Source organism: Moorena sp. SIO4A5 (assembly GCF_010672005.1).
In the GTDB taxonomy this organism is placed as follows: domain Bacteria; phylum Cyanobacteriota; class Cyanobacteriia; order Cyanobacteriales; family Coleofasciculaceae; genus Moorena.
On the sequence record NZ_JAAHHZ010000029.1, the window covers coordinates 1 to 57,671 of the forward strand.

Annotated in this window: 55 protein-coding genes and 3 pseudogenes; 35 read left to right on the plus strand and 23 right to left on the minus strand. The window is 43.2% G+C overall.

What is annotated here, in order from left to right:
- The first annotated feature begins 339 nt into the window (after positions 1-339).
- The 13 genes and pseudogenes from F6K57_RS10715 to F6K57_RS10775 all read left to right on the plus strand — a co-directional run bounded on the left by F6K57_RS10715 (position 340) and on the right by F6K57_RS10775 (position 7,501).
- Positions 340-1,430: pseudogene (locus F6K57_RS10715) on the plus strand (ISKra4 family transposase).
- A gap of 79 nt (positions 1,431-1,509) precedes the next feature.
- Complete coding sequence (locus F6K57_RS10720) at positions 1,510-1,911, plus strand: transposase (RefSeq protein ID WP_293038794.1); 402 nt, start codon at positions 1,510-1,512, stop codon at positions 1,909-1,911.
- A 55-nt stretch (positions 1,912-1,966) separates the two neighbouring features.
- Positions 1,967-2,278: a transposase gene (locus tag F6K57_RS10725; RefSeq protein ID WP_293067321.1), complete on the plus strand. Its 312-nt coding sequence runs from the start codon at positions 1,967-1,969 to the stop codon at positions 2,276-2,278.
- Positions 2,279-2,566: 288 nt separating this feature from the next.
- Positions 2,567-2,863 carry a hypothetical protein gene (locus F6K57_RS10730; RefSeq protein WP_293067324.1) on the plus strand — a complete coding sequence of 99 codons (297 nt, stop codon included), beginning with the start codon at positions 2,567-2,569 and terminating at the stop codon, positions 2,861-2,863.
- A gap of 7 nt (positions 2,864-2,870) precedes the next feature.
- Positions 2,871-3,164, plus strand: coding sequence for a hypothetical protein (locus F6K57_RS10735; protein WP_293026617.1), 294 nt, complete (start codon positions 2,871-2,873; stop codon positions 3,162-3,164).
- Positions 3,165-3,373: 209 nt separating this feature from the next.
- Positions 3,374-3,565, plus strand: coding sequence for a transposase family protein (locus F6K57_RS10740; RefSeq protein ID WP_293026619.1), 192 nt, complete (start codon positions 3,374-3,376; stop codon positions 3,563-3,565).
- Between the two features lie 325 nt (positions 3,566-3,890).
- Entirely contained in the window at positions 3,891-4,709 is an 819-nt protein-coding gene (locus F6K57_RS10745) for a hypothetical protein (protein ID WP_293067327.1), read from the plus strand.
- A gap of 23 nt (positions 4,710-4,732) precedes the next feature.
- Positions 4,733-5,068 carry a hypothetical protein gene (locus F6K57_RS10750; protein ID WP_293067330.1) on the plus strand — a complete coding sequence of 112 codons (336 nt, stop codon included), beginning with the start codon at positions 4,733-4,735 and terminating at the stop codon, positions 5,066-5,068.
- An 83-nt stretch (positions 5,069-5,151) separates the two neighbouring features.
- Entirely contained in the window at positions 5,152-5,436 is a 285-nt protein-coding gene (locus F6K57_RS10755) for a transposase family protein (RefSeq protein WP_293067333.1), read from the plus strand.
- 215 nt (positions 5,437-5,651) lie between these two features.
- Positions 5,652-5,912, plus strand: a complete 261-nt coding sequence (locus F6K57_RS10760) for a hypothetical protein (RefSeq protein WP_293026609.1) — start codon at positions 5,652-5,654, stop codon at positions 5,910-5,912.
- 286 nt (positions 5,913-6,198) lie between these two features.
- Entirely contained in the window at positions 6,199-6,633 is a 435-nt protein-coding gene (locus F6K57_RS10765; protein ID WP_293041431.1) for a hypothetical protein, read from the plus strand.
- Between the two features lie 36 nt (positions 6,634-6,669).
- Positions 6,670-7,173 carry a GNAT family N-acetyltransferase gene (locus F6K57_RS10770; protein WP_293026600.1) on the plus strand — a complete coding sequence of 168 codons (504 nt, stop codon included), beginning with the start codon at positions 6,670-6,672 and terminating at the stop codon, positions 7,171-7,173.
- Between the two features lie 121 nt (positions 7,174-7,294).
- Positions 7,295-7,501 carry a glycogen debranching protein gene (locus tag F6K57_RS10775; RefSeq protein ID WP_070390789.1) on the plus strand — a complete coding sequence of 69 codons (207 nt, stop codon included), beginning with the start codon at positions 7,295-7,297 and terminating at the stop codon, positions 7,499-7,501.
- Positions 7,502-7,837: 336 nt separating this feature from the next.
- Here the strand turns inward: F6K57_RS10775 and F6K57_RS10780 are convergent, their stop codons facing one another.
- Together F6K57_RS10780 and ruvC are read right to left on the minus strand one after the other, a co-directional pair.
- Positions 7,838-8,902 carry a potassium channel protein gene (locus tag F6K57_RS10780; protein ID WP_293041434.1) on the minus strand — a complete coding sequence of 355 codons (1,065 nt, stop codon included), beginning with the start codon at positions 8,900-8,902 and terminating at the stop codon, positions 7,838-7,840.
- Between the two features lie 473 nt (positions 8,903-9,375).
- Positions 9,376-9,933, minus strand: a complete 558-nt coding sequence (gene ruvC / locus F6K57_RS10785) for a crossover junction endodeoxyribonuclease RuvC (RefSeq protein ID WP_293026596.1) — start codon at positions 9,931-9,933, stop codon at positions 9,376-9,378.
- Positions 9,934-10,629: 696 nt separating this feature from the next.
- Between ruvC and F6K57_RS10790 the strand changes: the two genes are divergently transcribed.
- Together F6K57_RS10790 and tsaE are read left to right on the plus strand one after the other, a co-directional pair.
- The gene (locus tag F6K57_RS10790; RefSeq protein ID WP_293067340.1) at positions 10,630-11,997 is read left to right on the plus strand and encodes a gluconeogenesis factor YvcK family protein; all 1,368 of its coding nucleotides are present in this window, start codon (positions 10,630-10,632) and stop codon (positions 11,995-11,997) included.
- A gap of 97 nt (positions 11,998-12,094) precedes the next feature.
- Complete coding sequence (gene tsaE / locus F6K57_RS10795; protein ID WP_293067342.1) at positions 12,095-12,589, plus strand: tRNA (adenosine(37)-N6)-threonylcarbamoyltransferase complex ATPase subunit type 1 TsaE; 495 nt, start codon at positions 12,095-12,097, stop codon at positions 12,587-12,589.
- A 109-nt stretch (positions 12,590-12,698) separates the two neighbouring features.
- On the opposite strand, the gene F6K57_RS10800 is transcribed toward tsaE, so the two are convergent.
- On the minus strand, positions 12,699-14,054 hold the full coding sequence (locus F6K57_RS10800; protein ID WP_293067345.1) for a dihydroorotase: 1,356 nt from the start codon (positions 14,052-14,054) through the stop codon (positions 12,699-12,701).
- 334 nt (positions 14,055-14,388) lie between these two features.
- Between F6K57_RS10800 and lepB the strand changes: the two genes are divergently transcribed.
- A complete protein-coding gene (gene lepB / locus F6K57_RS10805; protein WP_293067348.1) occupies positions 14,389-15,009 on the plus strand; it encodes a signal peptidase I in 621 nt (206 codons plus the stop codon).
- A 15-nt stretch (positions 15,010-15,024) separates the two neighbouring features.
- Here lepB and F6K57_RS10810 read toward each other — a convergent pair whose 3' ends face one another.
- The 3 genes from F6K57_RS10810 to F6K57_RS10820 all read right to left on the minus strand — a co-directional run bounded on the left by F6K57_RS10810 (position 15,025) and on the right by F6K57_RS10820 (position 18,232).
- Complete coding sequence (locus F6K57_RS10810; protein ID WP_293067351.1) at positions 15,025-16,320, minus strand: dihydroorotase; 1,296 nt, start codon at positions 16,318-16,320, stop codon at positions 15,025-15,027.
- Between the two features lie 322 nt (positions 16,321-16,642).
- Positions 16,643-17,086: a hypothetical protein gene (locus tag F6K57_RS10815; RefSeq protein WP_293067354.1), complete on the minus strand. Its 444-nt coding sequence runs from the start codon at positions 17,084-17,086 to the stop codon at positions 16,643-16,645.
- A 219-nt stretch (positions 17,087-17,305) separates the two neighbouring features.
- Positions 17,306-18,232: a DMT family transporter gene (locus tag F6K57_RS10820; protein ID WP_364302291.1), complete on the minus strand. Its 927-nt coding sequence runs from the start codon at positions 18,230-18,232 to the stop codon at positions 17,306-17,308.
- 130 nt (positions 18,233-18,362) lie between these two features.
- Here F6K57_RS10820 and F6K57_RS10825 point away from each other — a divergent pair, with 130 nt between their 5' ends.
- The gene (locus F6K57_RS10825) at positions 18,363-18,740 is read left to right on the plus strand and encodes a DUF1823 family protein (RefSeq protein WP_075895885.1); all 378 of its coding nucleotides are present in this window, start codon (positions 18,363-18,365) and stop codon (positions 18,738-18,740) included.
- Between the two features lie 14 nt (positions 18,741-18,754).
- A complete protein-coding gene (locus F6K57_RS10830) occupies positions 18,755-18,889 on the plus strand; it encodes a hypothetical protein (protein WP_293026577.1) in 135 nt (44 codons plus the stop codon).
- A gap of 24 nt (positions 18,890-18,913) precedes the next feature.
- Here the strand turns inward: F6K57_RS10830 and F6K57_RS10835 are convergent, their stop codons facing one another.
- From F6K57_RS10835 to F6K57_RS10885, 11 genes are all read right to left on the minus strand, one after another.
- A complete protein-coding gene (locus tag F6K57_RS10835) occupies positions 18,914-21,916 on the minus strand; it encodes a hypothetical protein (protein ID WP_293067361.1) in 3,003 nt (1,000 codons plus the stop codon).
- 447 nt (positions 21,917-22,363) lie between these two features.
- Positions 22,364-22,723 carry a hypothetical protein gene (locus tag F6K57_RS10840; RefSeq protein WP_293026573.1) on the minus strand — a complete coding sequence of 120 codons (360 nt, stop codon included), beginning with the start codon at positions 22,721-22,723 and terminating at the stop codon, positions 22,364-22,366.
- A 490-nt stretch (positions 22,724-23,213) separates the two neighbouring features.
- Positions 23,214-23,795: a Uma2 family endonuclease gene (locus F6K57_RS10845; RefSeq protein ID WP_293067364.1), complete on the minus strand. Its 582-nt coding sequence runs from the start codon at positions 23,793-23,795 to the stop codon at positions 23,214-23,216.
- 110 nt (positions 23,796-23,905) lie between these two features.
- A complete protein-coding gene (locus F6K57_RS10850) occupies positions 23,906-24,760 on the minus strand; it encodes a hypothetical protein (protein ID WP_293067367.1) in 855 nt (284 codons plus the stop codon).
- 258 nt (positions 24,761-25,018) lie between these two features.
- Positions 25,019-26,548, minus strand: a complete 1,530-nt coding sequence (locus F6K57_RS10855; RefSeq protein WP_293067369.1) for a hypothetical protein — start codon at positions 26,546-26,548, stop codon at positions 25,019-25,021.
- 75 nt (positions 26,549-26,623) lie between these two features.
- A complete protein-coding gene (locus tag F6K57_RS10860; protein ID WP_293067371.1) occupies positions 26,624-27,889 on the minus strand; it encodes a transposase in 1,266 nt (421 codons plus the stop codon).
- A 359-nt stretch (positions 27,890-28,248) separates the two neighbouring features.
- On the minus strand, positions 28,249-29,532 hold the full coding sequence (gene hisS, locus F6K57_RS10865) for a histidine--tRNA ligase (RefSeq protein WP_293067373.1): 1,284 nt from the start codon (positions 29,530-29,532) through the stop codon (positions 28,249-28,251).
- A 27-nt stretch (positions 29,533-29,559) separates the two neighbouring features.
- Positions 29,560-29,847 carry a hypothetical protein gene (locus tag F6K57_RS10870; protein WP_293018104.1) on the minus strand — a complete coding sequence of 96 codons (288 nt, stop codon included), beginning with the start codon at positions 29,845-29,847 and terminating at the stop codon, positions 29,560-29,562.
- Positions 29,848-30,146: 299 nt separating this feature from the next.
- Entirely contained in the window at positions 30,147-31,103 is a 957-nt protein-coding gene (locus F6K57_RS10875) for a hypothetical protein (RefSeq protein WP_293018103.1), read from the minus strand.
- Positions 31,104-31,377: 274 nt separating this feature from the next.
- A complete protein-coding gene (locus tag F6K57_RS10880; protein WP_293067376.1) occupies positions 31,378-32,154 on the minus strand; it encodes an RNA polymerase sigma factor SigF in 777 nt (258 codons plus the stop codon).
- 536 nt (positions 32,155-32,690) lie between these two features.
- Entirely contained in the window at positions 32,691-33,521 is an 831-nt protein-coding gene (locus F6K57_RS10885) for a photosystem II manganese-stabilizing polypeptide (protein ID WP_293018099.1), read from the minus strand.
- 185 nt (positions 33,522-33,706) lie between these two features.
- On the opposite strand from F6K57_RS10885, the gene F6K57_RS10890 reads away from it, so the two are divergent.
- The 3 genes from F6K57_RS10890 to rdgB all read left to right on the plus strand — a co-directional run bounded on the left by F6K57_RS10890 (position 33,707) and on the right by rdgB (position 37,196).
- Positions 33,707-34,123, plus strand: a complete 417-nt coding sequence (locus F6K57_RS10890) for a hypothetical protein (protein ID WP_229415155.1) — start codon at positions 33,707-33,709, stop codon at positions 34,121-34,123.
- A gap of 395 nt (positions 34,124-34,518) precedes the next feature.
- On the plus strand, positions 34,519-35,961 hold the full coding sequence (locus F6K57_RS10895; protein ID WP_293067381.1) for a phosphoglucomutase/phosphomannomutase family protein: 1,443 nt from the start codon (positions 34,519-34,521) through the stop codon (positions 35,959-35,961).
- 620 nt (positions 35,962-36,581) lie between these two features.
- The gene (rdgB, locus tag F6K57_RS10900; protein ID WP_293018097.1) at positions 36,582-37,196 is read left to right on the plus strand and encodes an RdgB/HAM1 family non-canonical purine NTP pyrophosphatase; all 615 of its coding nucleotides are present in this window, start codon (positions 36,582-36,584) and stop codon (positions 37,194-37,196) included.
- A gap of 102 nt (positions 37,197-37,298) precedes the next feature.
- On the opposite strand, the gene F6K57_RS10905 is transcribed toward rdgB, so the two are convergent.
- Positions 37,299-37,637, minus strand: a complete 339-nt coding sequence (locus F6K57_RS10905) for a P-II family nitrogen regulator (RefSeq protein WP_293018096.1) — start codon at positions 37,635-37,637, stop codon at positions 37,299-37,301.
- Between the two features lie 321 nt (positions 37,638-37,958).
- On the opposite strand from F6K57_RS10905, the gene F6K57_RS10910 reads away from it, so the two are divergent.
- Positions 37,959-41,291 carry a valine--tRNA ligase gene (locus F6K57_RS10910; RefSeq protein ID WP_293067386.1) on the plus strand — a complete coding sequence of 1,111 codons (3,333 nt, stop codon included), beginning with the start codon at positions 37,959-37,961 and terminating at the stop codon, positions 41,289-41,291.
- A 22-nt stretch (positions 41,292-41,313) separates the two neighbouring features.
- Positions 41,314-41,781: a hypothetical protein gene (locus F6K57_RS10915; protein WP_293038702.1), complete on the plus strand. Its 468-nt coding sequence runs from the start codon at positions 41,314-41,316 to the stop codon at positions 41,779-41,781.
- Here F6K57_RS10915 and F6K57_RS10920 read toward each other — a convergent pair.
- The gene (locus F6K57_RS10920) at positions 41,754-41,945 is read right to left on the minus strand and encodes a hypothetical protein (protein WP_293018090.1); all 192 of its coding nucleotides are present in this window, start codon (positions 41,943-41,945) and stop codon (positions 41,754-41,756) included. The two genes, F6K57_RS10915 and F6K57_RS10920, sit on opposite strands and share 28 nt — an antisense overlap.
- Before the next feature lie 367 nt (positions 41,946-42,312).
- Here F6K57_RS10920 and F6K57_RS10925 point away from each other — a divergent pair.
- Positions 42,313-43,717: pseudogene (locus F6K57_RS10925) on the plus strand (transposase).
- A gap of 40 nt (positions 43,718-43,757) precedes the next feature.
- Here the strand turns inward: F6K57_RS10925 and F6K57_RS10930 are convergent.
- The 4 genes from F6K57_RS10930 to F6K57_RS10945 form a co-directional block, all read right to left on the minus strand.
- On the minus strand, positions 43,758-44,426 hold the full coding sequence (locus tag F6K57_RS10930; RefSeq protein WP_293018089.1) for an HAS-barrel domain-containing protein: 669 nt from the start codon (positions 44,424-44,426) through the stop codon (positions 43,758-43,760).
- Between the two features lie 68 nt (positions 44,427-44,494).
- The gene (locus F6K57_RS10935; RefSeq protein WP_044493740.1) at positions 44,495-44,686 is read right to left on the minus strand and encodes an NAD(P)H dehydrogenase subunit NdhS; all 192 of its coding nucleotides are present in this window, start codon (positions 44,684-44,686) and stop codon (positions 44,495-44,497) included.
- An 82-nt stretch (positions 44,687-44,768) separates the two neighbouring features.
- Positions 44,769-46,046, minus strand: a complete 1,278-nt coding sequence (rodA, locus tag F6K57_RS10940) for a rod shape-determining protein RodA (protein ID WP_293067391.1) — start codon at positions 46,044-46,046, stop codon at positions 44,769-44,771.
- A gap of 204 nt (positions 46,047-46,250) precedes the next feature.
- Positions 46,251-47,315 (minus strand): Mrp/NBP35 family ATP-binding protein, encoded by a 1,065-nt coding sequence (locus tag F6K57_RS10945; RefSeq protein ID WP_075905658.1) that lies wholly within the window; start codon positions 47,313-47,315, stop codon positions 46,251-46,253.
- 921 nt (positions 47,316-48,236) lie between these two features.
- Between F6K57_RS10945 and F6K57_RS10950 the strand changes: the two genes are divergently transcribed.
- The 11 genes and pseudogenes from F6K57_RS10950 to F6K57_RS11000 all read left to right on the plus strand — a co-directional run bounded on the left by F6K57_RS10950 (position 48,237) and on the right by F6K57_RS11000 (position 57,277).
- Positions 48,237-48,926, plus strand: a complete 690-nt coding sequence (locus F6K57_RS10950; protein ID WP_293067394.1) for a class I SAM-dependent methyltransferase — start codon at positions 48,237-48,239, stop codon at positions 48,924-48,926.
- Between the two features lie 159 nt (positions 48,927-49,085).
- Positions 49,086-50,482, plus strand: a pseudogene (locus F6K57_RS10955) (transposase).
- Positions 50,483-50,597: 115 nt separating this feature from the next.
- Positions 50,598-50,882, plus strand: a complete 285-nt coding sequence (locus tag F6K57_RS10960; RefSeq protein ID WP_293018083.1) for a hypothetical protein — start codon at positions 50,598-50,600, stop codon at positions 50,880-50,882.
- A complete protein-coding gene (locus F6K57_RS10965; RefSeq protein ID WP_293067397.1) occupies positions 50,876-51,007 on the plus strand; it encodes a hypothetical protein in 132 nt (43 codons plus the stop codon). Before F6K57_RS10960 ends, F6K57_RS10965 begins: the two co-directional genes overlap by 7 nt.
- Before the next feature lie 79 nt (positions 51,008-51,086).
- Complete coding sequence (locus F6K57_RS10970) at positions 51,087-51,812, plus strand: class I SAM-dependent methyltransferase (RefSeq protein ID WP_293067400.1); 726 nt, start codon at positions 51,087-51,089, stop codon at positions 51,810-51,812.
- A gap of 140 nt (positions 51,813-51,952) precedes the next feature.
- On the plus strand, positions 51,953-52,858 hold the full coding sequence (locus tag F6K57_RS10975) for an NAD(P)-dependent oxidoreductase (protein WP_293018080.1): 906 nt from the start codon (positions 51,953-51,955) through the stop codon (positions 52,856-52,858).
- A 94-nt stretch (positions 52,859-52,952) separates the two neighbouring features.
- Positions 52,953-53,687, plus strand: a complete 735-nt coding sequence (locus tag F6K57_RS10980) for a sulfotransferase family protein (protein ID WP_293018079.1) — start codon at positions 52,953-52,955, stop codon at positions 53,685-53,687.
- A 70-nt stretch (positions 53,688-53,757) separates the two neighbouring features.
- On the plus strand, positions 53,758-54,096 hold the full coding sequence (locus F6K57_RS10985; protein WP_293038689.1) for a 2-oxoglutarate and iron-dependent oxygenase domain-containing protein: 339 nt from the start codon (positions 53,758-53,760) through the stop codon (positions 54,094-54,096).
- Positions 54,032-54,658 carry a 2OG-Fe(II) oxygenase family protein gene (locus F6K57_RS10990; RefSeq protein ID WP_293038686.1) on the plus strand — a complete coding sequence of 209 codons (627 nt, stop codon included), beginning with the start codon at positions 54,032-54,034 and terminating at the stop codon, positions 54,656-54,658. The genes F6K57_RS10985 and F6K57_RS10990 overlap by 65 nt, the downstream gene beginning before the upstream one ends.
- Positions 54,659-55,286: 628 nt before the next feature.
- Positions 55,287-57,056: a S8 family peptidase gene (locus F6K57_RS10995; protein WP_293067405.1), complete on the plus strand. Its 1,770-nt coding sequence runs from the start codon at positions 55,287-55,289 to the stop codon at positions 57,054-57,056.
- Positions 57,053-57,277 carry a hypothetical protein gene (locus F6K57_RS11000; RefSeq protein WP_293018073.1) on the plus strand — a complete coding sequence of 75 codons (225 nt, stop codon included), beginning with the start codon at positions 57,053-57,055 and terminating at the stop codon, positions 57,275-57,277. Before F6K57_RS10995 ends, F6K57_RS11000 begins: the two co-directional genes overlap by 4 nt.
- The last annotated feature ends 394 nt before the right edge of the window (positions 57,278-57,671 follow it).

The window sequence follows — 57,671 nt, forward strand, 5'->3', positions numbered from 1 at the left end:
AGAGTCGGTTTAAAACCAATCTTAAAAAAGGGATGGTCGAAAATAGGAGAAAGACCAATGGCGATTGTTCAACATCGTTATCAATGGTTGTATGTCTATGGATTTGTCCAACCTAAGACTGGAAAAACTTTATGGTATTTAATCCCCAGAGTCAATACAGAATGGTTAAACCTAGTCTCTAAAAAATTTGCTGAAGATGTGGGAGCATCCCATTTTGGAAAATACAAGAAGAGGGTGGGGTTTAATTTCGCGAGTATTGCTCGCGAAGTTAAACCCCATTGTAAGGCTCAACTACTTAGGCTGGTAGAATACAGAGGTAGATGTTCATACGCTTTGATTATGAAGAAAGCCGAACGGGAAGAACTAGAAGCTTGTTTAAAACGAGCCAGCGAGATCCTGTACAACAATACTGACACGGATAGCTTGGAAACCCTGGCAGATATTGAAATTGCAGTCAGGAAGCAAGTTTTAGAACACGTCAGTCCCAAAATTGCCTTTTTTTTATCACAAAAAAGACCAATACCCAACGAGGTAAAACCCGAACCATTAAAAGTTGTCTCGGAAAACTGAAGATTACGAAAAAACAAGCAGATGCTTTGGGAATATAACCATTAACGCGACATAGTCCTCTGTTGGAAAAATGCTGTCTTCTCTTGAGTGCCAATGAATCTTATCACAATGCAGAAACGGATTTATATCTCTTAACTGGACTCAAAGTTGGTCATTCCACTCAACATTGGCCTTTGGCCACGCTACGCGAACGAAAAGTTAACCAAATTGAGTTACCACCTCCTGATCTAAAACAAGGGTTATCCGAAGTAAGTGTTGATGGCGGAAAAATTCGCTTAAGGACGGAAGTTAAAGGAGAACCTAGTGTTTGGCAAGAATACAAAACAGCTCGCTTACAAGGGATTTATTACGGAGCCTTCTTTCAAGACAATCTATCTTTAACTGATTGGATAAACAGTCAAAACTTGACCGTACCCTTATACTGCTTGGGAGATGGACATGATGGCATCTGGAATATATTTGCTCTTATTGGTGAGCCTCAGCATCGAATTGAAATCCTGGACTGGTATCACTTAACCGAAAACATTCATAAAATAGAAACAAATAAATCAATCAAAGAACAGTTAGAGGCTTACCTGTGGAAAGGACAGGTGTCTGAGGCAATGAAGTTGCTTAAGTTGGCGAAGCCAGTGGGTGGAACTAACTTTATTGGCTATCTCAAAAAACACCGTAAAAGGTTAATCAATTATCACTCTTTCCAACGGGAGCAAATTTGTTCAATTGGAAGCGGAGCGGTGGAATCGGCTGTCAAACAAATCAGCCACCGAGTTAAATTAACCGGAGCCCAGTGGCGACCAGAGAATGTTGCTAATATCTTACAACTGCGTTGTGCCTATCTCAATGGTCAACTAGCTATTTAAGCCCTTAAAAATTCTCTCTTCCTTTGACTGTATTCGCGAGTTATAATCGCGAATAGATGTCCCATGGGGATTGAGAGTAATGGGTAGAAGAGTTTCAAGTCAGTCACAACAAGATAAACTACAGAGAATAACTCGTTTACAGACGGCGATTGCCAGCCTCGAAACCTACAAAAGTTTCTTCGAGGGTCAAGGGGAACTCGCTCCGGAAGATGCTTGGGTAGCACGTTATCAAGTCCGACAGCCCCAAAAAGCCTACTGGTACTATAAACTACAAGCTCCTTCACCCACTTTTCCCACCACAGGTGATACCCCCAAGCTAAGTAAATATAAGCATTTGGGGAAGGCTGGAAGTCAAGCCCATGTTGCTGGGGTGATGGCTGTAGCCAGAAGAACCATAGTTTCCGAATTACAAAAAAATATTGATTCTCTAAAAAATAGCTTACTAGATATTTCTTTCGACTCGGAGCAAGAAAATATCTAAGTTAGGTTATTATTCGCGAGCATAACTCGCGAATAAGTTTTTCCTTTTTTCCAAAATGGGATGCTCCCGAAGATGTGGGCATTTCTCCAAAAAAAAAGTGTTGTTAGTAGAAGATAATGCTGGATGGCATCGGAGTAAGAAGGTAAAAATTACTTCAGGAATTAAACTAGAGTTTTTGCCCCCATACTCTCCAGAATTACAACCAGCAGAAAGACTGTGTAAATTAGGGGATGAACCTTTAGTAAATAATTGTTTTGAGACGATTGATGAAATCGAAGAATTGTTAGTAAAACGTTGTCAGGTTTTGAGTGAGATGAAAGAAGAAATTATAAATTTAACTTTCTATCATTGGCTAGCTTCTATTTAAGCATTTTTTTAATGGGGTATGACAACCGGATTTAGTATAATGCCTCTATCTCCAACCCAGATGATTCTGGAGAGTCCAAAGCGATGACGGACGGGAGCATGTCACTTATGCAGCAACATTAGTACTAAATCTAGGGAATGGGGAATGGGGAATGGGGAATGGGGAATGGGGAATGGGGAATGGGCATTGGTGACAAGTTAAGCAAAAGAGCAATTTGTCAAGTACTTTCCAGAAATTGCTGTATCCTGTACTAGGTAAACTATTCAGTGCGATCGCTAACCCCAAACTGTGCGATCGCTAACCCCAAACTGTGCGATCGCTAACCCCAAACTGTGCGATCGCTTCGAGCACCAGCATATGCGGCTCGCGAACCGTAGACTAACTGAAGTATCGGTGGTTACAAAGGTAAAAAGAGAATGGCTCCCCCGCCAAAAAAGTATTAGAGACCACACCAGACCGCGAAACCAGCCCAATATAGATGAACATTGTCATAGCTCAACAACTAGAAGATTTAGTCAAACCTTGCGTGTACAATCAACTAGCCTACTACCGCTCATTAGACATGATTTGCAGGATATTGAGTAACCCATAGATGCTGGCAGTGGTATTGAGTTTACTGGGTCGGCAAGTACCATCAGTAACAGAGCTCAATCGAATGCTAGCAAGGGAAAACTTGCTGTGGGCGAAGGCAGTGAAAGTGTCTCAACAAGCCCTATCTCAAAGATTCTTAACCTTTCCAGCATCATTGTTTCAAAGAGTACTAAAAGACTTACTAGTTTTGTTAAACCAACGTTGGCAGCAAAGAAACAGAGAAAGTCCGGTAAGCGTTAAAAGAGCGAGAAAGTATTTTGAACGTTTGTGGATAGTAGACATTTCCATAATATAATCAAATTCCAAAAAATAGACTATAATAAGTAAATATTGTTCGATCCAAAAAAATAAATGGAAAAATATACTTGGAACTATATCCAGAAAAACCCTAAACAAACCAAAAGACTATTAGGTATTGATTATCAACAATTATAGCAATTAATTGAACTAGGTAAGCTTCTCAATAAAAGAAAGCAAGAAGAAATTGAGAAAACTAAAATTAGAATCAATCAAGCAGGAGGAGGAAATCATCCTAAACTATTAGAGTCAGAGCAAATCGTTTTAATGTTAATTTATTTAAGGTATCATTTGAGCTTTCAACTTTTAGGACTTATTTTTAAAATCAGTGAATCAACGGCTCATAATATTTTTACTTATTGGCAAAAAAATTGTGAAAACGACTTACCTACCAGTTGATTATCACAAGTAAAAAAGTTTCAAAAAGAATAAAAAATTATTGAACAATTAGATAATGATGAATTGATTTTAGACAGTACTGAGCAGTCTATTGAAAGACATTATGATTATCAATAGCAAAAAAAATATTATTCATAAAAGCAAAAAATACATACTTTTAAAAATCAATTTATTGTTTTACCAAAAGCTGATCGCGCTGATTGACTGACAAAAGTTAGGTTGAAAATGGCTCAAATACTTACCAGACTTGTAAGAGCAAGACTTGACTAAAGGGAGTGTTTCCCCGCATCCTCAGGACAGATACCACTCAAATCCTAGGAATGCGATGAAAAAAAACTCCCGACTCTACAATGCCTTGAAGACATGGATAAGTCAACCCTGTGAGTGGGCACACCTGAGCCACCTAACCACCTGTTTATGGATGGTGGCAGCCCTGATTCAGACAGGGGAAGTGAATTTGCCCCGATGGATTCCCTACATCCCGTGTCGTGGCCAATATGCTCAAAGCAAACAACGCCGAATGCACCGTTGGCTGCATAATGCCCGAATCAATGTCCATCGATGGTACAAACCTTTGATTAAAGCAGCCTTGGCGGATTGGAAAGATGGGTGTATTTACTTGAGTTTAGACACCTCGATGTTTTGGGATGAGTACTGTCTGGTTAGATTGGTAGTGGTGCATCGAGGACGAGCCTTACCAGTGAGCTGGCGAGTGATGAAGCATCAGAGTGCAACGGTAGCATTCAAAGATTATCGGGAGATGCTCCAACAATCGATACACCTTTTACCCAAAGAGGTTAAGGTGATCCTACTGGCAGATCGAGGGTTTGTCCACACCGATTTAATGAAAGCTTTGACCAATAAATGGGGTTGGCATTACCGGATTCGTCTGAAAAAGGACACTTGGATTTGGCGAGCAGGTAAAAGTTGGCATCAGCTCAAAGATTTCCATTTTAATCGGGGTGAGGTCTTGTGCTTTCACAATGTCAGAGTGCACAAGGAATATTGGTATGGTCCAGTTGATCTGATTTTTGGTTGCAACAATGTAAATGGTGATAATGGGCCATTGTTAGTGATGAAAATACCACCCTTCAAACCTTTGCCGAATATGGGTTTCGCTTTGATATTGAGGAAAACTTTTTAGATGACCAGTCCAATGGATGGAATGTGCAGAAGTCTCAAATTCGCTCAGTTCCAGCCTTATCTCGGTTGTGGTTCATTCTAGCTGTGGCTACGTTGTACGTCACGGCTCAAGGGGTTGAGGTGGTAGAGTCTGGTAAACGTCGATGGGTTGACACTCACTGGTTTCGAGGAAACAGCTATTTTCGGATTGGTTGGGAGTGGGTCAAATCATCTTTAGAGAATGGCTGGAAATTAATTCATCGGGTTTGTTTTTCCAGCAATCATGACCCTTATCCTGCGATGGCTTCGCGCAAACAACATCAGCAACGGCACTATCAACTAGAGTTTAAGGTACAAACGTACCAATATGCTGTTGAATAGTTTTGTCAGTCAACCAGGCTGATCGCGTAGCGTGGCCTACGGCCTTAGATCTTGTCGATGTAGTAATCGGAAAACCTGGCCCTATGAGTGATATTAAAATCTGTCGAAAAACTTTGAGTAAATTTAATGATCAACAAACTTTTAGTGGGGATAAAGCTTACATTGGAGAAACTCAAATCACAACTCCCTATAAAAAACCGAATAATGGAGAATTAACAGAGACTCAAAAATCCGAAAATAAAGCTTTATCATCTAATCGAATTTTTATTGAACATTTAATTAGAGTTTTAAAATTTTTTAAAATATCTCAAGAAAGATTTAGTTTGCGTAAAACTCGATATAAATCAGTTTTTTTAACTGCGGATTAGTGCGATTAAGAATTGGGTCGCTAATTTTAGAAGTAATAAAATCGGATGTTTAAGAGCAATTGATTGACGTTATCATGAGCCATATTTTTCCTATAAAATTAGATTTTGTGTCTTCAAACCATTATTAATTCGTTCTTAAAGCTAAATTTTAAATTAGGTCTTGACAAACTTGTTTTCCTTGCTGTGACTGGGTTATGGTTTTTTGGAGATGTCTAGTGGATGCTTCGACATTAGAGGCATTGTTTCGTAAGCTAAAAAGTTTAGAAACAGTACCTCTGGGTCAATTAGGAGGTAGAATCTGTACGGTGGTAGAAGAAACAGGCTTTCCAGTCGAAACCTGGTTTAAATCTAATCCTTACACCCATGAGAGTAACTTTGTGCCCAACTTGTTAGAATTGATCCCAGCCAAAACGCTACTCATCTTAGATAGAGGGTTTTGGAACTTTCGCTTTTTTGAGGAGTTGAATCTTGGGTAAATCTGACTTCATTACCAGGCTCAAAGGGAAAGGAAAATATAAATCTGTACGCACTTTGAGTCACTCTGGACAACATCATGACCAACTAATTAGGTTGGGAACAGGTTATCAAGGTAATCCAATTCTCAACTTACGTAAGTCGTGGTAAAACATGGTTCAACATGGTATCGCTACCTAACTTCTGTGATAGAGCCTGAAGTTTTACCTCCCTACCTCGTAGCTGATTTGTACGCTCGTCGCTGGCGAATTGAGGAGACTTTTATCACTCGAATAACGCTTATTGGGTTTGAGTTACTTGTGGACTGGTTCTGTCAATGGTATTCAATTACAATTGTGGGCTACTTGGTTATTTTATGTGGTCTTAATCGACCTATCCGATGAGGTAGCTAAGGCCTTTGGCCACGCTACGCGAACAGAATTATCAATACCAATGGAGTGTATTTCTGTAGAAATGGTTTTTCGCGGACTGTATCATTTTGGAGTTGCCTATCATCAAGGGAAAGCCACTGACCCAGTGGCCTATTTAACGGCTCTCGAGAACCAAGAAAAGGGGGTTGTCAAAGCCCCTCGTACCAGGAGAAAAAAACCTCCCCTTGATTTGTCTCCTTTCCCACACTCAGAGGGCTTGACAAATTGCTATGCCTGCTTAACTGTCACCAATGCCCATTACCCATTACCCATTACCCATTACCCATTACCAGAGAAGGGATATGATAAATAGTCAAATTGTCTTTTTTATTGTCCCTTTGCCAGCACTATGGGTAAGTTTACCTTAAGACCAGCCACAGAAGCTGATGTAGCGATTCTGTTTAATTTGATTAAGGCACTAGCAGAGTATGAGAAACTCTCCGAAGCTGTCACTGGCAATGCTGATGACCTGAAAGAACACCTGTTCGGCGCTAAACCCTATGTAGAGGCGATTATCGTTGAACAGGGTGGTCAAGGGGTGGGATTTGCACTGTTTTTCCACAACTATTCCACATTTCTAACTAAGCCGGGAATTTATCTAGAAGATTTATTTGTATTACCGGAATTTCGCCGCCAAGGTATCGGTAAAGCCATACTCAGTTACCTGGCTCAGCTAGCAGTGGAGCGTGGCTATGGGCGTTTAGAATGGAGTGTACTGGATTGGAATGAACCTGCGATGGCATTTTATGAACATATGGGAGCAGCAGTATTGCCAGACTGGAGAATTTGTCGAGTGACTGGGACGGCTCTCAATCAGCTAGCTGAGTATACTGATCCGGCTTCGACTGACTAATGTTGCTCAAATGCTATACTACGAGGTATATACAGCTGCGACCCTAAACATCTAGTTGCAGGTCAACGGCAAAAATGACATAGGGTAATTTACATATCGGTTTATATTAATAAAATCACTAATGACTATTTGGGTAAACGAGCAGATTGATCCATCGGGTCTTCTATACTCTTGTATTGCCACTTGCAACGAAGAGCAGGCGAGGGATTGCCACGAGTCGTTTCAGAATAACTTGACTGATCAGCAAAAAGCAGCGGGTTGGGTTGCCCGATTACGCACAGTTAAGTCTTGGGATGAAGTGCCGGTGAATACCTTGAAACTGAATTAGATCAAAACTGATATCATCCCCGGCAGCATCAATACTGTAAAGGATAGGGTAATTGGGTAAAAGGTAATTGGGTAAAAGGTAATTGGGTAAAAGGTAATTGGTAATTGTAATTACTCCCTGACCATACAATTACCCAAAAAAAACCAACGACAAAGAACACTACCGGGCACCACTAGACATGACATGATGTCTTGACAGTTAACCGTCAACCTACCCTAAATCGGACGCCAAAGGCGAACAACCTTCAACCTTCAACCTCCAACATTCAACATTAAACCTTCAACATTCAACCTTCAACCTTCAACAAAAAATCAACTGACCTTCTAAGCCCAAGATCTATTTTGGCTTGGGCAGTCGTAGCAAATTGGAACGGATTGGACCGAGAATCTGGTTTAGCTCACGCAATTGATCAGCTGTCCCCATACAAATCAGTAGGTCTCCTGGTATGAGTTTAGTGTCACCGTCTGGTCCAGCAATCAGACGACCGGAATCCCGGCGAATTGCTAAGACCATAGCACCAGTTTGCGATCGCAGTCGGGCTTCCCTGAGGGTTTTGCCCACGCAAGGACAGGTTTCGGGGTCTAGCAGAAACTCTTCCATATAAAAAGAGCTATCAGTTCCGGTTAGAATCCCATCCACAAAATCCATGACTTGGGGTCTAAGGGCTGCAGCTGCCAAGCGTCTACCACCAGTGATGTAGGGAGAAACTACAGCATCTGCACCAGCTCGCTGCAATTTTTGAACAGCTTCTTCAGAGCTAGCACGAGCGATGGCTCGAATTCGGGGATTGAGGGTTTTGGCAGACAAGATAATATAGAGATTTTCGGCATCTGAGGGCAGGGCAGCCACCAGACAAATTGCCCGTTCAATCCCCACATTTAGCAGAGTTTCATCCAAGGTGGCATCTCCGTGTACAGAAATACAACCCATATCCTGGACAGCTTGAACCTGTTCCAATCGGGAGTCAATTGTCACAAATGGGATTCCCTCAGCCTTAAATTCTACAGCAATCTGACGCCCAGTCCGTCCAAACCCACACAAAATGTAGTGTTTCGTCAAACTATCTAGCAAGCGCTTCTGTTGCCTCATGCGAATTCCATCTTGAAAGTAGCCTTGAATTAGGGCTTCTGTAAACCGGTTAACAATGTAACCGATACTAATAATGCCCATAAAAATCAGAGAAATGCTGAATAGTCTTGCCCGATCTCCCATCGGCCGTACTTCTTGATAGCCCACTGTCGAAAGCGTGATTACCGTCATGTAGGCTGAATCCAACCAGCCCCAGCCTTCAACCACCCGATACCACAGAGTTCCAATCAGAAATACACCCCCGAGAGTGATCCCACCGGCAATCAGCTCTTGGCGAAGACGTCGATATTTTTGCTCAAGGGTTGAATACACCGTTGCTTGTCATGGGTTAACTTAACTTAATACCTAGAGAAAATTCAGGTCAAACTGGCAACACCGAAAGCTGACACTGGTTTTTAATATTACATATATAAATATGATTAAGTTTATTGCTTTGCTATCGGTATAGTTCACAAATATAGTTTACAGATATAGTTCACAGATATAGCAGTTCTAAATGATTTCAAAAATATAGTGCCCTTATCGAACGCGATCGTGTCGGCTGTGGCCGTAGGCCACGCTGCGCGATCGCTGAATCGCTATAACCCTTGCCCAGCAAGGATTGAATAGTTTGCCAATTTTAAAACTGATTTAGTATTGCTATATAATTTACAGATATAATTTACAGATAGAGTTCACAAATAGAGTTCACAAATAGAGTTCACAAATAGAGTTCACAAATAGAGTTCACAAATAAAGTTCACAAATAAAGTTCACAAATAAAGTTCACAGATCTAGTAAAGTGTTCAAGACATATGAAACCAGGCGGTCAATGCGACTGCCAAGGCATCTGCTAAATCATCTGGTTTGGGGATGGTGTCTAAGTTTAACTCCCGCATAACAGCCTGCTGAACCTCATATTTATCCGCATTACCATATCCTGTCAAAGCCTGTTTAATCTGACCCGGTGTAAACTCTACCATTGGAACTTCATGTTGTGCTGTTACTAACACCACAACACCCCGTGCCTGAGCTACGGAGATCGTAGTACTCATACGGTAGAAAAAAAGTTTTTCAATCGCCACCAGATCCGGTTGGCAGTGTTCCAGCAGGGTGTGTAAATCCTCGTAAATCGTACACAGTCGTGAGCCGTAATCAGTTTTGGCAGGGGTTTGGATGATGCCAAAATCTAGCAACTGCAATGGTTCAGGGGTTGCCTGTATTGGTGACTGGCTAGAACGCTTTGCCACTCCTAAGGAGCTTTTTGTGTTTCCTGACTTACTAATTTGGGTTGTTTGGCAACTAATTGCCCCAAAACCTAAAGTAGCTAGTCCTGGGTCAATTCCCAAAATTCGCTTTTCCATCTGCCTCACTGCAGTCAATCCCTGTCCAGTCTAATAACTAGATTAGGTTAATGGTGTTAGTGCTATCATCCCTAATCCCTAGTGCTATCATCCCTAATCCCTAGTGCTATCATCCCTATTACCTAGGCAAGCGTTCCCCATTAAGTCATGAGCTGTAAGCAGCTACACTTGTCACAGGAATCACAAAAGTCTGGTGTAGCTGACTAATTGGGATTATTCTCTTTCACCCCGTATTTTTTGGGGTTACACCACTACTCTCATACCCTAAATGGGAACTCAACCGACCTCACCACTTTCGGCATATCGACGGGTAAATTCTGATCATAACGTCTAGGTACCGGATATTGTATTAATCACACCTTAGCCTAATTATCTGAAACTGTGGTGATCAGTACCAGCTTCATGGTGAATTCACCATTGAGGTGCGACCCTAGGCCGCGAGCAATCCCTCGCGGCCTAGGAGGCGCGCACCTTGATCAGTAATATCAATGGAAACCGCTATACCTCAAGGGTGAGCGGCTATGTGAATCACGCGCTTTTCACACGAAGGTTTGATTAGGCAAAGAAAGTACCAATCTGACAGGCACTTCCGGAGCCTGAGCCGTTCCTCACTACATGCATCGCCTCCTTGTCAAGTGCTGGAGTTCGACCAGCAATGTCTATCCAGCTTTTGTACTTACCATACTCAGTGTAGTTATGTCCTCAATCAGTCTTTTCAAAAGAGCTCTACGTACCCTACAAAATGAATCGAGAGGTCGAATTCCTCAGCGGGTCAACCGTTGGTTTAAGTGGTTAGCCCCTGGATTACTAGTGAAGCGTTGGATACTTTTAAGTGCTGGTGGTGTAGTGCTAACAAGTTTGGGATTAGCGATTTGGGTAAAGCTAACTCCAGTTTTTTACATCATTAAATTCACAGCCCAAGTTTTAGAGAAAATTACCACCATTATTCCTAACCATGTGTCTGGTCCAATTGCGCTGATCTTGGGTCTACTTTTCATCTTCTGGGGGCAAACCCGGACGGTAGGATCAATTACGGAAGTTTTAAAACCCGACCACGATCGAAAACTGATTGATGTGCTGATGGATCATCGTCGGTTAAACCGGGGACCGAAAATGGTAGTCATTGGGGGTGGCACTGGTCTTTCTAGCTTACTTAGAGGACTAAAGGTTTATAGTGCTAATATCACTGCTATTGTTACGGTAGCTGATGATGGGGGTTCCAGTGGACGGCTGCGACGGGAAATTGGAGTGTTACCACCAGGGGATATTCGTCACTGTTTAACGGCACTGGCAGACCAAGAAAAGTTGTTAACCGAACTGTTTGAATACCGTTTTCGAGCTGGTAGTGGTTTAGTCGGTCACAGTTTTGGAAACCTTTTCCTGACCGCAATGAGTGATATTACTGGCGATCTAGAACAAGCTGTTGCTGCTAGTTCTCAGGTATTAGCAGTGAGAGGAAGAGTGTTGCCAGCTACCCTAACTGATGTCAGCCTTTGGGCTGAATTAGCTGATGGACGTCGCATCGAAGGAGAGTCTAATATTACTGATGCTCGGGGAGTGATCAAAAAAATTGGTTGTACTCCCGAAAATCCACCTGCTTTACCAGCAGCACTCAAGGCAATTGAGGAAGCTGATTATATTATAATAGGACCCGGTAGCCTCTATACCAGCATTATTCCCAATCTGTTGGTGCCAGAAATTACCGATGCGATCGCAGCTCGCTTGATACCCCGCATCTACGTTTGTAATATCATGACCCAGCCAGGGGAAACTGATGGATATAGTGTTTCTGACCATATTAAAACTATTGATGAAGCCTGTGGGAAAAGGCTATTTAACGCGGTACTGGTGAATCGAAAATACCCCTCAGCTGGGTCACTGATTAAGTATGCTCAAGTTAAGTCTCATCCAGTTTTTCTGGATCGAGAAGAAACTTCTAAATTAGGGCGTCGGATTGTGGCGACCAATGTCATGTATGAAGATGAGGAAACTCATTTAGTGCGGCACAATTCGGAAAGACTGGCACGGGTTTTATTACGATGGTATAGTCGAGCACATGCTTAGATAAGGTGAGTGTGAGGAAAATTTTTAAAGGAAAATAAAAGCTGAGATATTAACTCAGAATAACTATTATTCGAGGTACTCTATTGCTAAATAACTAATGACAAAAATTTTTCTAGCTGATGCTAAAGCAACCCGTACGCTAGGTGTGGAATTGGGGAAATCTCTGCCAGCTAGTAGCATCATTTTGCTGGAGGGAGACTTAGGGGCTGGCAAAACCACCCTAGTTCAGGGTATTGGTGAGGGACTAGGCATAACTGATGCCATTGTCAGTCCCACCTTTACTCTGATCAATGAGTATACAGAGGGACGTATCCCCCTGTATCACCTCGATTTGTACCGCTTATCCACCTCAGAAGTAGAGTCATTAAACCCAGAACACTACTGGGAGGGAATTGAGGTTGCTCCGGGAATTGTGGCCATCGAGTGGGCTGAGCGCCTACACTATTTGCCATCCAGTTATCTACATCTAAGACTAACCTATTCCCAGGAAGGTGGACGTCAGGCTCAATTCACTTGTAACGGTAAGTTTGATTTAACTTGGCTGTTGGATAGGTTATCTGGTTGTTCGCCCTTGGCGTCTAGTGTAGAGTAGGGTGAAGGTTAGTGGGATTGAGGTTGACCAAAAATTTGGGTCAACTTTAATTTTTTCCCACTACCTATTAAATCCTATTATTAAGTCCTATAGTTAAATCCTATACTGTTTAACTGGTAAAAGTTAAAGCTTCACCTCGCACTTCTGTGTTCAATTTTCCTCTGTCGTAGACTACTTGACCACCAACAATGGTCATCACTGGCCATCCGGTTAAGTTCCAAGCTTCAAAAGGACTCCATCCGCATTTTGTTAAAAGTTCTTCCCGTAACACTGGGTGGTAATTTTCTAAATCTACCAGTACCAAATCCGCATCATAGCCAGGAGCGATCGCACCTTTGTTGGGAATTCCATAAGCCTTAGCAACTGCTGTAGACATCCAGTCAGATACTTGAGCCACACTACACCGTCCCTCTATGGCTTGAGTCAGCATCAGTGGCAGAGATGTTTCTACTCCAGGCATTCCCGAAGGAGTGTGGGGGTACCCTTTGGCTTTTTCCTCCAAGGTGTGAGGAGCATGGTCTGTAGCGATAAAATCAATGACCCCATCGAGTAGAGCTTGCCAAAGAACTTCATTGTCGTGGCAGGAGCGCAAAGGCGGATTCATCTGTGCCAGGGTACCAATCTCTGCATAAGCATCGGTATTTAGTAAGAGGTGCTGGGGAGTCACTTCCGCCGTCACCCAGCTAGGTTTGTCTTCCCTAAGCAATTCAGCTTCTTCTGCCGTGGATAGGTGCAAGATATGCAAGCGCCGCTGATATTTTTTAGACAACTTCAGAGCTAACTTGGTGGCATTAAGGGCAGCTTGATTGTCCTGAATCTGAGAGTGAACAGCAGGGTCAGTAATTCCAGCAAATTCCTTACGCCGCTGATTAATTCTGGCTTGGTCTTCAGCGTGTACTGCAATTAAGCGATTGTACTTCCGAGAACCTTCGCTAAAACCTTCAGCAAAAATTGGTTCTATCACTGCTTCATGATCTACCAATAGTGCACCATGAGCTGAACCCATGAATATCTTAATCCCACAAGTCGGCTGGGCATTGTGCAAATCTGGCTGATTTGCTGGTGTTGCGCCGATAAAAAAGCCATAATTAACTAAGCACTTATCTGCCGCTCGTTTGAGCTTGTCATCCAGTGGGGCTTGGGTCGTCGTCGGAGGACGAGTATTCGGCATCTCTAAAAAGGACGTCACTCCACCCTTGGCACAGGCACAACTGGCAGTAAATAAGTCTTCTTTATGTTCTAGACCTGGTTCCCGAAAATGGACTTGGGGATCAATTACCCCTGGCAACAAAGTTAAGCCTTGAGCGTCTATTTCTTTATATGCCGTAACGTCCGTTGGCACTGGGATGTCTGGGGCAACCTGAACAATCCTTCGACCGCAGGTGTGGATATCCCCCAGTAAAAATTCACCAGAGGGCAATAGAATACGAGCATGGCGGATAAACAAGCAAAAGTCAGACAACATAGGAGGATGTTATAATTTGACAGTTTCCCTGCTCGGTGTCTAGGTAGATACAGTAGATACAAACCTGATATATAGCTAAATACAGACAACCGCAGCTAACCTACCACCATGGCACAAACAAACAGGGTTGTCCTGCCAAATTGACTTTATTCACAAAACTTTACATAATCTTGATTTAGGCTCCCCTACTAACTTGAAATTTTTAAGATCTAGCTAGAAAACCCCAGACGTTTAAATTTGCTGTTAAATTTGCTGTTAAATTTGCTGATAATTTCCCAATCAGCTATTTGTTGAAATTTCCTCAAACTTGTGTATCGGTAGTAGTTGAATGGATATGAGTCGTGTACCAGATAAAAGACCAGAAAAAAAACCTACACAGCCTTCTAAAGACAATGCTTGGGTAGAAGGAATAAGAACAATTACCTTGAGTGCTGTTCTTGCCTTTGGGATTCGCACGTTTGTGGCTGAAGCGCGATACATCCCATCGGGATCGATGCTACCGACACTACAGATTAACGACCGCTTGATTATTGATAAGATAAGTTATCGCTTTTTCCAAGACCCACAACGAGGAGAAATTGTGGTATTTGCTCCCACTGAAAGGCTGAAAGAGCAAAATTTTAAAGATGCTTTTATCAAGCGCATAATTGGGTTACCCGGTGACAAGGTTTTGGTTAAAAATGGGCGAGTTTATATCAATGATAAAGAAATAGAGGAAAAGTATATCGTAGAAGCACCACAGTACGATTTTGGACCAGAAACAGTACCACCAGACGAATACCTAGTGCTGGGAGATAACCGTAACAATAGTTACGACTCTCACCACTGGGGCTTTGTCCCTCGTGACAAAATTATCGGTCGTGCGGTAGTGCGGTTTTGGCCGTTAAATCGAATGGGGAAATTGAAACCAAATCCGAGTTATCCTGAACGGTTGAATCAGTCAACTGAATTATAAAGTATCAGTACTTCACTATTGATATTTTCGACTTGCTGGACACCAAGTTTGCACGACACGACCAATTAATTCTTGCCCTAGCCAGGGGGTATTACTAGAAAGGGATTTGAGGTTTTTTTGGTGAACAGTCCAAGGGGATTTAGGATTAAATAAGACTAATTCAGCGGATTGACCAGTAGCAGTGCTAGGGGGGTCTTGCTGTAGACAAATAGCAGGATTTGTGCTAAGACTTTTCCAAAGTTCTAAGGCTGACCAATCCCCTGTCTCGACTAGAGTATGCCAGAGCAGGGGTAGGGCTAGCTCTAAACCAATCACTCCTGGTGGTGCTTCAGCAAAGGCAACAGTTTTTTCTTCATAAGTGTAGGGAGCATGGTCAATTGCGATCGCATCAATAATCCCCTCCCGAACACCTCGGATCAGTGCGGCTTGGTCAACTGGGTTTCCCAACGGGGGTTCCAAGCGCAAATTGGAGTTGTAACTGCATAAGTCTTCAGTATTGAGCAATAGATGCATCCAAGTGGTACTGGCTGTTACTGGCAAACCCGCTGCCTTAGCTGATTCAATCAATTGGACAGCGCGACTGGTGGAGATACGCATGAGATGGACTGGCGTGCCAGTAGTTGCTACAACTTCTAATAAGGCAGCGATAGCGGATGATTCTGCGATCGCAGGATTCCCTGGCAAACCCAAACCAATTGATTGGATACCTTCTCGCATCACTCCCCCATTTGCCAACTTAGGGTCACAAGCCCAAAGTGCCACTGGTTTACCCAAGGGTTGTAGGTATTCCAACAACCGTCGAACTAGCCCTAAATTACATAAAGGACGTTCATCGGTAAAGCCCACTACTCCCCCTAGAGCTAGTTCCGCTAATTCAGTCATTTGCTGTCCTTCTAACCCGATGGTAAAGGCACCCCAGTAATAGAGTTGAGGTGAAGAAGGTGGGAGGGTCAGATGGGGAGAGTTTTGGAGTTCTTGCCGTTGTGCCAAAACAGCAGCATTGTCTAGGCGGGGGTTAGTGTCAGGCAAAATGGCTAAGCGAGTAAAGCCTCCATTTGCTGCTGCTGCCAGTAGTGAAGACCAGGTTTCCCGCTGCTCATGTCCTGGTGCACCAGAATGGCTGTAGAGGTCTACTAGTCCTGGTCCTAAAATGTGTCCCTGACAATCTTGCACCACTGTATCGCTAGAGATTTCCTTGATGTGAGTTTCCACTGCCGTGATTACACCATCAGTAATCAGCACATCAGCGACTTGGTCAATTCCAGAAACTGGGTCTAAAACCCGGACTTGTTGAAGTAGTTTACTATTCATTGGGGAAAGGGAAAAGGAAAAATAATTGGCTTTTAACTCAATCCCCCTTTCTAGCTACTCATATCTAAATTACTTGTTATGACTACTTATTTTTTACATTACTACGTACAATTTAAAAATACCACTTTGCCAGATTATGTCAGACCTCAGAAGAGGTGACGAAATAGCCTGAAACCCTTTACGCTTAAAGGGTACTGAATCATTGCAGGCTTTCTGGGAGCATCCCAATTTGGAATAAACATACCACATTAAGCTGTATGAACCCGATGTTAATGCCCATATCAAAAGATATATTTTTCAAAATGGGATGCTCCCGACATTATTAATTTTTATTGGCAGCAAATACGTTAACCAATTTGACCACTTGTGCGGGTCTATGATAAAATGTCCAATGCTGCGGAGACTCTGTTATAGCGTCAGTGTTGGATATTTTCAGCCTTTTTGTGATGTCTTCACTATTGGAAAACGTGGCTAAGTAAGTTGTTATTTCGCTAGCGCTGTAAGTCACATAATCATCATCATTTTCTATTTTGCCGTTTCTATCTCCTGGAGCATCATTTTTCAAAAGAAGAAATGAGATATGGTTAGGGGTAGCAATAAGTTCCACATATTGCGTCGGCAACAGATCACGGTCACAAAATGAATGTAGAGTTAAGTCACATATTTCTATCTCAGTTTCACTACTCGCCAGGGCATTCATATTGAACGTTAGCACTAGCATACAGGTTACTAACGTTACAAAACAAGCTTTGATCATTTTTTTCATTTCTTTTTCGCTTCTCCTACTTCTGGCATAATGTAGTCAATTAAATACTTTTTTAGTACTACTAGGTTTTCTAGCTTAAAGTTGAGGTTTAAAACCTGATAGTTGAGGTCAAAAACCTCTTTATTGAAGGCTAAACTCCATCACTGTTAAACTTTTATCAGTATAAACGACTTGTTCGAGTTTAAGAGCACTTGCTGCAAATAAGTCCTCAGCTGACTTTCAACCTCTTTTCAAATTAGATCCATAAACCGCTACTGCCACCCCAACTAACAATACCACGGCACCTACCAGCACCAATACCCCTGGCACTTCCTGAAAAATCAGATAGCCCAAAAAACAAGCACCAACGGGTTCAAACAAAATAGCCAGGGTCACCAGGGTAGGATTAATCCAGCGTAGCAACCAGTTAAAACTGGTATGTCCCACCATTTGGGGGAAAACTGCGATTAACAAGATGTAGACGTAAACCGCTACCGGATAATTGAGATAACTGACACCCCAGAGTAACGATAACAGTAACAACACCAACGCCCCCACACTGTAGGCGAAAGCACTATAGCTACCCAGACTCAAACCACGCTGCTGTGCTTCACGTCCCCAAAGTACATACAAACTTGCTATCACCGCTCCCATCAATGCTAGAGAATTCCCCAACAGAGCATTACTCCCACCACTGAGAGAAACCCCATCCCCCAAACTAATTAAGACACCACCTACAAAGGCCACAGCAATCCCCAAAACCGTCAGCCTAGTTAGTTTTTCTTTTAACCACAGCCAAGAAACTAAAGCAACCCAAATCGGAGTTGTGGTAAGTAACGTAGTAGATGCGGCAATGGAAGTAAAAGACAAGGAAGTAATCCAAGTCACAAAGTGTAGCGCTAAACAAACACCAGCCCCACTGGCATAGAGTAATGCACCTGGACTTAGCTGAGCTTGCCTGAGCTTTGGCCAAGCTGGTAACAGTAGCATAGACGCAATAGTAAGACGAGATCCAGCTACGAACAGGCTAAACCCTACCCCACTCACCCCAGCGGATGCGATCGCTAATCGCGCAAAAATAGCTGATGTGGAAATCGCCAACACACCAGCCAAGAAAACCAATCCCACCTGCCAGCGCAGCGGCTGCTTTATAATTTTCATAGCCATACAGCTTCAATCCCTAACCATTACCATTATTCCGCCAGAGGTACCAGCACAGAAGTGAATAACTCTAGATAGTCTAACTTTATCTAGAATCTACTTAATCCTTGATAAGTCCTAATTTATAATTTCAACTATGTTTGAACTACCGCCACTCAATACTAATACAATTTGGGCAATTTTAAACGAAAAAATTGATGACGATACCGTTAATAAACTACTCTGGTACTATCTAGGTTATCGTTATAACTCAACTACGCAACAGTGGGATATAACTGAGGTTAATCCTGAATGGCAAGAAGACTATCCCGAGCCACCCAATTTCATAGAAAGCCGCCCTGCTACCGTAAAACTAACCCGTTCAATCCCCAAAGAAAATAAACAGTTATTGAAAGAAAAATTAGGTTTCAAAGGTTATAAAATCGGGGAATTTGGTCCTCGACAAACTCGCAGAGCTACAGCCGCAAACTGGTTACTGAATTATATGGAACAAAACGGCATTGCCTCAGTATAGCGTTTTTCATACCTATGAGGTACACAGGATTTTTTCCCGATTCCCGATTCCCGATTCCCGTTCCCCTCCTGGGAGGGGTTAGGGGTGGGTTCCGATTCCCGATTCCCGATTCCCTGCTCCCTAAAATCCAGAAATTGTTTACCTCATAGCTATGATAATTGCTATAAAACACTTCATCCTTCAAGCGTACTAGATAAGTCAGTAGGAACAACTACACACTCCAACTCCGCCTTGTGACTCTCCTGCTGGTTCTCCAAATTAATTGCGATCGCTTCTATTCTGATTTGAGTCGTGCCTTGGGGTATAACTAATTGAGTCATTGCCTCCAGCTCCCCAGCTGCATTGGGGAGTAAATCTATAATAGAACGGGTTTCCTGGAGCAGAGAGCGAGTTTGGACGTCTTTAACCCACAATTTAATACATAAACGAGATTGACTAGGAGGAAGTTTTATGGTAACCATTATCTTTTCTCCAGCAACTAACTCCCTAGTAGTCGGTATTGATAAAGTCGGTGCTGCTAAGGTCGCATCCAACTCTAGGGATGAAAGATTCTCCAGTTTAGCCTTCAAGTCATCTTGCTTAGTTGCTTTAGCTTTTTTCGGTTGTGGGGCTATTTCTCGATCGTCTACTACAATTTCCTGAGTCGTCCAATCGTGACTAGTAATACCAACTCTAGGGGGTGTTTCTGGGGTTGCTAATTCTGAACTAACTATGGGCAAATCCTCAGATTCTGTCATTGACTCCAAGACCTTTTCTGGAAATTCCCTAACCTCTCCTTGGTTGCTAGCCGTTTCATTCCTCTGTTTATCTGCCACTGCTGAGGGATCTTGCCCAGCAGGATTACTTTGTGGGGATAATTCTAACCTCAGCAATTCCAGCAATTTATCATCTTCAGCTAAAGCACTCAAGCGTGACCAAAAACGCTCTTCCATGTTTAGGGCTCGGAAAGCTTCTTCTAAAGCGATTGACTCAGGATCTTGTACAGAATCTGGAGTCTCCCACCGAGTAGTATTCAATAATTGGTTTACCTTGGAATTATTGAACTGGGTATCAACCGATTCTGAATCCTCTAACTGATCATCTGTCTGATATTCATCACTCTCAATAATCTCAATACTTTGGATTGGATCAGATTTATTTAGGGAATTAATCAGCACTTCAGAAGCATCATTATAATTAGATAAGACTTCAGACTTTATCTGTAAATTACTATCTTCATTAGTATCTTCAGCACTATCTTCCGACTGTTCTACTGTGTTTTGAAGTACTGTGTCTTGAAGTACTCTTTCTTGAACTACTGTGTCTTGAAGCACTGTTTCTTGAGGCTGTAACTCTGACCCAGTATCTTGCTGTCGATTATCTAGTTCTGGATTGGCTGTAGTGGAGGATTCTTGATCATCTAGGGAAACTGACTCAGATGCTTTAGAGTCATGTTGGACGTCTTCGTGCTGTGCCTCAGGTTCAGCAACCGACTGCATTGTAGGAAAATTCGGCAATTTGATAGATTTAACAGTTATGTCACTCGGCTGATGGTGGTAAAGTTTTGGTGGTAAAGACCGTTTAGAAATAGGTTGCAAGAACAGAGATGGATGGTTTTGGGGTAACTCAACCAGATCCAGCGTAGTCTGCTCTAAGGGGTCTTCATCTAATAATAGAAGGTCTTGATCAGGTTGATCAGGTTTGGCAGATTGAGCGATCCGATTAGCCAGTACGACCATGGTTTCCATGGGCATCCCCTGATTCCCTGGCACAATTACTTCTAATAAATCCTCTACATTAGCTGTGACAGTAAATTGTTGAGTAGCTAAAGCAGTTGACTTTGAGTTATAAAGGGTTATTTTTCCTAAAATTAGACCACTTTGGCAATCCGTTGGAATATCTAGACTATGGCTAAATCCCAAAGATAACTCCTGTTGAGATAGGGAGTACTCAATATCTAACAAACGTTTTCCTGTTTGAGGAAACCGCAATTGATAGCGTAGGGTAGCAGGAAATAAGTTTTCTAAAACACTATCTAAAACACTAACCGTTATCCCATCACCATTATTATAATTATCATTATATACTATCAATTCCCCTTTGATAGTCAACGACTCTCCTCGCCTTGCCAGGAAAATTTCCTTATCTAGTTTTAGGGTTAAACCGTACTTATTAACCTCTGTATCTGAAACCCAATCTGAATCAGAGGTTTTTCTTAGCTGTTGGTTATCTTCAGATTCCGTATCTTCCAACTCATCCAATACTGGCTGAAGCACCTGTTGTAGTAGTTGCTCCAAAGTCTCCAGAGATTCCTCCATGATGGAATTCTCAACGGTCGATTGGAGTTGTAGGTCTTCCGAGATAGTTTCTATTGGTTGTTGGTTGGTTTTTGGTTGTTGATTGGTTTCAGGATTAACAGGTGCCTCTGAGTAAACCTCTTCTACCTCTTCCAAAACCGTCTCTTGGCTAGGACTAGATTCCTGTTGGCTAACCCCCATTGCTGCTTGGGCTTGGTCAACAGGTAACTCTGGCGCAGCAATGGTTATGGGTTGTTCTTCTGGTGGTGTTATCTGACTCTGGTACTCCTGAGGGTTAGAAAACTCTGATCTAGCATCTGAGCTAGCATCTGAGCTAGTATCTGAGCTAGCATCTGTTGCTTTCAGGTCATTAGCAATAGTATTGGTGGAGGGAGAATCAACAGCTAGCTCAGGTGTAGTCAGGGAATTGTTTATTTGAGGCGGCTGAGTATCAGTTTGGGTGGATTCTACTGGGGTGGATTCTACTGGGGTGGATTCTACTGGGGTGGATACAGAGGTTTTAGGGGGTGTCTCTACATCTTGGATTTCGGGTATGACTTGTAGCGCTAAGGATTTTCGCCAGGACTGACCCAGAAAATCATCCATGATATCGTTACTGCAACGTAACTTCCACAGACCAGGTTTAAGCTTGGTGAAAGGAATAACCACCATTAACCCTTCTGAGTTGGTGCGACGCCATCGCCTCTGGGACTTGCGTTTGGGTGGCACTTGCTCTGTGCTATCATAGCTGACGCAAATTTCTACATCAGTATTGGGCAAGTTGGAACGAGCCACTATCCGATACCGACCAGATTCAATTTCCATCTCAGAAGACTTGATTGGCTTCCAGGAGCGCTCCCCCTCTTTCTGTAGTAGAAATTCCCAGTACTTCTTAGCCATTGTCGATATCTATGACCCAAAGACCTGCTAATGGACTTGATTGCTTTTCCAATTAGCTTACACTTTAAGTCGAGTATTTTGCTTATCCCCACGCTCTAGATTTGTCAACCACCGGATTCGACAGAGTGACTGACATCTACTCGGTTTAAGGGGATAGGAAAGCTATACCACAAAATTTCCTCTTAAGATGTGCTTGTTGATACCAAATACTCAAATACTAGGGCTAATCTTAAGGATTAAGCTATCAGTTATCAGCTATCAGTTATCAGCTATCAGTTATCAGCTATCAGTTATCAGCTATCAGTTATCAGCCGAAGGCTTGTAGCCATGCTACGGGAATGGCTCAGGGCTGACGACTGACCGCTGACCGCTGAATGCTGACCTGAAGGATTCTTCTAAGCCTCAGAGATCGCCTGCCTAAGGCGTTGCTGATTCGAAAGCTAGAATTTACCAATTCATAAGTTCATCTATTACAGTGCGAATACGATAAGTGTTCCGGTCACAAGGATTCACACAAATAACATCTACCCTGACATAATCACCTTTGGGAGCACATACAAGATTAAAAATAACGTTATTTCCTCTTTTAAAGCGCCATGGGTGAAATTCAGTTTTTTCGATTTCTCCTCCATTGACAAGAATATTCATTTTTTCTATACCTTTCTTGTTACAGCTTGTCTCACTCCCACTACTAACGGCATGCCAACCTGTACTACCTCCATTTGCGCTTATTGCATTAGCTAATCCTTGGTTTAGGGTCATACTTACAATAGTTGCAACAGATAAAATGCTTAATTTCTTTAACATCGTGATTCCTTATTATGTCTTGTTAAATAATTTTATAACATCTTATTTTTATTGATTATTAAGAATAATCAATAAAAATAAGATGTTTTTTTAAAACTTAAAATTACTTAATATTTATTGTGTATAAATTTCAGGCATTGCTGAATTAAAATAGATAATAGCGTTTTCAAACGAGTTGTAAAATTATAGATTGTCGAAAAAGACAAGAAGCAAGAGGCAAAAAGCAACAGGGAAAAGAGCTCCAGAGTTTTATAGCAAACTAAAAAAAGACCTTTTAAGTTTACATCTCAAATACAAATGCTATAAAACCGTAGGGGGTAAATCTCAATGCATGCTGTTTGATCCGGTGGGTGGAATAGGCATCTTGCCCGTGGGTGGAACGGGCATCTTGCCCGTGGGTGGAACGGGGCGGGTTGTCTCAACCCTGGCTACGAGGCGGAAAATGAAGGCTCCCCTAACGTACCCTACTGGAGTAATCTTAAGGATTCTTCTAAGTCTCAGAGATAGCTTGTCTGAAGTGCCTCATCGCTTCAACTTTGGAAGCCATCATCAGACACCGATACAATAAGTCAATATCCAAATCTGGCAAGACTTCACTCTGGGAAATTTTTTCGTAACCATCAGAGCGCAAGTGATACAAAGCAAAGACACCATCCTCCCAAAACCAAACTTCGGATACTCCTAATGCTTGGTAACGATTTAGCTTGCTCTGGTTACCACTAGTAAAGACAACTTCAATAGAGAGGTCTGCAATCACTCCTGAGGATCTACCAATTATGTAAGATTGGTCTGCTTGTGCAGATGCTTCCCCTTCCTTCTCTTGGGTAAAGCTACCGGTTGGAGTAAACTCAATTTGTTTTTCAACAAAATAAGTACCCAGCAACAGTGCTATGACACCACTGAAGACTTCATGGTCTTGGGAAACTGCCAATATTTCTACCTCACCCCTGTAGTAGAACAGTCGAATTCCTGGGGAGTTGACGAACCCCGCTTGAATTGATTTGAAGTTATCCCAACTTACCCCGGAGTGGACTAGCCGTTGGTCGTTTTGTTTATCTACGACATAGGTCATGGGGATTATTCCTTGTTCAGCATAGAAAGCCTAATCAATGAATTTGCGATCGCAAACTTATTGATTAGCATCTTTCCCTACCACAAAGCGCGAGATTTTACTCCCTTCAGCTATTGAACATTTGTCACCTTACCCAGACGAGTAAAGCGAATTTCAATCCTGCGCCTAGTTTGATCATCCTTTAAACTAATCGGAGCAATTTGTCCATTAGGTAAAATTAACTGGGCTGCAGAATAAGCTCGAAATTGCAGCCCCTTCAGCCGTCCTTCTTTAGCTTGAATCTCACGGAGTAATTGTACAACTGCCAAAGCTCGCATCAGTCCTAAATCAGCATTAGATCCTGGTCTAAGTTGACTGATAGAGGAATTTTTATTAACCACATTCCCAATGGTCTGGTCGATATTGCCAGCACCAAGATTAGGTTGACCATCGGTGTGACCAATCAGTTCTACTACATTGATTTCATAGTCCTTAGCATTGCTTTCAATAGCAGGGACAATTTGCTGCCGAATATAGTCCTTCATAGCTGAGGGAATTGCCGCACTGCCAGAATCAAATCGGTAAGCCCCCTGATCTTTGATTACAATAATCGGAGGTGTATCTGGTGGTTTTGGTGCTGCAGCAATCTGTACCTGCAAAGACCTAACCTGCTGTTCTAGTGCCTTTTGGCGGTCAGTTGAGCGCTTTGCCCTAGCTCTCCAAACCGCCACACCACGCTCAAGTTGATCAACCCGAGCTGCCTTAGCTCGTAATTCCGCATTCTCCCTTGCTAATTGCACCACTTCATCTTCACTTCTGGTGAGATCATCAATGGTTGATTCCAAGGCAGTTTGTGCCAGCACAGACTTCAGGATAGACAACAACAAAAATAAGATCAGGATCATGAAGGCATTAGACATTAAGTCTGTAAAAGCTGGCCAGAGATTTATCTCTTCATTCCAATCATTATTTCGTGAACGACGCATTTTATCAATTCTCTGTCAATCTTATAATTAGTATTAGTCATTTGCCGTAAGCATTCAGCATTCAGCATTCAGCTTATGGGCTACGGGCATATGCTTATATGGGCAAATTCCCAGACTTTCAATTCTGATTATTCTCGAACTATTAAATTCTCCCTAAAGAGGTTTATTTTAAGCTGAACGCGCACGCGTGAGCTTTTAGCTGACGGCTGACAGCTGACGGCTGACAGCTGACGGCTGACAGCTAACGATTTGCCAGGTTTATCGTTCACTGCTCAAACGCCTGACTAGCTCTCCTACAGTCATATCTTGGGTTATGCGAGTTGAACCATCGATTTGATTGGACTCAGTCATTTTTGTGCTAATCTTAGCAATTTCCTGATTAGTGTTATTAAGATGATTGACAACTTTTTCAAGATTGTGTCGCATAATTTCATAATTATGCTGGTCAGTATTAGCTTGCTGAGTAAGACTTTGATCAAGGCGATCGCCTAAAGCCTGAATTCCCAGACTTACTCCTTCGGTATAGCTTTTAACATTTGACACTAACTTAGCCAATTCAGCCTGAACGTCACTCAAGCTATCAGTTCGAGAAACAATCCGTTGCTCTAATTGATCAAGCCGAGCGATCGCTGACTGAAATCCCTGTGCTCCTTGCTGAAGTTGGGGGATAATCTTCCCTAGGGCTTGTTGACTGTGATGATGCTGTTTTACTACATCTATAGAAGATTGTCTGAGGGCACTGATTTCTTCTGCCAATTTTACCAACTTAACCCCATGACGCTGAAGTTCAGCCATTGCTACTCCCATCCCTTGCACTGATTGCGATAACATACTGGCTGACTCAGAGAAACTGCTTTGGGTTCTCGTTAAATCTACTGTAGCCTTAGATAATTTTTGAGGAAACTGGCTATGCTCAAAGGTTTGAGCAACTTGGGTAAATTGAGCAGCAGCTAGCTGAAATTCTTCAGCACTTCTAGCGATAGTACTAGCAGCTTGGAAGAATCTATTGTAAGAATTTTCGGCTAGTTTAAGCACTTGAGTGTTAGCATCAGCAATTTCTTGCACTTTTTCTCGTAGTGATGATTCCACTGCTTCTCGAACAGTCTGACCAAATCTCGCCAAAAAGCTTTCAAAGATATTGGACATCCCCTGAACCAATACATCCAGGCGTGTTTGCCCTGCTAAACTCGGCTGATAAATATTATCCAAGTAATCTTCTAAGTAACTAATTAGATTGTTTTTCGCTAGCCCTGTATTGAAGGCGACGTTAACTACGGTTAAGACAGCACTAAAAAAGATAGCGGTTAAGCTAGTGGTAAAAGCAATCCCCATCCCTTCTAGGGGTTGCTGTAATTGGTTAACTAAAGTATTGATATCGGTAGCATCAGATTGACTGATTGTTTGACTCAGTGCTAACAAATTGATGGTGATGCCGATAAAGGTACCTAGTAAGCCAAAGGATAACAGTAAGCTAGGCATAATCCGACCAATGTAATCAATTTGGTCACAAGATATGCCAACAACTTTCTCGTGGCTGTAGGCTTGGTCAATTAATGCGCCTGTATTGACCTGCTCTAAATGTCGGCTAGCATCTGAGAACCGTCTTTCTAGCTCCTCTACAATTCTGGGTTTTTTCCCACGAGGCTGTCCATGGATTAGTCTTCTTACTCGCTTCCCTAGGGATAAAAGATGGGTATGGAGAGCAAAACGTAGTAAAATTACGAATACTGATGGGATTACCACCAGTACTACAGTCAGGGCAATTAAGTAATCCGGTATTGGTAGCATAGCAGCAGCTGGGGAACTCTACAGGTGAAATGGTAGCGCAGCATCCTCAGGATGGTGACATACTCCCACACTTCCCTATCGGGTAAGTGTGGGCTTCTCAGCGACTCCCGGTATCCCGTCGGACATTAACTGAGCTTTAAGAACGGGATGCCCCACCGCTCTATTTTTTATATTGTTCGCGTAGCGTCGGCTGAGGCCTTTGGCCACGCTTCGCGAACGCCGAATCGCTGCATTGTGGTCACGGTCAAGACTGCACCCACAATGAGGGCAGTCGTGCCAGCGAATATGCAGCTTTTTCGGTACTTTCTCTCCACAACTGGAGCAATTTTGTGAGGTGTTATGAGCACTTACTGGGACAACCAACAAACCAGCATTTAAGGCTTTGTTTGTCAGTATCGACAGAAAGCTTGACCACCCAGCATCCAACACAGATAAGGCCAATTTGGTACGAGCAAGACCTTTGACATTCAAAGTCTCATGAGCAATAACGTCATACTTTGACAGCAATTGATTAGCTGTTTTGAAGTGGAAGTCTTTACGCTTGTTAGCTACTTTTTGATGTTGTTTAGCTAACAACTTAATAGCCTTGAGTCTACGATTACCACCCTTCTCTCGACGTGATACTTTTTTCTGAATAAGCCGCAGTCTTTTTTGAGCTTTACGGTAGTGCTGAGGTATTGTAACTGTTTCACCACTCGAAGTAGTCAAAAAATCCTTTAGACCAACATCAATACCAATGATTAAGTGAGGATTGATATCTGTTTTAATTTCAGGAACGGTCTTATCCTCAAGAGAAAGTGTAACGTACAATCCGTCAGCTTTTTTACTGATAGAAACCGTCTTGATTTTGAACCCGTCAGGAATTTGACGATGCAAGACAACCTTAATCTTACCCAGTTTTGGTAAGTCAATGCGATTACCTTGCAAGCAGGATTGTTTGATTTGAGGGTAGGTGAAAGTTCTGTAACGACTGAGTGGCTTAAACCTGGGTTTGCCACTTCTTTTGCCGCTACTATCTCCGATCAAGAATCTGTCAAAGGTTAGCTTAACTCTCTTAACTACATCCTGTAAAACTTGAGAATGAATATCCTTATACCAAGGTCGTTCTTGCTTAAGTTGAGGCAGAGTCTTCTTTTGAGAGTAGTAATTAGGGTTGATTCTTAGTTGAGGCAAGTGACAAATCAGAGGACAGGCATTAACAGGTGAGCGATTTTGCTCATACCAGTTGAATCTATCAGCCAATAAGTAATTGTATTGAGCGCATAACATTGACAACCATCTGTCAATTAATGCTGCTTGTTGCTGAGTCGGGCGCAATCTGTACTGATAGGCTGTTCTCATGGCAAATCACCTCCCTTACCATTCTACTATTTCCGACAATTAATATTCAATATGAATCGAAAGTTGCTGTCCGCCATTCATCCCACGCTCACCCTACGGGTTGAGACGTGGGGCATAAGAGCGGTTTAGCTAACCCCTTTCTTTATAACCTAAGGATACCCATACTTATCTCAAAGCATTGATGTGTCACTACGAAATAATACGACGTTCTTGAGTGTTAACACTGAACACTCAAGGGTGCATCTCCTAACAGTTGTTTGAACCAGCAGTGGTGCGTTACGGGCAGCAACCTAACCAAGGGCTAGAGGCCAAATATCAAGGCTCCCCTAACACACCCTACGCAACTCAACACTCAAGACTCAACGCAAAGGTTCTATCTGCTCTTTTAACTGCTCAGTTTTATCCAATAAATCAGCTTGGGTCATAGTTTCTTGTTCCCCAGAGGCCAGCCATTTCAAATTCACGGTGTTGCTCTGAGCTTCAGCATCTCCGATCACTAAACAACCCACCGCACCACTGCGGTCAGCTCGCTTAAACTGTTTACCAAAAGCACTTCCACTCAAGTCCAGTTCTACAGCTAACCCAGCTTTGCGCAGTTGCTGAGCCAGTTTCAATCCTTGAGCTTGAGCTACTTCACCTCTGGATACTAGATAAAAATCTAGCGCTAGGGCTGGTGAAGCTTGCAGTTGTTGCAGCAAAATCACTAAACGCTCCAAACCAATCGCCCAACCAACGGCTGGAGTTTTATTTCCCCCCAATTCATCGACTAATCCGTCATAGCGACCACCACCACAAACCGTTGCTTGAGCGCCTAAGTCATCAGAGATAATTTCAAATGCAGTGTGGGTGTAGTAATCCAACCCCCGCACCAAGCGAGGATTAAGCTGGTAACTAATCCCATTATCCTTCAACAACTGCTTTACCTGATCAAAATGACTTTGGGACTCTGAACTTAGATAGTCTAATATACTCGGAGCATCCTGAGCAATCTCTTGAGTGCGTTTGTCTTTACTATCTAAAATCCTGAGGGGATTGCGAGTTAAACGGTCTTGAGAATCTTCGTCCAACTCATCTTTGTAAGGAGTAAGGTAATCTACCAGCGCCTGTCGGTACTTTTGACGGTCTTCGGTACTACCGACAGAATTAAGGTCAAGTTTCAGGTTAACTAGACCCAAGGTATTTAGGATATCTTTTGCGATCGCAATTACTTCTGCATCTGCCCTGGCATCACGAGAACCAATCACCTCTACCCCCAATTGATGAAACTGTCGCTGTCGTCCAGCTTGGGGATTTTCATAGCGAAACATCGGACCAGTATACCAGAGGCGTTGTACTCCACCAGCAGCATAGAGGCTATTTTGAATATAAGCTCGCACTATTCCCGCTGTCCCTTCTGGACGTAGTGTCACGGAACGAGGAGGGGTTGCCCGGTCGTTGAAGGTATACATTTCCTTCCCTACCACATCAGTAGCTTCCCCAATCCCCCGTTCAAACAGTTCAGTGCGCTCAAAAATGGGAGCACGAATTTCTCGATAAGCCGCTCTATTGAGAATCTGTTGTGCGATCGCTTCTACTTGCTGCCAATATCCAACTTCGTCTGGCAGGATATCCCGTGTTCCTCGTAAAGCCTGGATTAAACCCATTAACGTTTTGCTTCCCCATCATTTGAGCTAGTGTCCACCATCGGAAGTGTCTTCTTCCCAGGCACCATAGCGATTTTGATAATAGGACAAAATTTGCTTGACCCGTTCTCTTTCTACTTTATCAGCAGTCTCGCCATACTCAATCCACAATCCACCAACCTGACTCTGATTGTAATCAAACTGCTGGGATGTTTGGGGTAGTAAATCAGCGTCTACCCCTGTCACTTGCCGTAAATGGGCAGCTACCTCTCGATAAACTGCCAAGGGTAAACCAGCACAACTAATTTGATAACGCAATAGTTTACACTGCTCCATGATCCTAGGGTACCTTGTATTAGGGATTAAGTAGCAGAACCATTAACCCAATTCCTAACACCTTTAGCTATCAGCGTGTCGCGTATCAGCTATCAGCCAAAGGTCTGTGGCAACGCTACGGCAACAGTTTATGCCCATAGCGTACGCTACTAATACTTTTTCATAAAATCAGCACAATTAGTAGCGTCAGCCAAGGCCAAAGGCTTTTGGGCCACGGTACGGGAATGGCTGATGGCTGACGGCTGATAGCTGAATGCTTACCTAACACCTAACAGTTAACACTGTACCCTGAGGTTACCTCAAGAAGCTGATCCTGAGTTTTCGCCAACTCGTCTAGACACTTCAACACCATTTTCTTCCAGAATCACCACTGGATCTAAGCCTCTATACATTTCAATTCGCTTTACTAGCACTTGTCCGCCTAATATAAACTGTCCAACTTGAACGCTACGACTAGGCTCATTAGGGACATCTAGGATAGCGTAATAGACACCCCTACCATTATCAACTACCCCTGTGACACTAACATTATTGGCCAGTTCTGGTTCTGGTAGGATTGGCAGTTGCAGATCAAATTCAGGAGGGATAGGGGGGATACCATCCTCGGCAACAGAGCTATTGTCTGGTTTTGAAGCAGGTTTAGCAATGCTAGTCTCTGTAGGCCGAGTGTTCTGGGGCCTTGGCAAAACATTTCCTCTTGATGAGCCAGGAGACTTTCTAGGGATTGATGAGCTTGGAGGCTTACGGTCGGGCCTGGTAGCTCTTGAGGGGCTGGGACGGCTAGCTCTTGAGGGGCTGGGACGGCTAGCTCTTGAGGGGCTGGGGGGTACCGCTACACTACCTCCGGTTCCAGGACGCGATCGCAAAGCCGGTCTTCCTGGTGGAGGAGTCAGAGGTTGTACCCTCGTAGGGGAGCTACTTGGTCTGCCAGGATTCGGCACAATCTCCACCTCTGGTTGCACTGAAATTGCCGCAAACGGGTCAAGACGTCCCTTATCAATCCGATTTCTTACTTCATTGCTTGGCAAGGTGGTGATCAATGGTGGTATTGGTATTACCTTTTCCTGCTCCGGTGTTTCCGGAGATTTAGGAGCAAATTCAGCTACAGGAGGAGAAGGTTTGGTGCTATCCGGGGAAGCCACCGGCGTCGGTTTAGGGGTAGTCGGCTCCCCCTGTTCAGTGTTTCTACCCGGTTGACAGCCTCCTATCAGCAGAGCCAGCACACTCACCCATACGATGCATGATACTTTACCCATGACCACCTAAAAATAACGCTTTATCCGAGCATACCCTTGAAGTTATCGATCTGTGGCACCAACTTCTTTAAAGATCGGATTTTTTTGGCAAACTTCCAAAACTGGAGACTCTAAGCAAAAGGCTTTGGGCATGCTATGGGCAATAACACCCAATCCAAGAAGCCCAAAGCGCGTTTCAGCGATGACTTAGCTATCAAGTCCAGTTACTTTGCCAGCTGTATATAATTGTCTATAATTTTAGATTATTATGCTTCACCAAATAATAGTGTTAAAATTAATCTTGTGTCGGTTTCATTAACTTTTGCAACGCTTCCAAGCCTTTTTTAACGCGGCGGGATACCGTTACTACACTGATGTCTAAGCGTTGTGCTACCTCTTTTTGGGTCAAGTCATGTAAAAAAACAAATTCCAGCACTTCACGAGTGCGCTTTTCCAAATGAGCTAGGGCTTGTTGAATGCGGATTTGGTCTTCCTGTGCCAGCTGAAAACTGCGATAGCGAGGATCTGGGACTAATTCACCCAAGCTGGTGTTTCTGTCCTCTGAATCTCCCACTGGTGTATCTAAGCTCAGAGGTTCCCGATTTTGATGAGCTAGGGTAATTTCTTGCCATTCTTCTAGGGAAATGTTTAATGCTGCTGCTATTTCTTCTTCTGTCGGTTGCCGATTTAACGTTGCTCGTAAATTTCGAGTAATTTCCACAGACTTTTGCCGTAGTGCTAGCCAGCGTCGAGGAATGCGAATTGAATAACCCCGATCTCGTAAATAGTGCTGAATTTCACCACGAATGTAGGGGATAGCGAAGGAACTAAATGCTATTCCCTTGGTGGAATCAAATCGTTCTATGGCACCAATTAAGCCAATACAGCCAACCTGAAGTAAGTCTTCGTAGCTTTCATGACACTGATTGACCCAATGATGAGCTTCTCTCCTCACTAGTCCTAAATTGAGAGCAACTAGCTGATTGCGAAGTTCAGAGGTCTTAGATTGCTGGTACTTTTGTAATAATGTTAAGCTTTGATACTTAATATTATGATTAAGGTTAGTCGCCATAACAAAGTTTAATGTGGTAGATTACAAGTAGATCACAAGTAGATCACAATCGGCTATCAGACCCCTAACTCATCCCAATTCTCCTGGATGGAACAAATTTTTTATCCTGGTAATGGTTCAGGTCGAATTGGTAATGGTTGTGGGATTACCGGTTGAAAATTTCCCGGATCCAATCCCCGGAATATCTTATCTTGCATCCCTTTTAGAGAAAGGGGCTCAGTTTTATTGGCGTGAGTTTATGCTGCAGTTTGGTTTGATAACATAGGTAATTTAGTTAATCTAGTTTATTAATATCCAACCACTGGCCTGATCATAATGTTATTGCTTTAATTGTAGATTTCCCATTAAGTTTGTTAAAATAGTAATTTACCCATAATCCCGAATTACAAAGGATGAAAGTTTATTAATAATACATACAGGATATCGAAAACGCCACATTTCGATCAAAAAAGGGGCATACGCCCCTTAGCAATTAACGTTTTTGCCAATTTCCCATTCTGGGAGTCAGTGGCTTCCAAGACTCAAACCAACGTCAGCTATGCTTGTTTTGGTTGAATGCGAGCGTAAAATATCCCCTGAACTTTCACTTCTTCTGGCTCATCAGCACCTAAGTCAGTATCTGAGGGTTGTTCACTTATGAATGTACCAGCAATTTCCCCACTCTCCCTATCTACTTGAGCTATGCGCAGCTCAATGGTGCCTTCGCCCACATCTGCGCTCTTAACATTGGCAAACTCTTGGCTATCCGCTTGAGATGGCAAAGCAACCGAATTATCATAACCACTAGCCAGACCTCGACCTTTGGGATCTAGGAAAACAGCACCCCGATAAGAGGGGACGTAGAAATCGCCAACAAAGTCGGTGGAAGCATTGATACTCTCCAAACCAGGCTCAGTTGTGGCAACCAATTTTTTAATGGTGAACAGGAATGGGACTTGCTCACCTCCAGGCAACTGAATAGTGATGGGTTGGAAATCTATACCATCCTTTTCCAAAAACTTCAGACTACCATCTTTTTGAAAAACTAAGTCTCCTCGCACTTGAACCAAGCTAGAGGTATAACGGGTCAATAATTTGCCGGGAAGATATTCTGCCTCTTTGCGCTTAGTTCCTTCTTCCTTGACAAAGAAGGTGGTTGGCTGTACGCACATATCGACAATCTCATAGGACTGGTCGGGGTCTACAGGAATAGCACCCCGAGTCATTTCTGACAGCTGTGGACAGTTATTCGCTAAACCAGTATTTTTAATCTGGTCATAGGTCAGTCCTTCGATACTTTCCAAGCTTGCTATATCTGGAGAACAGGAAGCTGTAAAGACCCCCAGACATAACGCCAGGAAGGCACAAATCAAAGCACGATACTTCATAGTCAATCTCAATCGTCAATAATCAGATCTAAAAATGTATGTTAGGTTGGTTCTGGAATTGGGTTGCTGGTGCAATAGGAGTTAAACAGCTGCTGCCCTCTAGGCATTGACCAGTATTATCCACAATTCACACCACACCCATGTTATAAGTCGGGCTACACACAAACTATCGGGAAGCTTGTTATTTGGTTGAACTACTGCCATTGGGGCATAGGGCATGCAAAAATGGCACCGATTCCGTGAGCCTCAGCTGTTCTTTAGAGCATTGTACACGGGAAGAGCCGCCTTTACTGCGACAGTTATTTGATGGAATGGATCGGGATAAAGATTTGGATTCAGAGCAATTACAGGCTAAATTACTAGAGATTACCGCTGATATTCGTTCTTTGGCAAAGAATTACCAAGGTGATAACTTAGCGCTGTTGGCTATACTCAGGGGTTTAGAGGAAGTCCATGGCGAGATTCGAGACGGGTTCTTTCAAGCCTCATTGCCCGATACTCGCCAGAAACTATATGATTTGCTAAAGGATATTGAAGAAAAGGGTGGTTGGCCCTACATTGAACGCATGAATCTAATCTCTGTACTTAAGAAGCTGCCTTAGTCAGCCCGACCTAAGCAGGATATCAGCAACGACCACTAGGAAACTGTTGCCCTTGTCGGGGGATGATTGATCGAGATTTAGAACAGAGGGAAGAGTCCGCAAGAGGGGTAAAACCTGACTATATCCCGCTTACATTTAGGAAAAACTTTGGTTGCTGAGCAACTCATCAGTGCTAGCCAATGGTCCAACGTCAATGGTGGTAGCCAATACACCCACTGGACAAAATCCCGAAAGAGTGACTTAAGTTAAGTAATTACTATCAGTACTACTAGATGACGACAAAATGGCGACACAAGCCAGCTCAGGCTTTGGCGGGTCACCAAGACACTAACTCTTTCCAATGCTAGGATTTTGCCGTCAGAGTATTAAAATTTAAGTAACTATATACTACTATTATGGCGATTGCCGGAGATTCAATTAAATTTGGGACAGACGGCTGGCGAGGTATCATTGCCGCCGATTTTACCTTCGAGCGCTTGGCAATAGTTGCCCCTGTTGCTGCTCAAGTTCTGGCAGATGCTTATGGGGAAACCACGGGTAGCCAAACGATTATAGTGGGTCATGACCGACGCTTCATGGCAGAAGACTTTGCCAAAAAAACCGCAGAGGTGGTTCAAGCTGCTGGTTTTGATGTCTTACTATCTAACAGTTATGCTCCTACACCAGCCTTCAGTTGGGCAGCCAAGTCCCAAAATGCTTTGGGAGCTTTGGTAATTACTGCTAGTCATAATCCTGGCAATTACCTAGGCTTAAAAGTCAAAGGAGCGTTTGGTGGATCAGTTCCTCTAGAAATAACTAAACAGATTGAAGCCAAACTTTCTCAAGCACCAGCTACACCTAAGAAAGAGGGGAGTATAAAGACCTTTGACCCATGGTCAAGTTACTGTGATGCTTTAAGACAAAAGGTTGATATTGCCCTGATTCAACAGCTGATTAGTCAGCAGAAACTGACTGTATTTGCCCATGTCATGAATGGTGCAGCAGCAGGAGGCTTGAACAAGATTCTTGGGGTACCCATTATCGAAATTAAGGCCGAACGGGATCCCTTATTTGGTGGCAAATCCCCAGAACCTTTACCCGGTTATCTGTCTGAGCTATTTGAAGCGCTCCAGAGTCACCACCGCGAACCGGGTGTTGAATTAGCGGTTGGGTTGGCATTTGATGGGGATAGCGATCGCATTGCAGCCGCTGATGGTGAGGGCAATTTCCTTAGCCCCCAAATCCTGATTCCCATCCTGATTGAACATCTAGCATCACGACGTAACTTTAGTGGTGAAGTGGTCAAAACTCTTAGTGGTTCTGACCTAATTCCTAGAGTGGCAGCACTGTATAATTTGCCAGTTTATGAGACTGCTATCGGTTATAAGTATATTGCTGACCGGATGTTATCCACTCCTGCTTTGCTAGGGGGTGAGGAATCCGGAGGCATTGGCTATGGCAACCATATTCCTGAGCGAGATGCTCTATTATCAGCACTGTATATATTAGAAGCGATCGCTAAATCTGGAAAAGACTTAAGTGAACTCTACAAGAGTCTGCAAGAGCAAACTGGCTATGCTTCTGCCTATGACCGGATCGATTTACATCTATCGGGGATGGAAGTGCGATCGCGTATACAAGAACAATTACAAACCGAGCCTCTCCAAGAAATTAATGGTCAGGCAGTGGTGGATTGCCAAACCACAGATGGGTACAAATTCCGTTTAGCTAACGACAGCTGGTTGCTGATTCGCTTTAGTGGCACTGAACCCTTATTGCGACTCTACTGTGAAGCCGCTACCCTTGAACAGGTAACTCAAACCTTAAACTGGGCTAAAGATTGGGCCAGTAAGTTTTAGAGTTAAATTTGGGATTAATGTTGGATTTTGGATTGGCTAGTTTTGGTTGGGTTATTGAAAATCTGGGCTTTGGTGAGTAAGATCGCAATCGGGCATTAAACGCTGCTTGAGCTGTATCGAACTGACTCTGATTGCTAGTTAACCTTTCATCAAACAGAAAAACAACAAACTAGGGTTAGCCACTTAATTTATTGAGTGGACAGCGAGTGCGCCGGGATAAATCCAGGCAATTGTGTTAGAATAGAATGGTAAGTAGGGACAAGGTTGGTCACGTTTATATTTTGCTAGTACGGTGAAATTCCGGCCAGGAAGAGACGGGGTATATCCTACGACTATGGTACAGGCAAGTAACGCAGCAAAAAGTAGTGATTTATTGCCCTAATTTGTTGGTACAACCACTCCGAAAGCTAGTTAAATTGAAAGTAAATCCACAGGTTAACTGTTTGAGTTAATCCGAGGGAGGTAGGGCAGTGTTGAGTCTGCCAAACTATATAGACTAGGTTACTCTAGGCTTTAGTATAGTAAGCGTCGTGGAGCGCGGTTTCAACCCGCGTAACGACATCAGCTTAGAATCCCTGTGTTTTCAAACCAGGGAGAACTCAAAATCTGACCTTGTTGCTTTGAGTAATCCAAAATCCCAACATCAAACCCCAAATTTGCTGCCAAAATTGCTGGTTGTAGCTACAGGCAATCCTGGTAAGCTGCAGGAGATGCAGACATACCTAGATTCTTTGGACTGGGAATTGCAGTTAAAGCCACCAGAGCTAGAGATTGAAGAAACTGGAGATACATTTACTGCCAATGCTTGTCTGAAGGCATCAGTAGTAGCCCAGGCAACTGGGCAATGGGCAATTGCTGATGATTCCGGTTTGCAAGTCGATGCCCTAGATGGTGCTCCAGGGATTTATTCTGCACGCTATGGCAAAACCGACCAAGAGCGAATTGAGCGGCTACTGGGGGAGCTAGGTTTGGAAGTGAATCGGCAAGCCCAGTTTGTTTGTGTAGTGGCGATTGCTCGTCCAGATGGTGCGATCGCTCTCCAAGCGGAAGGGATTTGTCGGGGGGAAATTTTGCCAGCTCCTCGGGGAACTGGTGGCTTTGGCTACGACCCAATTTTTTTGGTTCCAGAGCAGGGGTTAACCTTTGCTGAGATGGAGCCTCAGATGAAGCGATCTTGCTCTCATCGTGGCAAGGCTTTTGAATTACTACTACCTCAGTTGAAACAGCTATCTTAACTAGCGTGGCTAAAACCGTCAACTCCCTATAAAAATCGACTGAGGCACGCTAACTCGGTAAACCGTGCCTCAGCTCCCTTGGTATATTGGTATATAGGGTATTTAGACCGCTTCTAGATTTTTTTCCCCAGTACGAATTCTGACCACCTGATCGACGGGGCTAATGAAAATTTTACCGTCGCCAATTTCACCGGTGCGAGCTGCAGCGATCACTTTGTCTACGACCATATCGACTTGATCGTCTTCTACAACAATTTCCACTTTGAGTTTTTGTAGGAATTCAACCGTGTACTCTGAACCGCGATAACGTTCAGTCTGACCTTTCTGGCGTCCAAAGCCTCGAACCTCAGACACTGTCATTCCGACAATGCCAGCGTTGACTAGGGCAATTTTGACTTCGTCCAGCTTAAATGGCCGGATGATGGCTTCTACTTTTTTCAAGTTCCTAACTCCTCAGTTGTTCTGCTATTCATTTGTTATATGAATAGCATGACACTTTATCTGACTGTGGATGTGGAAATTTTTCTAAATGCTGATAGGGTGACTCTGAGGTGTTGATATCGATTCATCAACCGCGAAGACGACTGGGTTTTATGTATTTATCTATTTATTAGCTGCACAGGTAATTGGTGACTGCCCACCGACTCATGCTCCCCTGCTTTTCTGCCTTAGCATCCTTCCCGTCTTTGCCGTTTATTTACTTAACTATACCTTGAGCCTGTGGCAAAATTGAGGTAGGCCCATCTATTCACCATTCCCAGCATGACCGCAAGCACACCCACCCTGGCAACCAAATACGAACCCAAAACCACCGAAGCCAAGTGGCAAAAATACTGGGAAGAAAACCAAGTTTTCAAAGCTGACCCCAATCACCAGGGTGAACCCTATTGCGTTGTTATCCCCCCACCTAACGTTACTGGGAAGTTGCACATGGGTCACGCCTTCGAGAGTGCTCTGATCGACACCCTCGTCCGTTACCACCGGATGACAGGACGCAATACCCTGTGGCTACCGGGAACTGACCACGCTAGTATTGCTGTACAAACCATTCTCGATAGACAGCTAGAAGCTGAAGGCAAAACCCGCTATGACTTGGGACGGGAAAAGTTTCTTGAACGGGCTTGGGAGTGGAAGGAAGAATCAGGTGGCACCATCGTTAACCAGCTGAGGCGTTTGGGGGTTTCGGTGGATTGGTCCCGGGAACGGTTCACGATGGATGAAGGCTTATCGAAAGCAGTAATTGAAGCCTTTGTTCAACTCTATGATCAGGGACTGATTTATCGGGGCGAATATATGGTCAACTGGTGTCCAGCCTCGGAGTCCGCTGTCTCAGATTTGGAAGTGGAAAATAAGGAAGTTGATGGGCATTTGTGGCATTTTCGATATCCCCTGACTGATAGCAATGGTTTTGTGGAAGTAGCTACCACTAGACCAGAAACTATGTTGGGAGATACGGCGGTTGCAGTTAATCCTAATGATGAACGCTACCAGGATTTAATTGGTAAAACTGTAACCTTGCCAATTATGGGACGAAAAATTCCGATTATTGCTGATGAGTTGGTTGATCCAGGGTTTGGCACCGGTTGCGTCAAGGTAACTCCAGCCCATGACCCTAATGACTTTCAAATGGGTCAGCGTCATAGTCTGCCATTCATTAATATCATGAATAAGAATGGCACGTTAAATGAAAAGGCTGGCTCTTTCCAAGGACAAGACCGGTTTGAAGCCCGGAAAAATGTGGTGAAGCAGCTGGAAGCAGAAGAGCTGTTGGTTAAGGTAGAGGACTACAAACATACGGTACCCTATAGCGATCGCGGAAAGGTTCCTGTTGAACCCCTAATCTCAACGCAATGGTTTGTCAAAATTCGCCCCCTAGCTGACAGAGCCCTAGAGTCTCTTGACCAGCACCATTCACCGGTATTTATCCCGGAACGCTGGACGAAGGTCTACCGAGATTGGCTGGTGAAATTAAAAGACTGGTGCATCTCCCGCCAACTCTGGTGGGGACACCAAATCCCGGCTTGGTATGTGGTAAGTGAAACCAATGGCACAATCACTAGCGAGACTCCGTTTATTGTGGCTCACCATGAAGCAGAGGCTAAGAAGAAAGCATTAGCAAAATTTGGAGAAAATGTCAAGCTAGAGCAAGACTCAGATGTGCTGGATACCTGGTTTTCTTCAGGATTGTGGCCATTCTCGACTATGGGGTGGCCTGAGGAGACCAAGGATTTGAAGACTTACTATCCCACTACCACCCTGGTAACAGGTTTTGACATCATTTTCTTCTGGGTTGCCCGCATGACCATGATGGCAGGACATTTTACGGGTCAAATGCCGTTTAAGAGTGTTTACATCCACGGGCTAGTGCGGGATGAGAACAATAAGAAAATGTCTAAGTCGGCTAATAATGGTATTGACCCCTTAATCCTGATTGACAAGTATGGTACGGATGCCGTGCGCTATACTTTGGTTCGGGAAGTGGCAGGTGCCGGTCAAGATATCCGATTAGAGTATGACCGCAAGACGGATGAGTCAGCTTCTGTAGAAGCATCCCGCAATTTTGCCAATAAACTGTGGAATGCAGCCCGGTTTGTAATGCTAAACCTTGATGGTAAGACTCCCGAAGAGTTGGGTCAACCAACAGTAGAGGCATTGGAATTATGCGATCGCTGGATTCTTTCCCGTTTTCATCAAGTGGTGCGTCAAACTAGGGATTATCTAGATGGTTATGGCTTGGGAGAAGCGGCTAAGGGACTTTATGAGTTCATCTGGGGTGATTTTTGTGATTGGTACATTGAACTGGTAAAATCTAGGCTGCGTCAGGATGCAAATTCTCCGTCACGGGTTGTGGCACAGCAAACTCTAGCTTACGTTTTAGAGGGTATCCTAAAGCTACTCCATCCATTCATGCCCCATATCACTGAAGAAATCTGGCACACCTTGACCCAGAAATCTGGGGAGGTGTTGGCGCTACAACCTTATCCTATAGAGTACCTAGATGGTCAAACTGGGGAAGAGGAACTACAGACAACGGACAGCGAACTGCTAACCGATAATACATCCGATTATCCTGATGCCCAATCACCGAGGTCAGGAACATCTTTGTCTAAGGAAAAGGAAATCTCTAAGCAAAGTGTAGCTGTATTGTTTAAAGTGCGAGAAATTTCTAGGAAGTTGTTCGAGGACTACAAAGAACCGATAATCGCAGCAGGGTTGGTTGTCGGAGGAATTATTGCCCTGAATATCCTCACAGCCTTCGTGGGTGCGCTCAATCGCATTTCCTTAGTCTCAACTAGTTTAGAACTGATTGGTCTAGGATATGCCATTTGGTTTGTTTCCCGTTATGTGCTCAAGGCTGAAAATCGTCAAGAGTTATCTCAAAAAATTCAATCCATCAAAGCAGAAATTGTTGGCCAGGAAGACACTCAGCAATCTTCGGAATTGAGTAAAATTGAGTCCAAAATGGGTATTATTGATGGAAATATCAAACAGGGAAAAGATATTAAAGATATAGAAGATATCAAAGATATAGAAGAGGGAGACGTTAAAATAGACCATGACCTTTCGTCAATAGGCAATACCCACTCTTCAATATCCCCAAGTTCTCTAATTGACTCAGAACTAGAGCAAAGGTTTGAGCTGCTGATTGGTACAATCCGTACTATCCGCAACCTCCGGGCTGAGGCAGAGATTAAACCAGGGGTGACCGCACCTGTTATTCTGCAAAGCAGCAACAGTGACGAACGTCAAATTTTGGAGGCGGGTCTTGCCTATATCAAAGACTTAGGTAAGGTCAATCAATTAACCATCACTCCAGCCTTGGACAAAGAGGTTAAAAATACCATGGCGGGTGTAGTCGGTACTGTCCAGGTGCTAATTCCCCTAACTGGTGTGGTGGATGTGGATGCTCTACGGGCTAAGTTAGAAAAGAAGTTACGTAAAGTAGAGGCGGAAGTCAAATCCTTGTCTGGGCGTCTGGGTAATAAGAACTTTGTGAGTAAAGCTCCAGAAGCTGTGGTTAAGGGTGCTCAAGAGGCTTTAGCTGAGGCTAAAAAGCAAGAGTCTATTTTACGCGATCGCTTAAATAGACTTTAAACAGATTTCAATCAAACCGATAATGCTACACCTAGCTCAAGTTCAAGACAATGATGATTTTGGCGGGCTCCAATTACAACTACTTGCCCGCCAAAACTCTGATCAATTCTGGGAAGTCATTGAGCCAAGACCTGTGGCGTTTACTAATTCCCAAGCTTTTAAAGAAGGTTGCTTAGTCTTAATCGATCTGGCTGAAACTCAAGAGGTGATCACTATTCAATCTGCCACCGATTGGGTGTTAGATTTAGTCAAGAAGTATTTAACAGCTGAGGTTAAGTCTACCTTTTTAGAGGAAGAAATGAAACGGGCTGAACAATGGCGGCAAGAGCTAACCTTGAAAAGCCAAGGGTTAGATATCCGCGATTTAGAAGTAGAAGCACGTCGCGAAAAAATTGAAGCCTTAGCAGAAAACTTGAAATTGGAAAAGCAACAGCTGGAGCAAAAGGTAGCCCAATTGGAGGCTCAAATTGATGAAGCTGGTAATGAGTAAAGGGAATAGGGAATAGGGAGTAGGGAATAGGGAATAGGGAATAGGGAATAGGGAATAGGGAATAGGGAGTAGGGAATAGGGAAACAGAAATATGTATTAACCGTTACTTCGACTTTTATAACCAGGAAACTAAAAAAGTAATTTGTCAAGTAATTCGTAGTCATCCCCCATTATACCCGTGAGGGTTAACGGGGGATGACGATACTACCAAAACATCCTGAAATGTTAGAGCCTCCCTTTTCTTGCATAGAGGGTGAAACTCAGAGACTGGATTTATCCAGTCGTGTCCATCTCTTTTCTTATCCAATTTTCCAGAAATTCCCCAACACTAGTATTTGACTCTTTAGCTGACAATTGAAGCCACTTCCACGCAGCCCCGGTAAGCCAAACTGTATGGGGCTTTTTTAGTTCATCATGATGTACGGGTATCCCCCTCATCCTTTTTTTTGTTTTCCGCTCATTTGTTGTTGACATGTTTAGAACCAACGTCTATACTGAAGGTATTCTAACAAACCAAGGAGGTGATGACAAATGTATAGGACGGTTTCAGTAAGAGCTGACTTCTCAGACGAGGATAAAGCTTTCTGGGTGTTCCAATGTGAAAATGCTAACAACTTATGGAATTGTGCGACTTATTATTCTAAACAAAAGCATTACAAATGGTTAGAACAGCAACCAGAAGCTTATACAACTTATTGGAAAGATGAAATTCTGCGCTATGGCTGGAAAACTTACAAGTGCAGCACCAAATACGCAGAACTTTGTAGAGAACTGAAAGATAACCCACATTACAAGGCCATGGCCGCTCAGTCGGCACAACAAACCCTTAAATCTGTAGCCGAGTCAATCACAAGTTATAACCAACTTGTCGGTCTATACTACAAAGGCCAAGTAGATAGACCAAAACTTCTTAGGTACCGAAAGAAAGGGGGATTGGCTGCTGTTACTTTTCCTAGACAGGCTCTCACTTACAAAGAAGGTCTGTTTTGTCCGTCAATAAGTAAAGAAAGCAAACCAGATCTGCTTACTAAAATTACTTTGCAAGCTCCAGATTTCATTGATCCAGATTGGGTCAATGAAGTAACTGTTCGCCCATATCTGGGGCAGCTGTGGATCGATTGGGTAATTGATGACGGAAAGAAACCGGTAGAGAGTAACCCAAATCTTGATTACTCACAGGCATGGAGTTTTGATCACGGTGGCGATAATTGGCTGACCGGAGTTTCGACCCACGGAAAAAGCCTAATCATTGATGGTCGTAAGCTTAAATCAATGAACCAAGGGTATGCTCGTTTGGTTGCAAAGTATAAAACTGGTAAGCCCGAGTTTTATTGGGATTCCAATCTCGATCGTGTCCAACGGAAACGAAACAACCAGATGCGAGATGCAATTAATAAAGCCGCCAGGTTTATTATTAACCGTTGTCTTAGTGATTCGGCAAAGCCGACGCTACGCGAACGCGTAGGAAACTTGATAATTGGCTGGAACGAACGCCAAAAAGATTCAATCAATATAGGAAAGCGGGGCAATCAGAACTTTGTAGTTATCCCAACAAAAAGATTAATCAATAGACTTGAACAACTTTGCCCTGAATATGGGATTAAGCTGACAATTACCGAAGAAGCGTACACCAGTAAAGCGTCTTGCCTAGACAAAGACAGCCTTCCAAATTATGGTGAAAAACCCAAGAACTGGAAACCGTCAGGGAAAAGAGTGAAGCGTGGATTGTACAAAACTTCTTCTGGGTGCCTGATTAACGCTGATTGTAATGGAGCGACTAACATCGCTAGAAAAGTAGCCACACAGCTAGGTATTGATCTAGCCAAGGTGAGTAGGGAATTTTTGACAGTTCCACATCGATATGACATTTTCAAATCCCTGAAAAAATCATATCGAACGAGGTTGTTACGTAGCACGGTTTCAACCTGCCACGTAACAACCTCGTAGAATCCCCCGTGTTTCAACCGGGGGAGATGTCAACAATGAATTTGACTCAAAATATACCGCAAGCGGTCATAATCATCCTTAAGTAAGACACTCAAGGTTCGTCCGGCCTTGACTAACCAGTCGCGGTCAGTCTGACGAAGACGATAAACTTCCCTAATCACAGCTGCTGTCAGTGGGTCTACTGGGGCACCATTGACTTCCAAAAGTGTTCGCAAAAAATCCAACTGTTCACTAAAGTGAATAACCTCTGATGGTTCACACTGGTAGACAGGTTGATGAATTTGCGGTGGACGGGGTGGAAGATACTGATAGACTCGACCGTGATGGTTGCTAAAACCATTAACACCCTCTTCGGAAGACATAAACCCAACGATGGCAGCACGAAACTCAGTTTTGAGCATGGCAAAAATCTGAGGCTGCTGCTCACGTAATTCTGCCAGTGACAATCCTAAAGCTGTTGCTCGATGAACCGAGTCAATCGGGCTAGTCGTAGCATAATAAACTACAGCAAAAATTTGATTACCTGACTCATCATCTACAGATTTTACCCAGCTGCCAAAGGGAGGCATGACCGGAAAGCTTAGATCTTCTGGCTCTAAACATTGAGCTAGAAATTCTGTAGTTGCTGTTTCAATCACCTCAGCAAGGTGATGTTCTGAGCGATTGCTGGGAGTAAACTGGGGTAAGGGAAGGCGCATGGTTTAGCGATTAGTCATGATTAGTCATTAGTCATTAGTTATTGATCTCTTTGATCTATGCCTGTCCACTAACCCTTTTTACCAATTTTTGGTTTCACCTCTTCGATTTCCGACAGCTGAAACGTCACTAGTTTATCCCAGTTACCTCCTTCAAACAGCACAGCTGCTTTACCATCACTAACCCGCTGTACTAGCCCCTCAAAGCGATAATAGGTATCGTCTACATTAATTACGCGAACTATAGAACCTGGAAAAATCATGAGTGCCTAAAAACTTAGATTTCCTTTACTAGGATAGGAGCTATTGGACTTATTAGTCATCCAGTATCTTATAACCCATAACTCATTGAAACTTCAATCGCTGTCGATAATTGGCCACTGCTTGGGCTAACCCTAGGCCAAGAAAGTTGGTTAGTAGGGCTGAACGACCGTAACTGAGTAAAGGTAGAGGAATTCCTGTGATGGGAGCTAAGCCAATAGTCATCCCAATGTTGATCACGGTTTGAAACACAATCATTGAGAGCACGCCAATTGTTACCAGAGAGCCAAAGTTGTCTTTAGCATTCTGAGCAATCAGCACCAAGCGTAGGCACAACCACCACAACGCTAATAAAATACACAAGCAACCTATAAAGCCTAGTTCTTCACCAATGGCTGAGAAAATGAAGTCAGTATGCTGTTCCGGGATAAAGTGGAGTTGAGTTTGAGTTCCCTGGTTGAGTCCCCTTCCCCAAAGTTGACCAGCACCGATACCAATCCGAGACTGAATTAGGTGATATCCTCCGCCGAGGGGGTCTAGATCGGGGTTTAAAAAGAGCGTTAATCGGTCTTTTTGATAGTCCTTCAACAGATTCCAGAAGACTTTTCCTAACGGTCCGACAACTAGGTTAACAACCAGGGTACCCAAGGCTCCCAACCAGCGCCAAGGGAGACTGAGGAAGGCAATCAGTGTGATTACAGCAGCCCAGGTATACCATGCAGGTGAAGATATACTGAAGACAATGGCTGACACCAGAGGGGAAATCAACACGACCAACCAGGCGGGATTGGCATTTGCCCAGTAAAGCATACTCAAGGTAATTGCCCCAAACACCAAGGATGTTCCGAGATCAGGCTGCCCAAACACTAATGCCCAAGGTAATATAGTGACTGCTAAAGCTGCTATTACTGCTGGAATGGTAGTAGCTGGTCGTTTGTGCAAGATGGCAGCTAGAGTAATAATCAACCCGATCTTGGCAAATTCTGAGGGTTGAACATTAAACCCTCCAATGGTAACCCAACGCTGAGCACCTTTAGCACTAGCACCGATAATCATTACAGCAATTAAGGACAGATTAGTGATCCCGTAAATTAACCAATGCCATTGGATCAGGGATTGATAGCGCGATCGGGAAATGAATAGAGCGATGAACAATCCAATACTACCAATGAGCAAGTGGGAGAGCCAGTAGTTTTCAGGATTGTCGATGGCTGCAGAGCGAATCATCACTGCCCCAAAGAGGGTCAGCCCCACAGTCAGGAATAACAGTTGCCAGTCTAATTCCTGCCAGGGGGCCCAAAACAGCCGCCAACGAATACTATTTCTAATTCTAAATTTATTAAATTTATTAATTTGTACCATCAGTTATGAGGTATGAGCTATAGCAAAGGGAACAGGGAATAGGGAATAGGGAATAGGGAACAGGGAGCAGGGAGCAGGGAGTAGAGAATAAAAATTCTCACAATTTATTTAGGGTTCCTATATTAGCTATGAGCTATTAGGTATTAACCCTGAGAAAATTGTTAATGGTGATTTTCCATTTTCTATTTTTGAGTTATGCCTTTGTTAATTAGAAAGGGCAGCAATGGAAACTTTGGCAGCAATCTGAGATGCGATCGCTACCAGTGCTTTAGCGGAGGCTGACTCTGGATTCCCCACAGCGATGGGCAATCCTTGATCTCCTCCCTGCCGTAGGGAAATTTCTAGGGGAATACAACCGAGCAAGGGAATACCTAGTTCTTTTGATGTTTTTTCACCTCCTCCAGAGCCAAACAGGTCATACTGACGATCGGGCAAGTCTGGTGGGATAAAGTAACTCATATTTTCTATGATTCCCAACACGGGGACTCCCATTTGCTCGAACATTTTCAACCCTCGGCGGGAGTCTAACAGAGCCACATTTTGGGGTGTTGTTACAATTACGGCTCCTGCCATCGGTACTGCTTGGGCTAAGGTTAGCTGAGCATCCCCAGTTCCTGGTGGCATATCCACAATCAGATAGTCCAATTCACCCCACTCTACCTGATAGAGGAACTGGCGAATAATCCCATTTAACATTGGTCCGCGCCAAATAACTGGCTGGTCTGGATCAATTAGAAATCCCATGGACACTAGCTTGACACCGTGGTTGAAGGCTGGCTCGATCACATCCCCCTGTTTTCCTTTCTGAACCATCACTTTGGCATCAGCTAATCCCAGCATAGCTGGAGCATTGGGACCATAGATATCAGCGTCTAGGAGACCGACTTTAGCCCCCAACTGAGCCAAAGCAACTGCCACATTTACCGCAACAGTACTCTTACCAACGCCTCCCTTACCACTGGAAATGGCTAAAATATTTTTTACGCCCTCAATACCAGTGCGGTCAGGCAGGGATTTTTGCTGAGGTGTTTCAGCGGTAACATTGACTACTACCTCTTCTACTCCCGATAGCTGTTTTACTGCCTTCTGGCAATCTTCTACAATAAATTCCCGCAAGGGACAGGCTGGGGTGGTCAACACTAAGGTAAAACTGACTGTACCGTTGTCAACCTTGACATTGCGGATCATATTTAATTCCACCAAACTCTTCTGGAGTTCGGGGTCTTGTACTGGTCGTAATACGTCTAAAACTGAATTTGTATCAAGCATGACAGATAGGCGGGCATAGCGTGTGTGAGCTAAGGCCACGAGTTAGGGGCTACGGTTAGATTGTAGAGCTTTTATGAGGCGCAGTGATTCCCAATCAGACTAAGAAAATAGACCATTGAGGCGATCGTTACCAACTGTCTCGAAATGCATCTGATTATTTTTGTATTTGACTTACAGCCTAACCCTTAAGGGGGGTTAGGGGTAATTCCTACTCCCTGAAAACTGAAAACTATGTACTTAATAAAATCGTAAACCCCGATAAAATCTCATGTCAATCAATACTATAGCGTTAATTATACTTATTAAGTACATTCAAGTTTATTATCCCTGTCTTGATGCAGTCGGTGATGGGTGAAACTCCTTCATGTCATAGAACCTGTCACTACTCCCTACTCCCTAAAACCCACCGGCTTAAGTACCTCATGGGATTGATACATACTATAGGTGTTGCCCCCCAGTTGATAGTGAAGAGAAACTATCGCCGAGGCCGACTTAAAATTTTGTAAAACTACAACTATCCCTTGTGATAGCTAGATTACAGCCCGATCGAAATCGCAAAAGTGCTCAAAAATTTTGTCGCTTGCACAAACTATGTTATTCTACAAGAGGTCTAAATGCTAGGGATAAATATGGACTTAACGAGAGACCTCTTAAAGGAAGTTGTCTGGTGGAGCTGTGCTCCCAGTCCGGTCTCTGATCACGATGATTCCGATTATCCTGATCAACCATCCCTAGCCAAAATAAAGGAGTTCGACTTTGGAAAACAATGTTGTCATGGGGTTTATCACCCGATGATGACTAAAATTTTTCCAACTCTTCCGCACTAGAGGTTTCTCTTGATAGGAGTTGGGCTGATAACTACTTTCTAGCCCTCTAGACATCAGAGATGTCAAAAGTTGTCAACAACAAGAGGTATTTATTTTGAAGACAACCATTGCTGAACCCAAAAGTGCCAAGGCAGTTAATAGTTTTGATGCGATCAAGGAAGCCCACAAGCTTTCTGGAAAGGCTGAAGATATCAAGCAATACTACGATCAATGGTCAAGGGCCTATGACCAAGATGTTGAGAATGAAGACTATTGTGGTCCGGATTACATTGCTGCCTATTTGGATTTGTTACCCAAGCAGGATGGCAAGTTTTTGAATTTACGGAATCCGGAAATCGAAATTTTAGATGCAGGCTGTGGGACAGGCCTTGTCGGTATGGCGTTACGTCGCAAAGGCTATCAAAATGTTGATGGGTTTGATTTGTCCCATGGCATGGTTGAAGAAGCTGAAAAAACCCAGGCTTATCGCAATTTAACCGGGGGATGCGATATGACTAAACCCATCAAAGCCTACCCGAATAATCGCTATGATGCTGCTATTAGTTGTGGCGTTTTCACTCTCGGTCATGTGCCTCCCACAGCCCTCGAAGAAATGATTCGCTTTACTAAGCCGGGGGGATTAGTGGTTGTGAGTACTCGTAAAAGTTATTACGACAGCACAGATTTTCAAGAGGTTTGCGATCAACTCCAAGCTGAAAACAAGGCCAAGCTTGTCAGCTCCATTATTGACGGCCCTTACATTGCTGAAGAAGGTGCTCACTACTGGGCTTTTAGGGTTTGCTAAAGCCTTAATGGTAAGCGCAGCAGCATAGGTGGCGAAGCCGGTAGGTTGGGTTGAACAATGAAACCCAACATGATCGCCTTAGTGGGACTTAAACGATAAAAAGACAAAAATTAGGGTATAATGTATGATAGAAGAACGTTTCACGTCGAAATTGCCCCCATGAGAGAAACTAGCCCCTCTGCGATGCCCCCGAGCTAAAGAAAAATGGTGCAAGCGTTTCGATGATTGCTTCAAAACGAAGGCTCAAAAAACCGGGTTTAGACACGCTCATTGGGGGATTATTAGGGGAAAGTGAGAGGAAAAACCTGACACAGATGGCTGATAACGCGATTGGAGTAGTTTATAACCGATTACACCATTTCTTAACCGATGCCCCTTGGTCAGGGAGTCAAATCAATGAACGCCGTTTAGAGTTGATGAACAAATGTTCTCTTTCCTCGGATCAGTCGGGGATTTGCATTGATTTTGGACGACTCAGGACTCGCGAAAAAGTGGTAACTTGACGCTTCGGAGTGGGAAGGCAATATATCGGAGAAATCGGAAAGACAGACAATGGAATAGTCTTAGTAACAACCCATCTTTACGATGGCAAAAAAAGCTTACCATTAGACCATTAGTTGTATCAACACGCGACTTCCTTACCCAATGGAAATAAAGATGAAGAATTTAAGAAGAAGCCCGATTTAGGGATAGAGTTAATTGACCGGAGTTTAGCCCGAGGATATCGTCCGGGAATCGTCCTAATTGATGCGGGGTATGGCAATAACACAACCTTGTCTTGATGCAGTCGCTCATGGGGGAAACCCCCAAGACCGCGCTGCATCGCTTCTGAAGAAACTGGAAGAAAGGAATCTAAAGTATTTAGGAGGAGTGGCAAAAAATGCGCCAAAGGCGCACGCTACGCGAACGGAAATTAATTATAAAAAATGAGTTAAATATTGAGATAGAAATACGTATAGACGAATTAGCAAAAAGCCTATCCAAAGAGGAGTTTGAGGAAGTTGAACTCAACGAACGATAAATCGAAAACCGTTTGGGTGGCAACAGTGAAGGCTCAGATATCTGGTCTAGAAGGAGAAAGGACAATGGCTATCGTAATGAATGCTAGTTCTTGGGAAGAAGCAACAGACATTGATTATTTGAGCACCAATGTTGATTCAGATAAAGTAACAAAACAGTGGGGAGTAATGACCTACTCTCAAAGAAATTGGGTGGAAGTATTTTATCGGGAAGCAAAGGGTTGGCTAGGGTTGAAAGAATACCAAGTCAGGGATAAAATAAGTCTAGTTCGCCATTTGATACTAGTATTTTGTGCCTACACTTTTATTCTTTGGCATAAGTTAACTGGGGGATTACGAAGGCGATGGGCGTTCCAAACCTTGGCCAAAGGCCACGCTACGCGAATGAATACTTTTACAGAAGCCTTGGAGGCTTTTCGTACAGCTATGTCTTTTCGTTTCTTTGTTCGCGTAGCGTGTGCAAAGCACATATGGGTGACTCACAATCGGCAGGTGTTTGCTGCTTATAAAGCCAGTTTAGGCTTCATTTGGGGTTGATTTTTGTTTAAGTCCCACTAGAGGTTTCTCTTGATAGGAGTTGGGCTGATAACTACTTTCTAGCCCTCTAGACATCAGAGATGTCAAAAGTTGTCAACAACAAGAGGTATTTATTTTGAAGACAACCATTACTGAACCCAAAAGTGCCAAGACAGTTAATAGTTTTGATGCGACTAAGGAAGTCCACAAGCTCTCTGGAAAGGCTGACCATCTTAAGCAATACTACGATCAATGGTCAAGGGCTTATGACCAAGATGTGGAGAATGAAGACTATTGTGGCCCGGATTACATTGCTGCCTATTTGGATTTGTTACCCAAGCACGATGGTAAGTTTTTGAATTTCCCCAATCTGGAAATCGAATGTTTTTGCGAGCGACTTGATTATACCATGATATGTTAACTGTTGACACAGCTACAAGTGGTGCCCGCAGTCAAGGGGGTAAAACCTATGGAAAAGAAGCTCTGAAATTGGGTGTAGAGCAGATACTTGATGTTTTGGGTGAAGCAATCGCGGTGTATGAATAGTCATCCCCAAAGTTGACAAATTGTTAATATACCCGAATGTAAATTGCTGATTAGTGAAACTGAAAAACTAAGGAAAAAAATGTTGAAAGAACAAGTCAATCAATATACTGGCATTAGCGAATATTACGATCTTTTGATGACAGCAGGTTATTATGATTACGAAGCTCAAACCGATTCTCTAGCTCACATATTAAAATCATGTAATTCTGTTCTGGAATTAGGCGTCGGAACCGGATTAGTCGCTGAAAAATTAATTGAAAAATTGCCTGAAATTGATTTTGTGGGAATTGATTTCACTGAAAGTATGTTAATCCAAGCACAAAAACGCCTGCCAAAAAACATTGATTTACGCCATGAAAATGTATTAACCATGGATTTGTGCAAAAAGTTTGATGCAGCTTTTTCCAATGGAGGAATTTGGTATTTTATTGACAACCATGAAAAAGACTATATTTTTTGTAGCCATTTACCAAAAATACAAAATATTATCAATAGTTTCCATAATGTAGCAAATCACTTGAACAATCAAGGAAGCTTAATTTTTAGTGTTCAAGGTGTTCATCAGGATTATGAAGAAAGTTTACCCGATGAAATAACTTATAGTCAAAAAATATTCCCACTTCCTTATGATAAGTTTGATAAACACTATAGTTTTCATCGAAATAAAATGCTCTTGGCAAAGCAAACTTGTAAATATCAGCTCTTGCCAGAATCAATGGCTCAAATATTATTGCATGAATGTGGTTTTGAGTTTCAATATATAAGTCCCTGTAAGCAATATCATGTCTATAAGAAAGTCATCTAAGCAGGCTTAAGCTGTTCAGCATTTAGATTGGGATACCTCAATTAATAATCACAGGAAACAGGTAATAACCAATTTAAATGCACATCAGCTTATAATTAGAATATCAAAAATAAATTTTTTTTGTTTGGACATAAAAAAACATGAATAAAATAGGCTTTATAGGTGTTGGTAACATGGGAAATCCCATGGCACGAAATTTACTTGAAGCAGGTTTTTCTGTGGTTGTCCATGATTTACGTCCGGCATCAGCAGAAAACCTGATAAAAAAAGGAGCAAAATGGGCAGAATCACCAGAAGTCGTTGCTCGTCAAACAGATGCAGTGATTACAATGTTACCCAATCCTGCAGCAGTGGAAAGCGTTCTTTTGGGTGAGAAAGGACTATTAAAAAGTTTAAGTCCCAATTCAACTTGGATTGATTGTACGACCAATTCTCCCACCTCATTCCAACGAATTGCAGAAGAAGCTATTTCTGTGGGGGTTAAGGTACTGGAGGCACCCGTAACCAATGCAGTAGATGGGGCAGAAAGAGGAGAATTAATCTTTTTCGTTGGTGGTGAGCTTGAGGTATTTGAACAAGCAAAGCCTATTCTTGAACCCATGGCAGAACAAATTTTTTATGCAGGAGGTTTAGGAACGGGAAATATAACTAAGCTAATTACTAATATGCTCTGGTTTATCAATGCTTGTGCAATCGGAGAAGCACTTGTTATTGGAGAAAAAGCTGGTATTCCACTTACTAATTTATCGGAAATGATTAAAGCAAGTGCTGGCAACAGTTGGGTTGCACAGCATGATATTCCATCTATCTTTGCAGGACATTATGATCCATCCTTTACTCTTAAACTGTGTGTCAAAGATTTGCGGCTTATTGATGAACTTGCTCAACAATACAATATACCTTTAATGATGGGAAATCAAGCTAGAAGTATTTTTCAGTCTGCCCAGGCAAAATATGGTCACGACAAAGGAGAAATGTCTGTGGTTAAACTGTTAGAAGATATTGTAGGAGTATCTTTGCAAATTAATCAAGTAAGTAAGGATTAAGCTTTAAAATATAGATAATAAAGAAGGATGAATGTGACCCAATTATTGGCGCTTTCATCCAAAGCATAAAATAATAATACGTGAATTAACGACAATGGATAAAATATTAGCTCTGTGGGCATTGCCACGATCAACGTCTACTGCATTTGAGCGTATGATGCGAGAAAGAGGGGATTTTTCAGTACATGACGAACCTTTTGGGTTATCTTTTTACTACAGTCAAGAGCGTCGTAACACTACCCGTTATCCAGAAGCGGAGTTAAATCCTGAAAATAGTTTTAATTCAATCTTAGCAAAGTTAAAGCAAGAAACTGAAAATAAGCCCGTTTTTATTAAAGACATGGGCTACTATGTTACCCATATAGCTAACCCGGAGTTTTTGTCTAATTTTGAGAATACTTTTTTAATAAGAAATCCAGAAAAATCTCTGCCGTCACTTTTTAAAAATTGGCCTGATTTTACCTTAGAAGAAACTGGATATGCTGAACTAAATAGGCTGTTTGAAACATTGAATGAAATGAATGGAAAAGTTCCAATATTAATAGATTCAGATGATTTAGTCCAAAAACCTGAAGCAACGGTGAAGGCTTATTGTGAGGCTGTGGGTATCTCTTTTATTAAAGAAGCTCTAGCATGGAAAGCTAAGCCTCAACCTGAAATCAATCAATGGGAAGGTGGATGGCATGATTATACTCAATCTAGTCAAGGATTTAAAGAACGAGAAAAAAAAGATTATGCCAAAATTGAAGACCATGAACATTTAAAGCAAGCTTATGAGTTTTGTTTGCCTTACTACCAAAAGCTCTACGAACAGCGCCTTTGTATTTAATATAAATTAATAAAAAAAGATAGATATTTTTTTTATTAATTTATCTAATTAACAAAATTCAAATACCTCAATGCTTAAAACTCACTCAGGCAACGAAGAACACAAACGCCTCTACAAAATCTGCTTAGAGCATGGGTTTTTCTATTTGAAAGATCATGGCATTTATGCCGATTTAGTTCAACAAACCATCGACAGCTCTCGTAACTTTTTCCAGTTGCCAAAGGACATTAAAGAAGACTACGGACAGGATAAACAAACCGTTTATCCCAACACGTCTAGGGGCTACGTCCCCCTTTATGGCGAAACCCTCCATGAGGATGTTGGTCCTGATCCCAAGGAACTTTTTGACCAAGGCAATCGAACATCCACCTTCAGACAAGCCGTTTACTGGCCCCAGCTTGATTCCTGATGATACTGTAGCCCCTAGTTTTGCGGCATCCCACTATCAGCTTCAAGGGGAAATTATGACTAAAATTGTTCCCCACCTTCTTAGGGCACTGGCTGTTGCTTTGAACCTTGACCCGGATTGGTTTGAGCCTTATTTTGATGATCCAATCCTGATCCATCGAACTATTTACTACCCCTCGGAAAGTGGTGTGGCAGGAAAACATACAGACAACGGTATTTTCACTGTGTTAATCCAAGAATATTTTCCCACTCCTTCCCTGCGGGTTTATACTAAAAATGCCTGGATTGATGCGGTCTGTTTAGAAGATGCTTTTGTGATTAATTTGGGGGATATGTTGCAACTTTGGACAAATGGTTTGTTTGTGAGTACTCCCCACGAAGTGATTCATACACTCTCCAGGAGTCGGATTTCGATTCCTTTCTTTGTTTATCCAGATGTCAACGCAACGTTTGAACCGATCGGAACCAATAAAAAGATCAATGCTACTGACATTATGCTGAAAAACTTTAATTCAATTTGGGTGAATAAAACAGGGGCAGGTAGGGCTAAAGAATTAAAGTAATCAGGATTTTGTAGATAAGTTATAGGGATAATAGCTGACTTGTCGCCCCCTCAGCCTTGGTTCACTGGTTGACCATACCCCCTAAACCCCACCCGCGACACCCGGTCTTCTTTTTCCCCTTCTTGTCCCCTGCTTGAGCGAACCCATGTTTTGCGATCGCATTAATCTTTATCTGTACAATCCCATCTCAATCCTCAAATAGCTCTTTATTTCCTTAAAGGTGCTGACTTGAGTCAATTTTGATATAACCAAGACACAAAATCCCCCTCACCTTCAAAATCCAACAACCTGAGCAGGTGACAACAGGGTCAATTTCTATAGCGCTTGTCATAATCAGGAGCTAAACAGGATTTTTTCCCTCTTGCCTCTTGCCTTCCCCTCCTGGGAGGGGTTAGGGGTGGGTGCCTCTTGCCTGTTGCCTATTATCTCCTTCACCCTTGATCAAGAATTAATAGCTAGCAATTTTTGAAAATTGGTATAGGGTACCTAAATCAATTGTGATAATTTTTGATGCCATATTCCCTACTCCCTACTCCCTACTCCCTACTCCCTACTCCCTACTCCCTACTCCCTTTGCTATATAAGCTATCGTGGTGATTAAAGACTCGCAAACCAGCGACAGATTGCCATGAGAAAATTTTTGATACTGTGTCTGTTTGTAGTAGGGCTGGGTTTTGCCCTGTTTAACTTTAAAGGATTGGCAAATCAGGGGAATTTTGAGTCGATTGTGATCGACTTCCGGGAAGATATACCAGCTGCTCAACTTAATGAGCAATTGCAAGCGATCGCAAAAGAATACGAGGTTAATCCCCAACTCAATAGTGAATTTTCAGCAGCAGATCACATATATATCCTAAAGGGAGATAAACAACTGCTGAATACCCTGAAACAATCAGGACTATCCCAAGCAACAGAATATATTGAACCGAACTATACCTATAGTGCTTTCGAGGTTCCCAATGACCCTGACTATGGCAAGCAGTGGAACCTGCGCAGCATTAATGTAGAATCTGCCTGGGATGACACCAAGGGTAGTGGCGTAACAGTAGCAGTGATTGACACCGGGGTCAGCGCAGTCCCGGATTTGAAAGATACTGAATTTGTTGAAGGCTACGACTTTGTCAATGACCGGATTGAAGCATGGGATGATCAAGGTCACGGTACTCACGTAGCTGGTACCATTGCCCAATCTACCAACAATGGTTACGGTGTTGCCGGAGTTGCTTACGAAGCTACCCTGATGCCCCTGAAGGTATTGGCAGCTAATGGTGGTGGTACAGTGGCTGATATTGCAGAAGCGATTCGCTTTGCCGCTGATCATGGGGCAGATGTGATCAATATGAGTTTAGGGGGGGCTGGTGAAAGCAATCTGATGGCAGAGGCAATCGACTATGCCTATTACAAAGGTGTTGTCCTAGTGGCTGCTGCTGGTAACTCTAACCAAAATGCTGCCGCTTATCCTGCCCGCTATCCCCATGTTATTGGTGTTTCTGCCCTTGATTCCGCAGGTCTGAAAGCTCCCTACTCTAACTTTGGTGCTGGGGTAGATATCTCAGCCCCTGGTGGCAGTGAAAATGGTAAGATTTTGCAAGAGACGATTGATGGAGACACAGGCAGCCCTGTATTTGCTGGCTTCCAAGGCACCAGTATGGCATCGCCTCACGTAGCTGGTGTGGCAGCTTTAATCAAAGCTACTGGGATTCAAGACCCTGCTGATGTATTGAATGTACTCAAGCAGTCCACCCGAGCTATAGAAGATGACCCCCTAAACCACTATGGTGCTGGACAATTGGATGCTGGTGCTGCGGTTAAACTGGCTCTGAAAGGACAAATTACCTTCCAAGACTTCTTCCGCTGGTTACGGGATAACGGCTATCTCAATCCTCGCTTTTGGATTGACGGTGGTGTGATCGCCCTGTGGCCGAAGATTGCTATGGTACTAGGTTCCTACCTGCTGGCCTGGTTCTTGCGCAATTATTTTCCCTTTACTTGGAGTTGGTCCCTGGCCACTGGCTTAGTAGCCGGGAGTTCAGGATTATTCTTCCTGAAAGGTTTGTATATATTTGACTTACCCCAATGGCCCTTCCGAGTCATGGGCAGTTCGATTCCAGAATTGGGTAGCGCTATTGGCAGCAGCAGTTTTCTCAACCCTCTATTTGCCAGTGTTGTGATTCCATTTATATTAATCGCCCTACTGTTAGGACATCCGCAATGGAAGTGGTTAGCAGTTGGTTCAGCTCTCGGTGTGGCCAGTTGCCTAGCTGTGAGTGCTGTGGTTTCACCTGAGCTAATCTGGCTTGGAGGCGGGGTTTTGTCTCGGGTGTTCCTGATTGCCAATGCCTTGCTCTGTTTTGGACTAGCTTATTTAGCCGTTCAAGGGGAGAAACAATCAGCATGACGATCAGCATCACAGGCGTGATTGAGCGCAAAGACATCGGGTCAGGAGCCTGGGCACTGGTTTCTGACTCAGGGGAAACCTACGAACTCAAGGACACTCCCGCACAGTTAAAGCAATCGGGACTGAAGGTCACGGTTACAGGAGAGGTGCGAGAGGATGTGATGACCTTTGCGATGATTGGTCCGGTTTTGGAGATCAAGTCTTTTGAGTTACTTGATTGAGGATCTTATCTCTTAAAGGAAGACAATCAGGACGTAAGTATTCAGCTATCAGCTATCAGCCGTCAGCTGACGGCTGATAGCTGACATCAGGACTTACCCATCAAGACCCTTAAAGCCCGCTTTCTAGTTATAAATTAAAGGCTGAAATCCCTGTAATTATCGTCGATAAGGGGGTTTGTGCATTAGTCTTGACAAGTTAAGATGCTCCGGATCTCCCTATTTCCCGATCACCCCATCACCCATCGACCCTAGCTCCCTAAAAGCTATGGTCAAAAATCATCTACCGATGGGGTGAAATCCCAAGACTCGGTAATTACCGAGTCTTGTCAAAATCTTTACAAAAACCATAATAAAGCTCAAACAATACACCTAGAGCTTCTCCCTAAGACTGACA

Bases quoted from the DNA above. Each gene is read 5' to 3' on its own strand.
- F6K57_RS10720 (WP_293038794.1), top strand. From the start codon at position 1,510: ATGGGTAGAAGAGTTTCAAGTCAGTCACAACAAGATAAACTACAGAGA.
- F6K57_RS10725 (WP_293067321.1), top strand. From the start codon at position 1,967: ATGGGATGCTCCCGAAGATGTGGGCATTTCTCCAAAAAAAAAGTGTTG.
- F6K57_RS10735 (WP_293026617.1), top strand. From the start codon at position 2,871: ATGCTGGCAGTGGTATTGAGTTTACTGGGTCGGCAAGTACCATCAGTA.
- F6K57_RS10745 (WP_293067327.1), top strand. From the start codon at position 3,891: ATGAAAAAAAACTCCCGACTCTACAATGCCTTGAAGACATGGATAAGT.
- F6K57_RS10755 (WP_293067333.1), top strand. From the start codon at position 5,152: ATGAGTGATATTAAAATCTGTCGAAAAACTTTGAGTAAATTTAATGAT.
- F6K57_RS10770 (WP_293026600.1), top strand. From the start codon at position 6,670: ATGGGTAAGTTTACCTTAAGACCAGCCACAGAAGCTGATGTAGCGATT.
- F6K57_RS10775 (WP_070390789.1), top strand. From the start codon at position 7,295: ATGACTATTTGGGTAAACGAGCAGATTGATCCATCGGGTCTTCTATAC.
- ruvC (WP_293026596.1), bottom strand. From the start codon at position 9,933: ATGGAAAAGCGAATTTTGGGAATTGACCCAGGACTAGCTACTTTAGGT.
- F6K57_RS10790 (WP_293067340.1), top strand. From the start codon at position 10,630: ATGTCCTCAATCAGTCTTTTCAAAAGAGCTCTACGTACCCTACAAAAT.
- tsaE (WP_293067342.1), top strand. From the start codon at position 12,095: ATGACAAAAATTTTTCTAGCTGATGCTAAAGCAACCCGTACGCTAGGT.
- F6K57_RS10800 (WP_293067345.1), bottom strand. From the start codon at position 14,054: ATGTTGTCTGACTTTTGCTTGTTTATCCGCCATGCTCGTATTCTATTG.
- lepB (WP_293067348.1), top strand. From the start codon at position 14,389: ATGAGTCGTGTACCAGATAAAAGACCAGAAAAAAAACCTACACAGCCT.
- F6K57_RS10810 (WP_293067351.1), bottom strand. From the start codon at position 16,320: ATGAATAGTAAACTACTTCAACAAGTCCGGGTTTTAGACCCAGTTTCT.
- F6K57_RS10815 (WP_293067354.1), bottom strand. From the start codon at position 17,086: ATGAAAAAAATGATCAAAGCTTGTTTTGTAACGTTAGTAACCTGTATG.
- F6K57_RS10820 (WP_364302291.1), bottom strand. From the start codon at position 18,232: ATGGCTATGAAAATTATAAAGCAGCCGCTGCGCTGGCAGGTGGGATTG.
- F6K57_RS10825 (WP_075895885.1), top strand. From the start codon at position 18,363: ATGTTTGAACTACCGCCACTCAATACTAATACAATTTGGGCAATTTTA.
- F6K57_RS10830 (WP_293026577.1), top strand. From the start codon at position 18,755: ATGAGGTACACAGGATTTTTTCCCGATTCCCGATTCCCGATTCCCGTT.
- F6K57_RS10835 (WP_293067361.1), bottom strand. From the start codon at position 21,916: ATGGCTAAGAAGTACTGGGAATTTCTACTACAGAAAGAGGGGGAGCGC.
- F6K57_RS10840 (WP_293026573.1), bottom strand. From the start codon at position 22,723: ATGTTAAAGAAATTAAGCATTTTATCTGTTGCAACTATTGTAAGTATG.
- F6K57_RS10845 (WP_293067364.1), bottom strand. From the start codon at position 23,795: ATGACCTATGTCGTAGATAAACAAAACGACCAACGGCTAGTCCACTCC.
- F6K57_RS10850 (WP_293067367.1), bottom strand. From the start codon at position 24,760: ATGCGTCGTTCACGAAATAATGATTGGAATGAAGAGATAAATCTCTGG.
- F6K57_RS10855 (WP_293067369.1), bottom strand. From the start codon at position 26,548: ATGCTACCAATACCGGATTACTTAATTGCCCTGACTGTAGTACTGGTG.
- F6K57_RS10860 (WP_293067371.1), bottom strand. From the start codon at position 27,889: ATGAGAACAGCCTATCAGTACAGATTGCGCCCGACTCAGCAACAAGCA.
- hisS (WP_293067373.1), bottom strand. From the start codon at position 29,532: ATGGGTTTAATCCAGGCTTTACGAGGAACACGGGATATCCTGCCAGAC.
- F6K57_RS10870 (WP_293018104.1), bottom strand. From the start codon at position 29,847: ATGGAGCAGTGTAAACTATTGCGTTATCAAATTAGTTGTGCTGGTTTA.
- F6K57_RS10875 (WP_293018103.1), bottom strand. From the start codon at position 31,103: ATGGGTAAAGTATCATGCATCGTATGGGTGAGTGTGCTGGCTCTGCTG.
- F6K57_RS10880 (WP_293067376.1), bottom strand. From the start codon at position 32,154: ATGGCGACTAACCTTAATCATAATATTAAGTATCAAAGCTTAACATTA.
- F6K57_RS10885 (WP_293018099.1), bottom strand. From the start codon at position 33,521: ATGAAGTATCGTGCTTTGATTTGTGCCTTCCTGGCGTTATGTCTGGGG.
- F6K57_RS10895 (WP_293067381.1), top strand. From the start codon at position 34,519: ATGGCGATTGCCGGAGATTCAATTAAATTTGGGACAGACGGCTGGCGA.
- F6K57_RS10910 (WP_293067386.1), top strand. From the start codon at position 37,959: ATGACCGCAAGCACACCCACCCTGGCAACCAAATACGAACCCAAAACC.
- F6K57_RS10915 (WP_293038702.1), top strand. From the start codon at position 41,314: ATGCTACACCTAGCTCAAGTTCAAGACAATGATGATTTTGGCGGGCTC.
- F6K57_RS10920 (WP_293018090.1), bottom strand. From the start codon at position 41,945: ATGACTACGAATTACTTGACAAATTACTTTTTTAGTTTCCTGGTTATA.
- F6K57_RS10930 (WP_293018089.1), bottom strand. From the start codon at position 44,426: ATGCGCCTTCCCTTACCCCAGTTTACTCCCAGCAATCGCTCAGAACAT.
- F6K57_RS10935 (WP_044493740.1), bottom strand. From the start codon at position 44,686: ATGATTTTTCCAGGTTCTATAGTTCGCGTAATTAATGTAGACGATACC.
- rodA (WP_293067391.1), bottom strand. From the start codon at position 46,046: ATGGTACAAATTAATAAATTTAATAAATTTAGAATTAGAAATAGTATT.
- F6K57_RS10945 (WP_075905658.1), bottom strand. From the start codon at position 47,315: ATGCTTGATACAAATTCAGTTTTAGACGTATTACGACCAGTACAAGAC.
- F6K57_RS10965 (WP_293067397.1), top strand. From the start codon at position 50,876: ATGTTAACTGTTGACACAGCTACAAGTGGTGCCCGCAGTCAAGGGGGT.
- F6K57_RS10970 (WP_293067400.1), top strand. From the start codon at position 51,087: ATGTTGAAAGAACAAGTCAATCAATATACTGGCATTAGCGAATATTAC.
- F6K57_RS10975 (WP_293018080.1), top strand. From the start codon at position 51,953: ATGAATAAAATAGGCTTTATAGGTGTTGGTAACATGGGAAATCCCATG.
- F6K57_RS10980 (WP_293018079.1), top strand. From the start codon at position 52,953: ATGGATAAAATATTAGCTCTGTGGGCATTGCCACGATCAACGTCTACT.
- F6K57_RS10985 (WP_293038689.1), top strand. From the start codon at position 53,758: ATGCTTAAAACTCACTCAGGCAACGAAGAACACAAACGCCTCTACAAA.
- F6K57_RS10995 (WP_293067405.1), top strand. From the start codon at position 55,287: ATGAGAAAATTTTTGATACTGTGTCTGTTTGTAGTAGGGCTGGGTTTT.
- F6K57_RS11000 (WP_293018073.1), top strand. From the start codon at position 57,053: ATGACGATCAGCATCACAGGCGTGATTGAGCGCAAAGACATCGGGTCA.